This window comes from Cobetia sp. QF-1 (genome assembly GCF_002213105.1).
GTDB classification, from domain to species: Bacteria; Pseudomonadota; Gammaproteobacteria; order Pseudomonadales; family Halomonadaceae; genus Cobetia; species Cobetia crustatorum.
This window is the reverse complement of record NZ_NBVS01000010.1, coordinates 57672-115342: the sequence shown is the minus strand read 5'-3', so window position 1 is coordinate 115342 and position 57671 is coordinate 57672. Positions and strand designations below refer to the sequence as shown.

Sequence of the window (57671 nt, the reverse complement as noted above, 5' to 3'; positions counted from 1 at the left end):
GACATACCAGCTGCGGCCTGTTTCGCCGCCAAGCGAAGAGAGAATCATGCGTAAAGAATGCTTCATGAGTTTCGAAAAGCTCGCCACCGATGGCCGTGCACGTCGCGGCCGCATGACCTTCCCACGTGGCACCGTAGAGACTCCGGCGTTCATGCCGGTTGGCACCTACGGCACCGTCAAGGGCATGACGCCGGAGTCCATCAAGGAAATCGGCGCCGAGATGATTCTCGGCAACACCTTCCACCTGTGGCTACGCCCAGGCACGGAAGTCATCGAAGCCCATGGCGACCTGCATGACTTCGCGCAGTGGGACAAGCCGATTCTGACCGATTCCGGCGGTTTCCAGGTCTTCTCGCTGGGCAAGACGCGCAAGATCACCGAGCAAGGCGTGCACTTCCGTTCACCGGTCGATGGCTCCAAGGTCTTCATGGGCCCGGAAGAGTCCATGGCCGTTCAACGCTCGCTCGGCTCCGACATCGTGATGATCTTCGATGAGTGCACGCCCTATCCGGCGACTCATGACGAAGCTCGCAAGTCGATGGAGATGTCGCTGCGCTGGGCTCAGCGCTCCTACGATGCACACGGCGATTCACCGTCAGCCCTATTCGGCATCATTCAGGGCGGTATGTATCCGGACCTGCGTGAGCAGTCACTGGAAGGCCTGAAGAAGATCGACTTCGACGGCTACGCCATCGGCGGTCTGTCAGTGGGCGAGCCAAAAGAAGAGATGATCAAGGCTCTCGATTACCTGCCCGAGTGGATGCCGGAAGACAAGCCACGTTACCTGATGGGCGTCGGCAAGCCGGAAGATCTCGTTGAAGGCGTGCGTCGTGGCGTCGACATGTTCGACTGCGTGATGCCGACCCGCAACGCGCGCAACGGCCACCTGTTTACACCGACCGGCACAGTCAAGATTCGCAACGCCGTCCACAAGCGTGATACGTCACCGCTGGACCCAGAGTGTGATTGCTATACCTGCACCAATTTCTCACGCGGTTATCTGCATCACCTTGATCGTTGTGGAGAAATGCTCGGCTCAATGCTCAACACTATCCACAATCTGCGCTACTACCAGACCGTCATGGCTGGTTTGCGCGGTGCAATTGAAGCGGGTACATTGCAGGACTTCGTGGAACAGTTTTATGCCGCGCGCGGCCTGCCAGTGCCGCCGCTGGCCGACTGATCGGTTTACGGCCGGAGGGTTCGCCATCCGGCTCGGACTCGTCTCGCGCTCCCCATTGCATTCGTCAGACTGCATGCATCAGGAAAGAACGGGCACGAGTCGGCGGTTCATGAAACCGTCAGTTGAAAGCTGTCAGTTAAAAATCAGGCTCATCGCACAACAACAGTTCACCCGTAACCTCTGGAGATACACATGCTGGAATTTCTCATTCCTGCCGCACACGCTGAAGCTGAGGCCGGCATTGCCGGTGGCGGCGCTATCGGTCAGATTGTCATGCTGGTCGGTTTCGTGGTCATTTTCTACTTCCTGCTGTGGCGCCCGCAGTCCAAGCGCGCCAAGGAACACAAGAACCTGATCGGCAACCTGGCCAAGGGTGACGAGATCGTCATCGGCGGCGGTCTGGTCGGGCGCATCACCAAGGTCAACGAACAGTTCCTCACCATGGAGCTGAACGAAGGCAACGAAGTCAACGTGCAGAAATCTGCCGTGGCCGCAGTACTTCCGAAGGGCACCATCAAGTCCATCTGATCCCCTCCTGCTGCCGGCCCCTGTGCCGGCAGCATGCTTTTTCTCTCCCGCTCCACCAAGGACAGGGCTGCCATGCTCAACCGCTATCCGCTTTGGAAGTACCTGGTCATCTGCCTGGTACTTGCCGTCGGCGTGATCTACGCATTGCCGAACCTTTACCCCGAAGACCCGGCCGTGCAGATCAGTGCCGCCAGCGGCGCCGAGGCCGTCGACCAGCAAGATCTCGATCGTGCCATCAGCGCACTGGAAAACGCAGGCATTACGCCCAAGTCCCAAGAACTCAACGGCTCCACCGGCCTGATTCGCCTCACCAGCAACGACCAGCAACTGCGTGCCAAAGAGCTCGTCAGTGATACGCTCGGCGACAACATCATCGTCGCGTTGAACCTGGCCGATGCAACGCCCGCATGGCTCTCAAGCCTTGGCGCTTCACCGATGAAGCTGGGTCTTGATCTGCGAGGAGGGGTCCACTTCCAGCTGGAAGTCGACATGGACGCCGCCGTCAAGCAACGCCTGGAAGTCAACGCCAGCGCGATCAAGGAAATGCTACGCGAGGAGCGTATCCGCTACCGCGGCAGCGAAGTCAACGACGGTACGTTAAGCCTGACCTTCTCCGATGGCGACGACCTCTCAAAGTCCCGCTCACTGATCTCACGGGACTTCCAGGATTTCGAGTTTGATGAGCGTGATGTCGAACGCGGCTCCGTGCTCGACCTCAAGCTGACGGCGACCGCCGTCAAGCAGATTCAGGATTATGCGGTCAATCAAAACCTGACCACGATCCGTAACCGCGTCAATGAGCTAGGCGTCTCCGAGCCACTGGTTCAGCGCCAGGGGCCGAACCGCATCGTAGTTGAGCTGCCAGGCGTGCAGGACACTGCCGCTGCCAAGCGCGTATTGGGCGCCACAGCCAATCTCGAGTTCCGGCTCGAGGCGACCAACGACACCCCGGCCAGTGAAATGGAAAGCTTTGCCTTCCGCAGCCAGCCAGGTCGTACCGCCAACATCATGAAAGACGTGATCATCAGCGGTGACAGCGTGTCCAGTGCCAGCACCAGCTTTGATGAAAGTGGCCGCCCGCAGGTCAACATCAACCTGGATGGCACCGGCGGTTCGATCATGAACCGCGTGACGCGCGCTGCGATCGGTCGCAACATGGCGGTGCTGTTCATTGAGCACAAGACACGCACCCGCACGACGATGGAAGACGGTGAAAAGGTCGAAAAGCGCATTCCGTACACCGAGAAAGGGCTGATCAGCCTGGCGACGATACAGAGTGCATTGGGTAACCGCTTCCGCATCACCGGCCTCGACTCTCCAACAGAAGCCAAGGAGCTATCGCTGCTGCTGCGTTCCGGCTCGCTGGCTGCGCCGATTTACTTTGTGCAAGAACGCACGATCGGCCCAAGCCTGGGAGCGGAAAATATCGCAAGCGGCATTCTGTCCGTTGAGCTAGGCCTGCTGCTGGTCGTGCTGTTCATGCTGGCGCGTTACAAGGCCTTCGGCATAGTCGCCAACGTTGCACTGACCGCGAACCTGGCGATCTTGATTGCCGCAATGTCGATGCTGGGTGCAACGCTGACCCTACCGGGTATCGCAGGTATCGTGCTGACCCTCGGTATGGCAGTAGATGCGAATGTGTTGATCTTCGAACGTATCCGCGAGGAAATGCGCACCAAGATGCCGCTCCATCAGGCTATCCATACCGGCTTCGAGCGTGCATTCACCTCTATCGTCGATGCGAACATCACCACCCTGCTGGTCGCGGTGATCCTGTTCTCCATCGGTAGCGGGCCGGTCAAAGGCTTCGCGGTGACGCTGTCCATCGGCATTCTGACGTCGATGTTCACGGCGATCATGATGTCGCGCGGCATCATCAATCTTGCCATTGGCGGCAAGACACTCAAGAAACTCTGGATCTGAGGGGCCATCGTGATGCGACAGTTTGACTTCATGAGCAAGCGGCGCGCGGCCTTCATCGTCTCCATCGTGTTGACGATCGTGGCCATTGGCGCCCTTGTGATTCACGGCCTGAACCTGGGTCTCGACTTTACCGGCGGCACCTTGGTAGAAGTGAAATATCAGGTTGCACCGGCCCTTGAAAGCATCCGCCAGACGCTGGATGCCGCTGGCTACAAGGATGTCTCGGTGCAAACCTTCGGGGCAAGCAACGAGATTCTGGTACGCCTGCAACAGAGCTTCGAAGCCGGCATCGGCAACGATATCGTCGCCCAGCTTCAAGGGACCGGCGATCAGGTCAGCCTGGTACGTGCAGAGTTCGTCGGCGCACAGGTTGGCGATCAGCTACGCGACCAATCTGGCCTTGGCATGCTGCTCGCACTGGCGGTAGTGATGGTCTATGTGGCCTTCCGCTTCCAGTACAAGTTCGCACTCGGCGCACTGATCTCACTGGGTCACGATGTCGTGATTCTCCTGGGTATCTTTGCCCTGTTCGGGTTCGACTTTGACCTGACCGTACTGGCTGCAGTACTGGCCGTGATTGGTTACTCGTTGAACGACACCATCATCGTCTACGACCGCATTCGCGAGAACATTCGTAAATCGCGGACTGACGATATGCCGGCGATCTTCAACGACGCGATCAATGCCACGCTGTCACGTACGCTCTCCACCTCCGGCACCACGTTGCTGGTGCTGTTGGCACTGTTCTTCCTCGGCGGTGACATGATCCACAACTTCGCTATCGCGCTGATCATCGGCGTTGTCGCAGGCACCTTCTCTTCCATCTATGTGGCGGCAGCATTGCTACTGGTGGTGGGCCTGAAGCGTGTGGACCTGATTCCGCCACCCAAGGAGCAGTTTGAAGACGGCGCGCCCTGAGCACTTGAATCGGCTGCACTGCACTTCATTGCGCTATCGTCCCAGGCATCTCTGGCGGCGGTAGCGCAAATGCCAGACACAAAAAAACCCACCTCGATGAGGTGGGTTTTTTTGTTCTCTTGATTCATCCTCACATGCATATTGCACATGCAGAGGACTCGTCAGAGTTTCGAGCCAGCCTTACAGGTGCGGCTGCATGGTCTGTGCCAGCGCTTTGTACAGGCGAGCACCAGCAGCCATCAATGCGCCTTCGACAACCACCACGGGCGTGCCATCGGCACTGCCGGCCAATGCACCACATTCCTTCAGGAACAGACTGGCGATCTCACTATCACCCGATTCCAGGCCCAGCACGTAGACAGCATCAACACGACCAGCCGCCAGTTCGAGCACGTCGAGCAATGCACAGCCACTGGTGCGTAGCGTGTTCAGCTGCGGGCCAACCTGCTGGATGATAGAGAGATAAGTCGTCAGGTAGCGCGAGCGCTGCCAGTCTTCCGGCAGGCCCATCGCCAGACGTGCGCCGTCGATGGACGTGGCATTGGTCACACGGATACGGTGACCGGAGTGCTGAGCACCGCGACCACGGCTGACGATGAATTCCTCGTCAGTAAAGGGCGCAATGACCACGGCGTGTTCGGCACGCCCCTTGAACAGGCAAACCACTGACAGGGCGAAACCTGAAGCGGCAGATGCCAGATTGGAATAACCATGCACCGGCTCAACACGCCAGTGGTAGTCAGAGCCTTGGCCTTCACCATCGCGATGGTCGGTATAACGGCCAGAAAGACCGTGCTGCGGATAGCCGCGCTCCAGCTGGCGCACGATGTGCGCTTCAGCGCGACGTGCAGTGTCTTCGATGAAGGTATCGAGATCTTTGTCGTTACGAGCGACTTCGATACGTTCACGAGCACGGACGAACTGCTCTGCGGCGCCGCGTGCAGCACGTAGCGCAAATTGGACCATCGGATGCATGATCAAAGCCTTGACGAGTCGGGAGCTGTTAAAGAACGGTGCATGACGCAATGCGGAACACAAGCAATGCGAAGCACAAGTCGTGCGCAACTGGAAGAGTAAGCACGTTGCAAAGCGCGGTGCGTAGTGCAATTTACGCAACGCGCTATATAGCGCAACATGCGACGACAGCGAGTGCCAATCGGATGGTGCGGTATAGCAGGACGGCGTAGTCTAGCAGAAGGTGTACATGGCTGCCATCGCCACACCCGACCTTGGTCGCGTTGCATGGCGACCAAGACAAGGCATGAATTCTCGCGACATCTGTCCTCGAACACACTCTGCTCACGCCTCGGCCACGATGCAGCAAACTGCTCCCTGTGGCGGCTTCATGCTAGGATATCGGGTTCTGACGCCCCATTATTCCTCAAGATCCGTTGGCTGCGTCAGCCGTCCTATCCTTCAATTGCTACCCTGGAAGTCCTCATGCTTGAACGTCTGCGCATTGTCCTGATCGGCACCAGCCATCCCGGCAACATCGGGGGAGCAGCTCGTGCCATGCTCAATATGGGCCTGGCCGACCTCGCACTGGTCGCACCACGCTGTCAGGTGCAATGTCAGGAGTCAGCCTCGCGCGCTTCAGGTGCCGATACTCTTGTCGCCAGCGCTCAGGTGCATGAAAGCCTGGAAGACGCCGTGGCAGATTGCAGTCTGGTCGTTGGCTGCAGCGCTCGCTCACGTAACTTGCCGTGGCCGATGATCACACCACGTGCCTTTGGCGCGACGCTCGCTGATGAGATTCGCCTGCCGGATGCCCGCGTCGCGATCGTATTCGGTCGTGAAGACTCAGGACTTTCCAACGAAGAGTTGCAGCGCTGTCATCGCCACGTCCATATTCCAACCAACCCTGATTTCAGCTCGCTGAATCTGGCAGCAGCGGTACAGGTGCTGGCATATGAGTGCCGCCAGGCATGGCTGGCCGAACAAGAGGCAGCCGGTGAAACACCACGAGCTGAAGATGACCAGCCCTTCGGCATCGATTGGGACAGCCCTCTGGCTAGCCACGCCGACCTTGAACGCCTGTTCGAACATCTGGAAAAGACGCTGATCAGCATTGACTTTCTAGACCCGGAACAGCCGCGCCAACTGATGGCCCGCCTGAGACGCCTTTACCTGCGCGCCCGCCCCGACAGCATGGAAATCAATATCCTGCGCGGTATTCTGTCAGCGGTAGACAAGCAGGCTCGTCAGGCACAGGCCGCCGCGGATTCCCGCGCTCATTGAGGACACGCCATGTTTATCCGACTGCGTGAAGACATTAATAGCGTCTTTGCCCGTGACCCGGCGGCGCGCAATTCTTTTGAAGTACTGACTAACTATCCGGGCTTGCACGCGCTGCTGGCTCACCGCATCAATCACTGGCTATGGCGTCATAATGCCAAATGGCTGGCGCGCACTGGTTCGACCCTGATGCGCTGGCTGACTGGTATCGAAATCCACCCTGGTGCCACCATCGGACGCCGCTTCTTCATCGATCACGGCATGGGCGTCGTGATCGGTGAGACTGCACTGATCGGCGATGATGTGACGCTCTATCACGGCGTCACGCTAGGCGGCACCACTTGGAATGCTGGCAAGCGTCACCCGACACTAGGCGATGGCGTCATCGTCGGTGCCGGCGCCAAGATTCTCGGCCCATTCACGGTCGGCGCCGGTGCCAAGGTCGGCTCCAACGCCGTGGTCACTCGTGAAGTACCTGCTGGAGCTACCGTGGTTGGCATTCCCGGCAAGATCGTCAAGCGAGCCGAACCGGATGTCGATGATACGCCCGCGATCGACCCCGAAAGTCGTGAAGCCATGAAAGAGAAGTTCGGCTTCGACGCCTACGGGATGGGACAGGACATGCCTGATCCGGTTGCGCGCTCCATGCACGCCATGCTTGATCACATGCACGCTGTGGACAAGCGCATCGAACAGATGTGCGGCACCCTGCGCAAACTGGATGCCAGCTACCGTGCCGGCCATCTGCCAGAACTCGATGATGCTGACTTCGCGCAGTTGATCGATGAGCTGGGGCCATGTGGCGAAGACGCGACAGCGGCCAAGGCAAGTACTGTCACTGAAGTAGTCACGCCGGGGCCTGATACTGCGGATGAGCAATCCAGCCCTCAGCGCCAGCATGGATAAAGTTGACTATTTCAGTCGGGATTGACCGCGAATCGTCGGCTCACCATAATGGATGGCCTGACTTGCGCTCATCCGGTCGCTGCTTCGTCACGATAAGCCAGTCACTACGAGGTGGCGGTGAAGCATGAGCTTCACCGCCACGCTTGATGATATCTGCCCCACCAGCTCACGGGTTTTGCCATGCGCCTGACCACCAAGGGACGTTACGCCGTCACCGCGATGCTCGATCTGGCGCTGCATGCCAAGTGCGGGCCGACCTGTCTAGCCGATATCTCCGGGCGCCAAGGCATCTCGTTATCGTATCTGGAGCAGTTGTTCGCTCGCCTGCGACGCGCCGGTCTCGTCAAGAGTGTGCGCGGCCCCGGTGGCGGCTACCTGCTCGATACCGAGCTTGAGGCCACCTCTGTGGCGCGCATCATTGATGCCGTCAATGAGTCAGTGGATGCCACACGCTGCCAGGGACTGTCAGACTGTCAGTCGGGCGATACGTGCCTGACGCATCACCTATGGTGCGACCTGTCTGACGAGATACACGGCTTTCTTGATGGCATCAGTCTAGCGGACCTGGTCGCGCGCGAAGAGATACGCCACATCGCCAGCCGGCAGCGCGAGGCCTGCGAACCTATTCCCATCACCTTGATGGAAGGCGGCTAATCGGCGGCGATCAACATCGCCGCCGATTAGCCGCGCCCTGCACTTGCAACATCCAGCGCCTCTTACTTCAGCTAGTCGTGTTTTCAGGAAGTCACCATGTCCCAGCCGATCTATCTCGATTATGCCGCCACCACGCCTGTCGACCCACGGGTCGCCGAGCTGATGATGCGCCACCTGACGCTGGACGGCACCTTCGCCAACCCAGCCTCGCGTAGCCATATGCCTGGCTGGCTAGCCGAACAGGCTGTCGAGGGTGCGCGCCGTCAGGTAGCTGAGTTGATTGGCGCCGACCCTCGAGAGATCGTCTGGACCAGCGGTGCTACCGAAGCCAACAACCTGGCATTGAGCGGCTACATGCGCGCCAATGCCGAGCGTGGCCATCACCTGATTACATCGACCATCGAGCACAAGGCGATTCTAGACACCGCCAGCGCGCTGGAAGCAGAAGGCTTCAACGTCACGCGCATTGCCCCTCAGCCGGATGGTCGTATCAGTCCCGAGAGCCTGCGTGAGGCGCTGCGTGACGATACCGTGCTGGTATCACTGATGGCGGTCAACAATGAGCTAGGCAGTATCAATGACCTCGAAACACTCGGCACCATCGCACGTGAACACGGCGCCGCCTTCCATGTCGATGCTGCTCAGGCACCCGGCAAGGTGAAGATTGACGTCAGCCAGCAGCCAATTGATCTGCTGTCGCTATCGGCTCACAAGGCCTATGGCCCAAAGGGGATCGGTGCGCTTTATGTACGCCGCCAACCGCAGGTCAAGATCGATGCACTGATTCATGGTGGCGGACATGAGCGCGGCATGCGCTCCGGCACCCTGCCAACGCATCAGATTGTTGGGATGGGAGAGGCCTATCGCCTATCCAGCGAGCAGTTTGATATCGATCAGCAGCATCTGATTGCCCTGCGTGCACAATTTTTGGCGGGTCTCCGCGAGATTGAAGGCGTGCACTTCAATACTGATATCGAAGTCAGCGTGCCCCACATCCTCAACCTCGCCTTTGATGGCGTCGAGGGTGAAGCACTCTTGATGGCACTGCGTGGCATCGCGATTTCTACCGGCTCGGCCTGCAACTCCGCCAGCGTCGAACCTTCATTTGTACTCACCGGCATTGGGGTATCCCGTCCGTTGGCGCTAGCATCGCTACGCTTTAGTTTTGGACGATTCACTACCATTGCCGACATTGATTCCGCGCTCTCTGAACTCAGGCATGCCCTGAGCGCACTGCGCGCCTGACCCGGGAGAATGCTCATGGCACATCTGTCAATTTCCTCCGCTGCCGCCGATCAGATCCGCGTTGTACTGGCTGAGCGCGGGCATGGCCTTGGCCTGCGCGTCTCGGTCAAGCCCAGCGGCTGCTCCGGTTACAGCTACGTGCTCGACTTCGCTGACGAAGCCAGTGAGGGCGATGCCGTTTTCGTCGACCACGGTGCCACGGTCTACGTGGACAACGAAGCCCTCACCGTTCTCGATGGCTCTGAAGTGGATTACGTCAAGGACGGCCTGAATCGCTTTTTCCGCTTCAACAACCCCAACGTCAAGGACGAGTGTGGTTGTGGTGAGAGCTTCAGCGTGTAGATCTAGCCTCAGCGTGTAGATCTAGCTTCAGCGTGTAGCGTCCACTGCGGCGTCCAGATGACCAGCACTGTTGAAGCGTTTGCCATCTTCGCGTCATCAGCGACAGGCAGGATGGATGCAGCCGGTGACGCGAGCAGCTATAATGCCGCCCACTTTTGTCGCGCCTTATGCTGACAGAACCCCTATTTCGCCGTTCGGTCTTTTCCGAGCGGCTCTTCAAAGCTTGTCTCAGGAGAATTACCCATGGCTACACAGCGTACTCTGTCCATCATCAAGCCGGATGCCGTTGCCAAGAACGTGATCGGCGAAATCTACACCCGTTTCGAGAAAGCCGGCCTGCAAGTCATCGCATCCAAGATGGTTCACCTGTCCAAAGAACAGGCTGAAGGCTTCTATGCTGAGCACAGCGAACGCGGCTTCTTCGGCGAGCTGGTCGGCTTCATGACCTCTGGTCCGGTCATGATCCAGGCGCTCGAAGGCGAAGAAGCCATCGCCAAGAACCGTGACCTGATGGGCGCTACCAACCCGAAAGAAGCCGCTGCCGGCACCATCCGTGCTGACTTCGCGACGTCCATCGATGCCAACGCCGTTCACGGCTCCGACGCTCCGGCAGCTGCCGAGCGCGAAATTGCTTACTTCTTCGGCGAAAACGAAATCTGCCCGCGCGGTTGATTTCTCTTGTGCGCCTGAATGATCACATGTCGTTCAGTCGTGCATGACGCGACGGCCCTGCCTGTGCGGCGGGGCCGTTGTGGTATCGGACGTGCTGAAACGTCTTGCCTTGTGCTCGACGTTTGAGCAGGTCCGATACGCTTTGACAGGCGCTGCAGGCTTTCACCAGTGCCATGTGGCAATCGAAATGACTGCCACTATCTACTGACGGCAAACGCCACACGAGGTCTGCGACACGTCGCCACCTCCTCCTGACAGCGCCGCCCCGCATGCGCTCATTCTCTCTACCCGCGCCTGCCCACCCCTGACTCGACCGGCCCAACATCATGACTGATACCACTGCGATGACCCCTGACACTACTGCTCCCACGACCGTCAAGCTCACCAATCTGCTTGGCCTGCCGCTTCCGGCGATGGAAGCCTTCTTCGATAGCATCGGCGAGAAGAAATTCCGCGCCACCCAGGTGCTGAAATGGATTCATCAGGAAGGCGTCGATAGCTTCGACGAGATGACAAACCTGGCCAAGCCGCTGCGCGAGCGTCTCAAGGAAGTTGCCGAGATTCGTGCACCGGGCATCATCTATGAAGGTGAATCCAAGGACGGCACACGCAAATGGGTGCTGGAAGTCAGCGATGGTAGCTACGTCGAGACGGTGCTGATCCCCTCCGAGAATGGCAATCGCCGCACCCTGTGCGTGTCTTCTCAGGTGGGTTGCTCGCTGGATTGCAGTTTCTGCTCTACCGGCAAGCAGGGCTTCGAGCGCGACCTGACCGCCGCCGAAATCATCGGCCAGGTGTGGGTTGCCACGCGCGGCGCAGTAGACCGCAAGGACACGCGCAAGCGTCCGGTCACCAACGTGGTGATGATGGGTATGGGCGAGCCGTTGATGAATTACGACAACGTCGTACCAGCGATGAAGCTGATGCTGGATGATAACGCCTATGGCCTGTCCAAGCGTCGCGTCACTCTGTCCACGTCTGGCGTAGTGCCGAAACTTGACCAGCTTGGCGATGAGATGGATGTCAGCCTGGCCATCTCCCTGCATGCGGCCAATGACGAGCTGCGTAACGTGCTGGTGCCGATCAACCGCAAGTGGAATATCCGCGCCCTGCTCGACGCTTGCCATCGTTACCTGGCCAAGTGTGATGATGCGCGCATCATCACCATCGAATATACGATGATGAAAGACGTCAACGATCAGATTCATCACGCCGAAGAACTGGCGGCATTGCTCAAGGAGCTGCCGTGCAAGATCAATCTGATTCCGTTCAACCCGTTCCCGCACTCCGGTTACGAGAAGCCGTCACGCAATCAGGTCATGCGCTTCCAACAGCGCCTGTACGAACTGGGCTATACCGCACCGGTTCGCGCAACGCGCGGTGATGATATCGATGCGGCGTGTGGCCAGCTAGTTGGTCAGGTCAAGGACCGTACCCGTCGCGCCGAGCGTTACATCAACGCCATCCAGCTCGACGCCGAATAAGCGCAAGCTCGATAGCCTGCATGACCAGCAAGCCTCTATATCTAGTGCCATTGATATATGCCGTGAGCAAACGTGCGCCGTCCCTCCTGCCTTGACTTGTCAGGGGTGCGGCGCTTTGATGGGGGCGCTTTTGTTGCCTGCAGCGATCCTCGCCAGCAGGCATACCACGAGTCTTTATTTACGCGAGGATTGCATGTCGAGTCGTCTGCCACGTCATCGCTTTACTGCTCACCGAGCTACTGGCCACGCCAGAGCCCTGCTGCTGTGCCTCGGCATTGCCAGCCTGTCCCTGTCAGGCTGCGCCACGCGCGTTGAGACCAATGACCCCTACGCTGCTCCCGATTCCGGCCGGGCTTCTGCCGCCTACGTGGAACTCGGCGAAGCCTATTTGGGCCGCAATCAGTTGCAGCGCGCCGACAATGCCTTCCAGAAAGCGCTCAAGCTTGAGAAGACCAACGCCCAGGCCAAGGCCGGTCTGGCGATGATCTACCAGCAACAGGGCGAAAATGCGTTGGCAGATGATTACTTCAAGCAAGCCATTGACAGTGATCCGTCATTCACGCGTGCCCGCAACAACTATGCCGCCTTTCTCTACGCGCGCGGCGAGTATATTGAAGCCTGCCAACAATTGCAGACTGCCACTCAGGACCTGACCTACGATAATCGTGGCCAGCTTTATACCAATCTGGGACGTTGTCAGCTGCAGCTAGGCAAGATGGATGAGGCACGCTCAAGTTTCGATCGTGCTGTCAGAATCAATCCGCGCGAATCTGAAGCCTGGCTTGCACAAGCCCGCATGGCGCATGAAGAAAATGACAATGAGACGGCCCAAAAGGGGCTAAGTCGCTATTTCCGCCTGTCAGGTACCGATAGAGAAAGTCTGGAGCTGGCAGTGGAAGTGGCTGAAGCGCGTGGCGATAGTCGTCTGGCGGATCTTTACGGACGCCAGCTGGAGCAGGTCAGAACCCGCGAATCAGGTAGCACTATTATCCGTACGCCGTAGCACTCGCTCAGGTTCTCTGGTCGTCATGGACAGCCACCGTCGCTGGAAGCAGTATTAAGAAGACCGAAATGCCGGTGAAAATCTCATCGCGAGCTTGGTATAGTGCCGACGGACGGCAGCCATTCAGACAGGCTACCGAGGGATACGGCTTTTACTGCTCCGTCGAGCTGCGTCGTATCTGTATTGGAAATTCGTAACAGAAACATGTCCAGAAGCACCGGAAGAACGCCCGGATGTGCGTTCGGTAGACAGTTTTTCCCTACAAGGATGCGCCATGAGCGAACATCAACCCGCCCTTGATCAGCCCGCCAGCGATTCACTGCCTGGCAAGAGTCTCAAGGCCGAGCGCGAACATCAGGGGTTGTCACGTGATGAAGTGGCGACACAGCTCAATCTGCGCCCAAGCCTGGTCGATGACCTTGAACGTGATCACTACGATCAGATACCGATTACCGCCTATCGACGCGGCTATCTGCGTGCTTATGCGCGCTTGTTGTGCATGGACGAGAAAGCCATCGTCAGCCAATACAATACGCACTTCGGTACCACTGAAGTCGAGCGCCATGTTCCACCGATGAATCCGTCAGTTCGCCCACCGGGCAAGATGGGGAAGTACCTGTTCCGCCTCGTCAGTCTACTGGTCATCGCGGGGCTGGTCGGGCTGAGCTATGTCTGGTGGCAAAGTGGTGACTACGGCCGTACCACGCCAGCAGAACAAAACGACAGCGCTAGTGCAGATGACATCGGTGATAGCAGTGACCCCGTCGTCAATGCAGATGGCTCCATCGAGCTTTCTCTCGCACAATCTGCATCGAATGAAGTGACTTCTACAGCGCTGGATGCTGATGTTTCTCAGGCTCCTGCAACTTCCGAGGCTGGCCAGGGAACGACTCTGCAAGGGACGACTGATCCAGTAGATAATCAGGGCGAAGTATCCGTCGGTGAAGCTGCTGCAAGCGAAAGTGATGCCGCGTTGACAGAGGCAGCAGCAGTACCGGCTGCCGACCCGCGCAAGCTTGAACTGACCTTCAACACCATTTCCTGGACCGATATTCGTGATGCTGATGGCAAGAAACTACTGATAGGCAACAATCCCGCCGGTAGCAGCAAGACGCTTGAGGGCAAGCCGCCGTTCAAGCTCACCATCGGCAAGTCTGCAGGTGTCGTTCTCGAATACATGAACAAGCCGGTTGATCTGAAAAGCGTCACACGCGGCACCGTCGCCAAACTCACTCTCGGTGAATGATCCGGACTCCCATGCATAGTCACTCCCCTATCAAACGCCGCGTCTCGCGCAAGATTCATGTCGGCAATGTTGCCGTCGGCGGCGATGCACCGATTTCCGTGCAAAGCATGACCAACACCAACACCAACGATGTTGCCGCGACCGTCGCGCAGATCAAGCGCCTTGAAGATGCCGGTGCCGATATCGTGCGTGTCAGCGTGCCGGACATGGACGCTGCCGAAGCCTTTGGCCGCATCAAGAAGCTGAGCAACATCCCGCTGGTCGCGGACATTCACTTCGACTACAAGATTGCGCTACGCGTCGCCGAACTGGGTGTTGACTGCCTGCGTATCAATCCCGGCAACATTGGCCGTGAAGATCGTGTGCGCGCAGTGGTCAGCGCGGCGCGTGACAACGGCATCCCGATCCGTATCGGTGTCAATGCAGGCTCGCTGGAAAAGGACCTGCAGAAGAAATACGGCGAACCTACGCCGGCCGCACTGGTCGAATCAGCCATGCGCCACATCGACCACCTTGATCGTCTCGACTTCCAGGAATACAAGGTCAGCGTCAAGGCCAGCGACATCTTCATGGCCGTCGCGGCCTATCGTGAGCTGGCAGGACGCATCGAGCAGCCGTTACACCTGGGTATCACCGAAGCCGGTGGTTTGCGCTCGGGCACCGTAAAATCTTCCATCGGCCTTGGCATGTTGCTGATGGACGGCATTGGCGACACTATTCGTGTCTCGCTAGCTGCAGACCCGGTCGAGGAGATCAAGGTCGGCTACGATATGCTCAAGAGCCTCAAGCTACGGGCCAAGGGTATCAACTTCATCGCCTGCCCCAGCTGCTCACGTCAGAACTTTGACGTTATCAAGACCATGAATGAGCTGGAAACACGCCTTGAAGACGTGATGACACCGCTGAATGTCTCGGTGATTGGCTGTGTCGTCAATGGCCCGGGCGAAGCCAAGGAAACCGATGTCGGCCTGACCGGCGGTAGTCCCGCCAACCTGGTCTACCTGGATGGCAAGCCGGCCACCAAACTGACCAATGAGACACTGGTTGAAGATCTTGAGCGCTTGATTCGCGCCAAGGTCGCCGAAAAAGAGGCCCGCGAGGCCGACACTATCATCCGCCAAGGCTGAGCACGCCTCAGCCGGCTTGCGCATCATCATGATGCGCCTTCGTCTCCCCGCCTTCTCCCATGCCTGCATGGGGACGTTGCGGGGAGATGTGCAAGGATTCAGGAGAGAACGTTGAGCACCAAGATCCAGGCCATTCGTGGCATGAACGACCTGCTGCCGGACCAGTCACCGGTATGGCAATACTTCGAACACCAGGTGCAGGCCCTGATGGCGCAGTACGGCTATCGCGAGATCCGCACGCCCATCGTCGAGCAGACGGCGCTGTTCAAGCGCTCCATCGGCGAAGTCACCGATATCGTCGAGAAGGAGATGTATACCTTCGACGACCGCAATGGTGACAGCCTGACCCTGCGTCCTGAAGGCACGGCCAGCTGCGTGCGCATGGCGATGGAAAATGGTCTGGTTCACAACCAGATTCAACGACTGTGGTATGCAGGCCCCATGTTCCGCCATGAGCGTCCGCAAAAGGGGCGCTACCGTCAATTCCATCAGGTCGGTGTCGAAGCCTACGGCATGGAAGGCCCGGACATTGATGCCGAGATGATCCTGATCTCTGCACGTTTGTGGCGCCAACTGGGCCTGCTTGAGCATGTGACGCTCGAGCTCAACTCACTAGGTAGCCTCGAAGCACGTGCCGCCTATCGTGATCTACTGGTCGAGTACTTCGAGCAACACCTTGAAGTACTGGATGAAGACTCGAAGCGCCGTCTGCACACCAATCCACTGCGCATCCTGGACACCAAGAATCCCGAGATGGCTGCCGTCGTCGATGCTGCGCCACGTCTTGGAGATCATCTCGATGAAGCGTCTCGCGTTCACTTTGAAGGCCTCAAGGCACGTCTTGACGCTGCGGGTATCCAGTATGTAATCAATCCGCGCCTGGTACGTGGCCTCGATTACTACTCGCGCAGCGTGTTTGAGTGGACCACCACTGCCCTCGGTAGCCAAGGCACTGTCTGTGCTGGTGGGCGTTATGACAGCTTGTTCGAGCAGCTGGGCGGCAAACCTGTATCAGCAGTCGGCTTTGCCATGGGTATCGAGCGTCTGATTCTGCTGCTCGAGACTCTTGAGCTGGTGCCGCAGGAAGTTCATGAAACCGTCGATGTCTACCTGATGTCGATGGGCGAGCAGGCGGAAGCCGAATCCATGCGTCTGGCCGAAGATCTGCGCAGCGCGCTACCGAATCTGCGCCTGGTGTTGCATTGTGGTGGCGGTAGCTTCAAGAGCCAGATGAAGAAGGCCGACAAGAGTGGTGCTCGCGTGGCGCTTATTCTCGGTGAGAATGAAGTCATCGAAGGCACTGTCGGCATCAAGTTCTTGCGTGAAGAGCGCGATCAGGAAACGCTGAACCAGCGCGTCCTGGGTGAGCATCTCGGCAGCGTTTTCAGCGCCTGAGACCACCATTGAATATCAGGTGGGGACGCCAGAAGTTCCCGCCTCCCGAATGCATGTGCCGGCGTGCCGGCCTGGTCAAGGAGACCGCCCGTGGCGGAAGAGCTCAGAAGCGAAGAAGAACAGCTTGACGCTATCAAGCGCTGGTGGGGCGAGAACGGCAAATCACTGATTGCCGGTGTCGTGCTGGCCGGTGCTGGCGTCTTTGCTTTCAAGGCTTGGCAGAACTATGACGCCAGCCAGTCGGAAGCGGCCTCCCTGCGCTATCAGCAGCTGGTGAGTCTTGTCAGCCAGCCCACGCTTGATGACGCAGGCACTCAACAGGCGCGCAAGCTGATTGGCGAGCTTGAAAGCAATCATGGTGATAGCCTCTACACCCAGATGGCGCACCTGCTGGATGCCAGCATGTCGGTGAAAGCCGAGGATCTCGATACGGCCGCCAAAGCACTGCAAAGCGTGCGAGATAGCAGCGACGATAGCTATCTGCAAGGACTGGCTAGCCTGCGTCTGGCGCGCATTGAAGTCGGGCGTGGCGACAACGACAAGGCGCTGAGCCTGCTCAAGAACCCGCCCGCTCCACTGGCTGCCCAAGCCGCAGCAGTCCGCGGCGATGCACTGGTCGCTCAGGACAAGCGTGATGAAGCGATCATGGCCTATCAGGAAGCCAGTAGTCTCTCTCAGCAAAGCGGTCAGCCAATCTACGGGCTTGATCTGAAACTCGCCGATCTGGCAGCGGAGTCTTCCTCATGAGCCTGAGTTCCAATTTCCGCCTAAGCCAGCTAAGCCTAAAACAGCTGCGCATGGGTCGTCTGGCACTGCCGGCATCGCTCTTGGCTGTCAGCCTGCTGGCAGGTTGTGCCAATAGTGCACAGCCGGAATATACTCCCAAGGACCTGGTCGAATTCGATAGCAAGGTCACTCTGGATTCCGCGTGGAGCGAGTCGGTCGGCAATGGCCTTGGCCGTGCCCATTACCCACTGGCGCCGATCGTCGCCAATGACCGCCTGTTCGTGGCAGCGGAAGACGGTGAGCTTGAAGCACTGGATGCCAAGAATGGTGATGATGTCTGGCAGGTCACACTGCCTTCCGGCATTACCAGCGCCCTGAATGCCGATACGTCACGCCTTTACGTCGGCACTCGTGATGGCAAGGTCAGCGCCATCAATCAGGAAGACGGCAGCGTTGAGTGGAGTACGCGCGTCTCCAGTGAAGTACTGGCTGCACCGCAGTACAACGACGAGCTGGTCGTCGTGCAGAGCGTCGATGGCACCATCACGGCGCTCGACCGCTTCACTGGGGAAGAGCAGTGGGCTTACACCGCCACGATTCCAGCACTGACCCTACGTGGTACTGGTGCACCCCGCGTCATCAAGCCGGTCACCTTCGCGGGCTTCGCCAACGGCAAGCTGGTCACACTGGATAATCGTTCAGGCCAGGAACTTTGGGACCTGCGCGTGGCGGTACCTGCCGGGCGCACCGAAGTCGATCAACTGGTGGACCTTGATGGCCAGCCAGTACTGACTCAGGACGGTCGTCTGTTCGTCACCAGCTATAACGGTCGACTGATTGCACTCGATGCCCGTAATGGCGAGCCGCTGTGGGACAAGAAGTCCTCCAGCTATCTGACGCCCATCGTGGTGGGTGACTACCTGTTCAGCATCGACAATGCCAGTCATGTACTGGCGATGGATGCCAATACCGGTAACGTGCTGTGGAAGTCGGAAGACCTGGAAGGCCGTTGGCTGACCTCTCCGGCCTTCGTCGATGGCAAGTTGGTCGTAGGTGACTTCGACGGCTATGTGCATCTGCTTGATGCCCAGAGCGGCGAGATTGTCGGCCGTTATGATGTCGGCGGTGACGGCATCAGCATCACCCCGCTCACCGATGGCAAGCGTATCTACATCTACACCAATGACGGTGAGCTGACGGCACTGGATCTCGAGACTCCCTGAGTCATCCAGCGCCATGTGCATGAACGCTGATACGACAACGGCAGCCCAAGGGCTGTCGTTGTCGTATCAATGCTGGCATACGCCATTGGTAGCGCCCCTCAGGCAATGCTAGAATACTGCCCCCGCTGATCGAGTGCGATTGTCAGCCGAATGCTTTACGAGGCAACCGGCATGATATGGCTATCGATTCAGCCACAAGATTTTTCCGCAGGCAGTGGTAACTGTCCGCCTGCGGACCATACTGGATGAACGCGTCTACGGCTGCAGGCCAACGGCGGCGTCCAGTGCCCCATGTCCGATATCATCGCTATCGCCCTGCCTGTACAAGGTGCTTTCCGGCCATCATGGTTCGAAGCAGACCGTCCGGGGCCGGCATCGATGCTATCCCTGCGAATGCTGTGAGATTTCATGAACCCCGTGATCGCCCTGGTTGGCCGACCGAATGTCGGCAAGTCGACGCTATTCAATCGCCTGACCAAAACCCGTGATGCCCTGGTGGCCGATTTCCCCGGCCTGACCCGTGACCGCAAGTACGGTACCGGCAAGGTCGGCGGCAAGCCTTACACTGTCATCGATACCGGTGGTATCAGTGGTGATGAAGAAGGCCTCGATCTGATGATGGCTGGCCAGTCACTGGCTGCCATCGATGAAGCCGACATCGTGCTGTTCATGGTGGATGCACGCTCTGGTCTCAACATGGCCGATGAAGCCATTGCCAACCATCTACGGGTCAACCAGAAGAAAACCTGGTTGGTCGTGAACAAGACAGATGGCATGGACGAAGAAATCGGCAAGGCTGATTTCTGGGGTCTCGGCCTTGGCGACCCGCGCGCCATCGCTGCCGAACATGGCCGTAACGTCACCGTACTTCTGGAGGAGGTGCTCGCACCGTATCCGGAAGTCGAGGAAGGTGAAGACGAAGATCAGCACCCGGAGCTTGATGACCGTGGCGTACGCATCGGTATCATCGGCCGCCCGAATGTCGGCAAGTCGACGCTAGTCAACCGTCTGCTGGGTGAAGAGCGCGTTGTCGTCTTTGACCAGGCAGGCACGACGACGGATGCTGTCGAAATTCCCTTCGAGCGTCGTGGCAAGCCGTATCTACTGGTCGATACCGCGGGTATTCGTCGTCGCAAGAACGTGAGCGAGATGGTGGAAAAGTTCTCCATCATCAAGACACTGGAAGCGATCAAGAAATGTAACGTCGCCGTGATGGTGCTCGATGGCAGCCAGGGTCTGGTCGAACAAGACCTTCACCTGCTGGACTTCGTGCTGACCAGCGGTCGTGCACTGGTACTGGTCGTCAACAAATGGGATGGCCTGGAGAGCGAAGCCAAGGAGAAGATGCGTTCCGAGATCAAGCGTCGTCTGGGCTTCACCGACTATGCTGACCTGCACTTCATCTCGGCGCTTCACGGCACCGCGGTAGGCGATATTTATCCGTCCATTGATCGCGCCTTTGATAGTGCGATCGCACGCTGGTCGACCAAGCGTTTGACCACTCTGCTACAGGATGCCACCCAGGCGCACCAGCCGCCGATGATCAATGGCCGTCGCATCAAGCTGCGGATGGCTCACCAAGGCGGCGCCAACCCACCGCTGATCATCGTGCACGGCAACCAGACCAACTCGCTGCCGGAAGCCTACAAGCGCTACCTGATCAACACCTTCCGCAAGGTGCTCAAGGTCAAGGGAACGCCGATGCGCTTCGAATTCCGCTCGGGCGACAATCCGTTCGATGGTGCCAGAGGCACCGATGATCGCGAGCGCGCCAAGGAACGTTCACTGGCCCGTACCAAGGAAGCGCGCAAGGAACGCAAGCAGCGCCGCTAATGATGCGGCAATTGCCAAACGCTTCTTGAGGGCGTGATTAGACGCACAAAAAAACGCCGACTCCGCAGTTATCTGCGGAGTCGGCGTTTTTTTGTCAGCGAGAAAGCTAATCAAGAGGCTATTCAGTCTTCCAGCGTCTTCTGCCCCGCCCACATATTGGCAAATTGCCAGGCAGCACGCCCGCTACGCACGCCACGCTGAGTGGAATAGCGTAATGCTTCACCACGGGCCGCTTCATCAAAGCTCCCCTCACCCAGACGCCATTCGACCCAGTGCTGACACGTCTCGAGATAGGCGTCCTGATTGAAGGGATGAAAGGCCAGCCACAGGCCAAAGCGGTCCGACAGCGAAATCTTCTCCTCTACTGCATCGCCGTGATGTAGCTCGCCATCCACGATATGCGTGTCCAGATTGTCACTCATCTGCTCCGGTAGCAGATGACGACGATTGGAGGTCGCATAGAGCAGCACGTTCTCCGGCGGCCCTGTCAGCGTGCCATCCAGCACACTCTTGAGCGCCTTGTAGGCATCATCACTGCCCTCAAAAGACAGATCATCGCAGTAGACGATAAAGCGATGCGGCTGATGCGCCAGCTCTGCCACCAGTGACGGTAGCGCGGGGAGATCATGACGATCAATCTGAATCAACCGTAACCCCTCGTGACCGAGAGTATTGAGCAATGCACGAACCAGTGATGACTTGCCGGTACCACGCGCCCCCCATAGCAGAGCATGGTTAGCGGGCTTTCCCGCCAGAAACGCGCGCGTATTCGCCATCAATTCACGCTTCTGGCGGGCGATACCAAGCAGATCTTCAAGCGTCAGCGCATCACGTGGCGCGATGGGCGTCAGGCGCCCACCCAACGGATGCCGCGTCCACAACGCAGCGACATCGCAATTCCAATCAACGTCGATCACGGTAGGTGGTAGCAAGGGTTCCAGTCGATCAAGCAACTGATTGAGGCGATGTTCAAACTCTGGTGACATGATGACTCCCTGTCGGGTAAACGATGATTGGGCCGTAATGCAGCCGGCGAAATTACCTCTCAGTATGCCACGCCGATGGATCGGATCAGACCACCTCGCCTTGCGTGTCAAGCAATCGGTAATTCCGAAAACTGCACAAGTGAGCCTGTCCGGTTATGCTGTCTGCACTTTTCTTACACTTTCTCTTTTGCTTCATGTTCAGCCGATATCATTACCAGGAGATCACCATGCCAGGATTGCTCCCCCCTTTATCTTCCTTCCCTTTGCGTCTCTTGCTACCGCTGGCAGCCATCGCGACCGCCGTCACGCTAAGTGCCTGCGCCAGCTCACCGCTGGGCCGTAGCCAGCTGACGCTCTATTCCGATCAGGAACTGGAAAAGATGGGCGCTGCCAGCTTCAGCAAGTATCAGGAAGAACTACCGGTCGTTGAGGGTAAAGAAGACGCCTATGTCAGCTGTGTCGCCAACGCCGTGACCGCCAAGGTACCGACTAGCTATGGGATTACGCAGTGGGAAGTGAAAGTCTTCAAGGATGAGTCTGCCAATGCCTTCGCGCTTCCGGGCGGTCACATCGGCGTCAATACCGGACTGCTGGACATCGCTGAGAATCAGGATCAACTGGCAACAGTCATCGGACACGAAATTGCTCACGTACTGGCGAGGCATGCCAATGAGCGTGTCTCGACCCAATCGCTGACCTCTGCCGGGCTTTCATTGACACAGGCACTGGCAGGCCTGGAAGGGGCAGGAGGTGACCAGATAATGGGCCTTTTGGGCATGGGAGCCGAGTACGGCGTGCTCAAACCCTTCTCGCGCTCACATGAATCTGAGGCTGATCTAATAGGGCTTGATCTGATGGCCGAGGCTGGTTTTGATCCGCGTGCCAGCGTCAAGCTATGGGCCAACATGAATGCTTCTGGCGGTGGCCAGCCACCAGTATGGATGTCAACGCACCCTAGTGACGAACAACGCATGGCGGCGCTCAATGAGCGACTGGAGACAGCTCTGCCACTCTATGAACAGGCACGTGCCTCTGGAGAGAAGCCCAACTGTAATCGCTTGCGCTAGCTCTCCACTCATTATGCAAAAAGGCGACTCCGAGCGCCTTTTTACAAAATGAAGAATGTAAATACTCGTCGCCAAATGTGTCTATATCGTCACTGACACATAGTGGATTGCTAGTCTGTTAGCACGCCCTAACGCTTTGTAGCCCTCACCTCTCTCGGGCATCGGCATCGCGTTCACTTGTAAAGGAGCTGCAGCATGACTCGACTCGCACTCATCATTGACGACGACCCGGACTTCCGTGAACTACTCTCGGGATTGCTTTCCGCTCATGGTTACAGTTGTACCGAGAGTGAAGGGCTGCAGGATATTGCCTGCAACCCTAGCCGTCTGGAGGCCGATCTCATCCTGGTCGATTATGAACTTGGCGACTTTACTGGCGATGATGTACTCAATTATCTACGAGAACGTAGTGTGGAAGCCGGTATTATTCTGATGAGTGCCTGCCATTCCAGTGAGATGGAAACGATGGTTGATCGAGGGCGGCGAGGCGGCTTGAACATGCTAGGACAGCTTGGCAAGCCCTTCGACCTCAAGCACCTGTCCTCCATGCTCAATGATCTCAAGCTGCATCACAATCCGCTGACCGTCTGCGAATTGGATGACGCGCTCTCCCAGCAGCAACTTCACTTGGTCTATCAACCAAAAATAGATCTTGGCAGCGGAAAACTGACGGGGGCCGAAGCGCTCGTACGCTGGCAGCACCCACTACGTGGCATGGTCATGCCCAACCAGTTCATTACCCTGGCAGAACGCAGTAGTCGTATCGACCAACTGACGTGGCAGGTACTGGATCAAGGTTTCCGTCAGCAGATGCTGTGGTACAAGCAGGGCCTGAATCTAAATCTTGCACTCAACCTATCCCCTGAGTTGTTGCGCACACGCGATATGCTGAAAAAGCTTGATACACTCGCCATCGAACATGGTATCGACCCACATTGCATCACGCTAGAACTGACAGAAAGTTGCGGCATCGACTGTCTCACCTACGCACGTCATCTGCTTAATGCCATACGAGAGCGTGGTTATCGTTTGGCACTCGACGATTTTGGTACTGGATTTTCATCAATGATGCAGCTTTATAACCTGCCCTTTGACGAGATTAAAATCGATCAATGCTTTGTTGGCCGCAGTGACAGCCATCCTGAAGCCAGAGCCATCACACGTACTATTGTCGAGTTAGGCCAGCGCCTTAATCTCGCCGTCGTTGGCGAAGGGATCGAGACACCAGAGCAGCGCGACTATTTACGTGATACTCAATGCAATATCGGACAGGGTTATTTGTTTGCACGGCCACTTGAAATCGAGGCCTTTAATGCCTGGCGCCATCAGCCACCAATAGCCGTGAGTGAGCTAGCGATACCGAAAAGGAAAACACTGCACGCTAGCCTCTAGATGACATATAAAAATAACCCGGCCAAAGCCGGGTTATTTTTATAAACTTTCTCTCTCCAAACATATTCCACTTCATATTTTCATCATTAACATTTATATTATTATACGTTTATCTCTAGATCGACATTTTTCACGAAACCTTACTACCTTTAGGGCTCTCATACTTGCAGAAGGCGCATCTGTACGAGAGCACGACGCGTCATACCACCCAATGCTTCAAGTTGATGCAGTTGCTGATGAATCATCTCATCATCGCCACTGACCAACGCACTTTCCAGTACCTCTGCAGCACTGGCCAGTCTCTGGCATCCTAGCGACGCCGAGGCCCCCTTCAACGAATGGGCCTCACGCTTGAGCATGGTGTAGTCACTCTGAACATGCAGTGACGACATCTGTTCCACACGGCGATCAAGGCGCGTGAGGTAATTACCGAGCAGTTTGGAAAAGGCTTCAGCATTTAGAGTTTCCAGTAACTCCTGACAGGTATCCAACTGCAAAAGAGACTGTAACTCTTCCTCGGAAAGCTCATCTTCGATAGCTGAACCCATATCCCCGTGAATATTGTCAGCGAGAGATTTCTCGTGCTGGCCGGCAACACGATGGGTTATCTCGGGTGCTGTTGCCGCCAACATATAGCTCTCGGTCAAGGCAGTATCAGGCAAAGCGATAGCATCGAGAGGTTCATGAGAAGAGATATCTGACGCAGAAGAGACGACAAGGTGCTGGCGGAGCACTCGACTCAGATCATTTCGCGTGAAGGGTTTATGCAACACCGCATCCATACCGGCGACCAGACAACGCTGGGCATCTTCCTGCATCACGTTAGCGGTCATGGAAATGATAGGGAGATGAGCTCGCTCAGCTTGACCAGCTTGACCAGCTTGACCAGCTTGACCAGCTTCGATTTGACGCCAGAGGCGCGTAGTTGCGAGGCCATCCAGCACTGGCATCTGCATGTCCATGAAGATCAAATCCACTGCTGAGCCTTCTCGGGATAACCACTCCAACGCCTGTTCACCATTACCGACGACCGTCACCTGCTGACCGAGAAACTCGAGCATCGCACGGGCCAGTGACTGGTTAACTTCATTATCTTCTACCACCAGTATTCGGGCCTGCGGCAAGGGCTCATCGACAATCATCTGCTCAGGACATGCATCCGAAGCAGATAGCTCAGGAAGCGTAACCGTGCACCAGAAGCGACTCCCCAGTCCGAGATGACTTTCCACGCCGATCTCACCGCCCATCGCTTCGACCAAACGCTTGGAAATAGCGAGTCCCAGCCCAGTCCCTTCATGCCGACGGGCCATGGACGTATCGACCTGAGTGAAGGGGGCAAACAAGTGGCCAAGCTGGGTGTGATCAATACCACAGCCGCTATCTTGCACCTCGAAATACAAGGTATCGTTCTCATGAGAGCGGATACCTAGTCGAATAGTGCCTTTAGGACAGAATTTGAACGCGTTGTTAAGTAAATTGGTCAGCACCTGACGCAGACGATTAATGTCGCCCTTGACCCAGGTAGGCAGGTCATCTGCACGCTCTTCCAGGAACATGCATGTGTGCTCAGGGGTTGTGCCATCACACTGACGGGCATAGTGCGCCACGAGCGAATCAAGGAAGTCCGATAGCGAAAAGCAGCGCTGATCCAACTCTAGATTGCCAGCTTCGATCTTCGAATAATCCAGTACGTCATTGATGACAACCTGTAGGCTCTCTGCACTCTGGCGCAATGTGTCGAGATATTCCTTGCCTCGTGAAGACGTGACTTCCTCACCAATCAGATCTGCCACACCCACCATCCCATTGAGTGGAGTACGAATCTCGTGACTCATGATCGCCATGAACTCAGACTTGGCCTGACTGGCTGCCTGCGCTAGCTGCACCATGCCATCTAGCTCGCGGGTGCGCTCTTCGAGCATTCTCGCTTTCGAGGCACGTCCGCGTGTTTCTGCGATAAGCGCCACCACGAGTACTGCCCCACTCAGTGTCAACAGCAACAGCAGTATCAACGCCAGCGTATAAAGCTCCAGTAACTCATTACGTTCTTTGGAACGCTGAATAGCGGCCTCTGCATTGATATCCAGCAGCAACTCACCTGTCAGTCCTTGCAGTGATGTCAGGCGAGTCAGCAGCTGTTCAGAAAGCAGTTCATTACGACCGCCACCCTCAATCAGTGCCAAGATATCTTTATCCAGTGCATCGACTCGCGGCAGGCTCGCCATCAGCTGTGCATGAAGCTCAGGTATTGCCTTGAGCATGCGACCCATCTCACCACTTTGCAGCAGCTGCACACGACTGAAGAGGATATCGAGACGCAATAGAAGTTCGCTGTCATCTCTCAATGGTGCCGGGGTAGGTGACAATCGTTCTTCAGCGATCACTATGCGTAACTCGCGAACTTCTCGGTCGTACTGATAAATCCCCCATATCATGTTTTCGCGCAGCTTGTGCTCAAGTGTTTGCTGGTGCTGATAAACCAATGCACCTGTCACGAGTACCAACACAAAGAATAGCGTCGCGGCAATCGCGACACCGGCTCTGAAATACATCGATCTGAGTGGATTCATGAGTAGGCATCCTGCCAAACACGATTGAGACGGTAATTAATCGTCGATTTCGATGCGCTTTACCTGCCAGACAGAACGGGTCATGATTTCTTCATTGAGTAGATCGGGCTGCTCGCTAAAGGGATAAATGATGAAGATGGGACCATTATCCCGCACCCGCAAACGCTTGCCGTCGATTTGCATCGCCAGAATGACTGGATAATCGAAAAAGTCCTGTACTGGCACACTCGCGGCATAGTCATTAAGCGCGACGACACGCATCGTGCCACTTTCAGCGCCAACGGCCTCCAATAGAGCAGACCCTAACGGACCACTGAAACGAACCTTACCATCATGCCAAGGCGTCGCCGTCAGGGTTTCACGTTGCTCCAGTGTTTTCAGCATTTCACGATCAAAATGCGCTTCATTACCCGCATTGGTGTGCTCAATATTACCGGTGACCCTCAAAACGATCGGCCCTTGTGGTGCTTCAAGCGCCATGGCGACAGGCGATAGCAACAAGGCACCCAGCAAGCCGGACGAGATCCAGCGACGACACTGGGCAAGTTGCGAAATAACGTTCAAATATCCAGAGAACTTCAGCATGCCACTTACTCCACTCGATAATAGATAGTAACGAGTATAAGCCGCAGCGTTTATGCCAACCGTGAACCATTGTGACGTCGTATCACGCTAAAGCAGCGTAAGGTGGTTCTATCAACCGAACAAGGAGATGACGGCATGCACATCGGCATTCTGGAGGATGATCAAGATCAACGTGACTATCTGATGCTCTGCCTTCAGACACAGGGGCACGAGCTGGCGGGTTTCGAACGCGCCAATCAACTATTGCGTGCCCTACGCGAGCAGAGTTTTGACATGTTGATCATCGATTGGCAGCTACCAGATGCCTGCGGCATGGAGCTGACACGTTCATTGCGCAGCGAGCATGGCTGGCAGGGATTGATTCTGTTCATCACCGCCAGTCAAGGGGAAGGAGACGTCGTGCATGCACTGGAAAATGGCGCTGATGACTTCCTGAGCAAGCCCATCAACCCCAAGGAACTCACGGCGCGAGTGGCAGCGCTTGGCCGGCGACTGGCCAACAGCACCGCCAGCAATGCACTGAACGAGGTGGAAGGTATTCCGGGGCAGTACCGAATAGAGCAGGAAGAGCACACCATCTGGTGCGCAGGACTACAGGTCAATCTGACACAGCGCGAATATCAGCTTGCCGTACTATTAATGCGCCATATAGGAGAGCTGTTTTCACGCGCCTATTTGCTGGAAATGATATGGGGAATCAACGGTGACATCTCTACTCGCACCGTCGATACCCATATCAGCCGCCTTCGCCGCAAACTAGGATTTGATGGTAGCCATGGCCTCAAGCTAAGAAGCGTGTATCAACATGGCTATCGACTGGAATTCTGCAGCGATGGAGAAAGTGCTCGCAAGAGCGCCTGAATCTCTCTATCAAGCCGTCAACAACTGACGCAACATCAGCGCAACGGGCGCCGTATCCGGCCGCTTGTGGCGCCACAGGAAGTAGGACTCTGCTGCCTGTTCTACCAGCATGCCCAAGCCATCCTCTGAGCGTGCACCTCGATCAGCAGCCCAGCGCATGAAAACGGTAGGCTCTGCGCTATACATCATGTCGTACGCCAGTGCTTGCGGGGTGAACAGCGCTTGCGGCAATGGCGGTAATTCCCCGCCCAATGACGCACTGGTACCGTTGATGACCAGGTCAAAGTGCCCCTCGATCTCCTCAAAACTACCACCGGATAGCGAAGTCTCGTCTACCGCCAGATCCGCAAAGTCAGCCGCCAGCCCGCTAGCCTTGGCTGCCGTACGATTGGCAATGATCAGCGCTGCTGGCTGTTTCGCCAGCAAGGGCTCCAGCACTCCCCGCACAGCCCCACCTGCCCCCAGCACGAGAATACGTGCGCCCGCGAGAGGCGCTTGAAGACGCTCAAGATCTCGCACCAGGCCCACGCCATCGGTGGTATCACCGTAAACCTGGCCGTTCTTGCCCAGCAGCAGAGTATTGACGGCGCAAGAACGCTGCGCACGTGGACTGAGTACATCGACAAGCCGATACGCCTGCTCCTTGAAGGGCATGGTGACATTCGCACCTAACCCACCTTCTGCGACAAACTCGGCCCAGCCACCGGCAAAGTCATCTGCTGGGGCCAGCCGTGCCTCATAGCTCAGAGAATCTCCCAGCTGTTCAGCGAAGGCGCGATGAATCAGGGGAGACTTCGAGTGGGCAATCGGGTTGCCGAATACAGCATAACGAGACATCAGGACTCCGGGACGATCTCAGGGTAAGAATCAGGCTGACAGGCGCTATCAGGCGCCTTCGCCCAGCCAGTCGCGCGCATGCAGAAAGTCGCGATACAGCACGGATTCGGCGCTGTCTTCCTCGGGTTGGTAGCCATACTCCCAGTGAACGACTGGCGGCATCGACATCAAGATCGACTCGGTACGCCCGCCACTTTGCAGCCCGAACAGGGTGCCGCGATCCCAGACCAGATTGAACTCGACATAGCGGCCACGACGATACAACTGGAAATTACGCTCGCGCTCCCCGTAAGCCATGTTGCGACGACGCTCGACGATCGGCAGATACGCTTCCAGGAAGCTATTGCCTACAGACTGCTGGAAAGCGAAGCAACGTTCGAAGCCCCACTCATTCAGGTCATCGAAGAACAGCCCACCCACACCCCGTGTCTCATCACGATGCTTCAGATAGAAATACTCGTCACACCAGGTCTTGTAACGCGGATAGACGTCGCTACCGAAGGCGATGCAGGCATCGAAGGCTGTCTGGTGCCAGTGACGCACATCCTCAAGCTCGGGATAGAACGGCGTCAGATCATAGCCGCCACCGAACCACCATACCGGCGCTTCACCGTCTTTTTCAGCAATGAAGAAGCGCACGTTACCGTGACTGGTTGGCACATGCGGGTTATGCGGATGCAATACCCAGCTGACGCCAACTGCGTGGAAGCTGCGACCCGCAAGCTCAGGGCGAACGGCTGTCGCAGAGGCCGGTAATTGTAGGCCAAAGACATGTGAGAAGTTGACGCCGCCCTTCTCGAAAACACCGCCATCCTCCATCACTCGCGAACGACCACCACCGCCCTCTGCGCGCTCCCAACTATCTTCACGGAAACTCGCCTTGTCATCGCAGACTTGCAGCGCATCACATAGGCGGTCCTGCAGGTCGAGTAGGTAGACCTTGACGTCTTCGAGATTGGCGTGGGCCACAGTGCCTCCGGTGAATCGAAAAATGAAAAATGAAAAAGGGTAGCGAGCCATCTGCCCGTCTCCTCGCTGACAGAGGCTGTCAGCATACCGCCACCTCGAGGTGATGGCAGACGGCGCTTTACTTGCACATGATCTACATCAAGGCCATGGCGTACGCGACACTCAGGCCCGCAATATCATACCGGTAGCAAGATCACGAATGGTGCTTGGCCGCACATAACCACCCAGCGGGCCGTCGAGAATCACATCATCCACCAACGAGGTACCAAAGGTGCCACGTATCTCATCGATGCTCATCGCTGGCGCTTCGCCTGCACGATTGGCCGAAGTGGACACCAGCGGGCCATCAAGTTCAGCACACAGCGCCTGCACCAAGGGATGATCACTGACCCGCACGGCAAGGCTTACGTGTTCACCGCGCAGCAAGGGATGGGCGCGACCATTATCCGGCACTAGCCAGGTAAATGGCCCCGGCCAACTGGCCAACAGCTGCTCACGCTGTGCTGTCGAGATGCCGACAAGCCATCCTTCAAGCTGAGCGATATCGCCTGCAATCAGGATCAACCCCTTGGCAGGATCTCGAGCCTTGAGCTGAATCAGGCGTGCCAGCGCGTCACCATTGTCAGGATCGCACCCCAATCCCCACACGGCTTCAGTAGGATACGCAACGATTCCGCCGCGGCGTATACACCCAGCGGCATCCGCGACAGCCGCATGATCGAGCGGGACAGCACTTGCATTCATGATCCGCACAGGCCTCTTCAAAGCAGACGATAGAGATGACGGCAGCTGACAACGCACTCGATGGACGCACGTGACAGGATGCTCGCCGCAGCACGGCGCAATTCTAGCATGCTCACCAACGCAAGGCCGACGCAACGATGCGTCGCACAGACACGCCTTATGGTCGTTCAGCTGTCACGGCATCATGGATAATGCTGTGCTTCGATTCTTTAGATCAGCACTCCATCATTCTCGAATACATAAGGACGTGTTCCATGCGCCAATACGTGACGCTCAGTACTACTGCCACCTTGCTGCTGACGATGGCGGGTTGTGCGAGCTCCGCTTCTCAGCCTGATGTCCCGGTAGCCCCTCGCCCTGTCACAAGCGAAGCACCGTCAGCGGCAACTCAGATAGCGCCGATCAGTGATCAAGCCATGCTGGCCACGTTATGGGTCCAGCGCAGTGCCGAATTCCATGCTCTGTCGCTACAGGCTTTCAATGTCGCACATGATCGTCTGAACATGGCACTGGCCCGCCGTGTTCAACATGACAAGCCGCTGGCCGTGGTGGTTGATGTCGACGATACCGTCCTCGACACCACCAGTTACGGTGGCTGGGCACTACGCAAAGGGCGGACTTACGACAGCCAGAGCTGGGCCAACTGGGTAGATGATGCCGTTTCCGCGGCCTCGCCTGGCGCCGTGGACTTTCTGAACTACGCGCAGCGTAGTGGCGTCGATGTCTACTACATCACCAATCGCAAGGCAGCGGGCAAGCAGGCCACCATTGCCAATCTGGCGGCATTGGGCTTCCCGCAAGCGAACGCCGAGCATGTGATGCCGCGGACTGACAGCTCCGACAAGACCGAACGTCGAGCTGTCGTCACTGCTGACCACGATATCGCCATTCTGATGGGCGACAATCTGGGCGACTTCGACCAAGCCTTCCAGCAGGACAGCACCGCCGCACGCCATGCAGAGGTCGACAAGCAGGCCAAGTCATTTGGCCGTCGTTTCGTCATGTTGCCCAACCCGACTTACGGAGAATGGGAAGGCGTCATCTACAAGGGAAACTGGGAAGCCAGCGAGACCGAGAAGCGGGCCATGCGTGCTGCTGCCCTGAATGCCTGGCAGCCCGATGATGGATCAGTATCTGCTGGCAAGTAAGTACTGCCGACTTACATCAGTGAGGTCCCGTCATCGTAGACTGCCGTGACTTGCCAGAACGCCCCGCAGGATTTCTGCGAGGCGTCCTGGGTGAAGCATCCATCTGCCATGCAGCTTCATGCTCTCGTCTATATCCCACTCATATCCGCTTCCAGCCACCGGGTGCCTGTACAGCACGCCCTTCGAGCTCCAATTCCAGCAATTGCATGCTCAGTTCACTCACCTGACATCCGCTCAGCTCGACCAGTTGATCGAGCGCCACCGGTATGGCGCTCAGAAAGCACAACGGCGAACTCTCTTGCACCACAGGTGGCGTAGCAGGTGCCAGTGATGGCAACTCCTGTGTCATGCCACGCGCGAGTGATTCACGCGGTGCAAGATGCCGCTGTTGGCGAGGAGTGACAGGCTGCTCTTGCCTCATGCTTGCGGCAGGCATGAGGTGATCAAGCTCGGCAAGCATATCGTCCACATTGCGGACCAGCGTGGCGCCTTGACGAATCAATTCAAGGCATCCACTCGAAGCAATATCTTCAATGCGGCCAGGCAGCGCAAACACCTCACGATTCTGCTCCATCGCCAGTCGTGCACTGACCAGTGAGCCACTACGCAGCGTCGCCTCTACCACCAGCACACCATGTGACAGGCCAGTAATCAGGCGATTGCGGCGCGGAAAGTGGCGCGCATGCGCGCCAGTACCGGGCGGATGCTCCGACAGAAGCAACCCACCACCCTCGAGCAGACGTTGACGCAAATGATGATGCTGCGCTGGATAAACGACATCGACACCACAGCCCAGTACGGCGAGCGTCGAAGGACGTGCGGGATAATCATCGTCAGAGAGCTGTACAGCAGCTGACAGCGCACCTTGGTGTGCCGCAGCATCAACGCCCAGCGCTAGACCGCTGGCCACGCTCCAGCCTCGCATCACCAGCTCACCGGCAAAGCCATGTGCATGTGCAAGACCTGCTTGACTGGCCTTGCGTGCACCGACAATGGCCAACTGTGGTAGCGCGAGCAGATCACGACGTCCCAGCGCCCATAATGTCAGTGGCGGATCAGGCAAGGTATCCAGCATCGCTGGCCATTCAGGGTCTGCTGGCGTCAGGAGATAGCAACCATAAGCCGGCGAGTGCCATTCGAGATCTGTCATCACCTGCTGATATAACGGCGAGGAGGTCGGTCGCTCACACCAGAGCCTCAATGATGCTGCCAAGCGTGGAGGAAGTGCTGCCAACCAGCCTTGTGGCCAGTCGGCATGCTCCCTGAGCTTGGCACCGGTATGATTACCAAAGCCCGGCAGTCGCGCCAGAAACGCAAAATCCGCTCGTGAGGGAATACGCTTTTCGACATTGCTATCAATCGTCACGTAACACCTCCCGAGCGGATCATCCGCAGCCTTTAACGACATTCATGCCACAGGCGTGTCATCGACTATTCCAGGTCTTGCTCTCAGCCACGTGGCTCGAGCAGCAGGTCGCCCACGCTCAGTGGACGCGCCGCCTGCATTACCAGCGCATAACTGACCTTATCGTAGATACGGAACACCATGACCAAGCCGCCTTCTTCACCCGGCAATGTGACAGGCTCGCCGTTTTTTGGATCAGTCACCGTTTCACCACGGCGTTCAATTCCGAAGACGAAACCAGGTTCAATACCGTCACGACTGCCGCGATTTAGCGCCACAATGTCGTTACGACCAATATTACGCAGACCATCCGGGGCGGCAAGAATCACCCCACCAACATCCTTGGCAGGCGGTTGAGGCTGGAAGCTGGTAGTAATGGCGCCACCATCCGCTGGCAGCAGCAGGTCACCGTTGAGGATTTCACGATTGGCAGACAATACGCGCATCACACCGATGTCACCTTCCAGGCGCTCAAGCTTGACGTCACCAATGCTAATCATCTCCAGCCCCAGGAACTCCTGGGTTTCCGGGTCCAGATAACGCTGTCCCTTGCGGTAGACACTGTATGTGTCATATGAGGACCATTGGCCGCGAGCGTAGATGGTATCTCCAGCTCCGCTGATCAAGCGTGTATCATCCCCGGCAATGATGTAGGGAGAATTATTGATCAGCGCCGGATCTATCACTCGGTGTTCCTTCAGGAACGCCGAAATCTTCTCTAGTGGAATCGGCGGAACGGCCTCACGCTTGGGAATGTGACGAATCTTCGGCGACAGCTTGACGACGCCTCCCTGGCCACGCTCAAGACGCAGACGTGGCTCACCGTTCTCGTAGTAGAGAGAGATGCGGTCGCCCGGATAGATCAGATGCGGGTTCTTGATCTGGGGATTGGCACGCCAGACTTCCGGCCACAGCCAAGGTTCACGCAGAAAGCGGCCTGAAATATCCCAGAGCGTGTCACCACGCACTACCACGTAGGTAGACGGTACGTTGTCACGTACCGTTGCCGCCTGTGCCTGCGACATCCCTGCGCTTGCCCCCAGCACCGTCATGCCGAGGAGTGCCGTGAAGACGGCATTGCCGACCAGTCGTTTCATGCCCATTCATGCGTCCCTTGCGTTATTGCCACCCGCCACTGTCGGTGGCGATGATCTTTTTCTGAAATCCGTACCGTGAACCCCGCCTAGCCCCGCATCCCTGCGCCTGCTGGCACATGAGATCAACCCTGACTATTGCCGCGATAGTAGCAGCATTGACGGCCATCGGTTCCGTTCCTCGCTTGTGCACACTACAATATCAGTCAAACCCTTACTGACAGCACAACGGTAATTACACCAGTCATGGCCAAGCGCGAAATTCTTGAATTCCCCGATGAGCGTCTGCGCAACGTTGCCGCACCAATCGAAGCGATTGATGCTGAACTGCAGACCCTGATCGACGACATGATCGAGACCATGTATGACGCACGAGGCGTCGGTCTCGCAGCCTCTCAGGTCGACGAGCATCGTCGTCTGATCGTCATTGACGTCAGCGAAGATCAGTCCCAGCCGCTGGTACTGATCAACCCTGAGTACACGCCTATCGGTGACGAGAAGGAGCCAATGCAAGAAGGCTGCCTGTCCATCCCCGAGTACTATGCCGAAGTGTCTCGCTACTTGAAGGTACGACTCAAGGCACAGGACCGCAACGGCGACGCTTACGAGCTCGAGGCCGATGGTTTGCTGGCGCACTGTATTCAGCATGAGAATGACCATCTGCAAGGCACACTTTTCGTCGACTACCTCTCTCCGCTGAAGCGGGACCGAGTGATGAAGAAGATGCAGAAGCGCCATAAGCTTCAGGAAGACTGATCCACTCTAGTCGGCGCCATTGCCGGCCTGGGTAGACATTCCGCACGGAGGCCTGAGATTTTTCTCTGCCTCCGTGCGCGTCATTACTGATCCGCTATTGCGGGTACATCATTACTGCTCCGCCAGCACCTTGAGCCCGTTATCAACCGCGCTCCCCATACGAGAGTTCTTGCATGTCGAAAGCCCTGCGTATCGCCTTTGCCGGCACCCCGGACTTTGCCGCCGAGTGCCTGACCGCCCTGCTGGGTAGCCAGCATCAGGTCGTCAGCGTCCATACTCAGCCGGACCGCCCTTCTGGCCGCGGTCGAAAGCTGACCCCCGGCCCCGTCAAGCAGCTGGCACTTGAGCACGAACTCCCCGTGCATCAGCCGCTCAACTTCAAGGACGATGCCGACCGTCAGGTACTGCGCGATCTCAACGTCGATATCATGGTGGTCGTGGCCTACGGGCTGATTCTGCCGCAAGCGGTGCTCGACATTCCTCGCCTCGGCTGTCTGAACATTCATGCTTCTCTGCTGCCACGCTGGCGTGGTGCTGCGCCGATTCAGCGTGCCATTGAAGCGGGCGACAGCGAATCCGGTGTCACTATCATGCAGATGGATGCCGGGCTAGATACCGGTGACATGCTGTTGATTCGTCGTACACCCATCACCGCTAGCACCACGGGTGGCGAGCTGCACGATGCACTCGCTGCTCAAGGCGGCGAAGCGATCGTCACGGCACTCAACGCGATTGCAGAGGGGAATCTGCCAGCCACGCCACAGCCCGAGGAAGGCGTGACCTACGCCGCCAAGCTATCAAAGGCTGAAGCTGAATTGGACTTCACTCGCCCGGCAGCTGAGCTGGATGCACGCATTCGTGCTTTCAACCCCTGGCCAGTCGCCTGGACGCGCCTTGAAGGTGAGCCACTACGCCTGTGGCTGTCACGTACAGGTGGACAACGCCTCGATACAGCCGTGACGCCAGGCGTGCTGCTTGCCCCCGGCAATGACTGCCTGCGTATCGCCTGTGGCGATGGTCATGAGGTGCTCGAGATCACACGAGCCCAACTGCCCGGTGCCAAGCCGCTCGCCGTCAAAGACCTGCTTAATTCCCGTGCTGCGCGCTTTCCCGAAGGCCTTGCCCTCGGCGCCAGCCACTCCCCAGATACTGATTCCCAGACCGAGACTTCCGCATGAGCCAGTCAGACCGTCCGACCGCCAAGGGTGCTGGCAAGAAACGCAACTCTCTTCCGCCTGCCCGCATCAAGGGTGGCGGACAAAAGCACGGCGGCGCCCGTCGCCAAGCCGACAATGCTCCTGCATCCCCGGGCGCGGCGGTTCGCGTCGCCGCCGCTCGGACATTGGCACCGGTTCTGGCTGCACGTACCTCACTGAACATGGACAGCCTGCCGTCTGGCGTTGCTGGCCGTGATCAGGGCCTCTACAAGGCGCTGTGCTTTGGTGTCTGCCGTCAGTTGCCACGTCTTGATGCACTGGCTGGCAAGCTGCTGAAGTCATCGTTCAAGTCGCAGGATCAGGACATTCATGCCCTGCTACTGCTCGGCCTGTATCAGCTGCTCTATATGCGCATCGCACCTCACGCAGCCGTCGGTGAAACTGCCGGTGCTGCACGTGGTCTCGGCAAGGGCTGGGCGACGGGCGTACTCAACGCCTGTCTACGTCGCTTCCAGCGTGAGCAGGAAGAGCTCGAAGCTGAAGTCGATAAAGATCCTGCCGTCGCGCTATCTCACCCGCAGTGGCTACTGGATACCTTCCAGCGCAACTGGCCGGACGACTGGCAGGCCATCGCCGAAGCCAACAATGCTCAGGCACCGATGACATTGCGCGTCAATGTCGCCGCCATCAGCCGTGAGGACTACCTCGTCCAACTGGCCGAGGCCGACATTGATGCCGTCGCCTGCCCGTTTGCCGAACACGGTGTCACTCTGACTGCTGCTTGCGATGTCAGTGCACTGCCGGGCTTCGAAGAAGGACTGGTCAGCGTGCAGGATGAGGCCGCTCAGCTAGCCGCTCAGTTGCTGGCACCGGCCGTGACCGCCATCAACCCCGAAGGCGAAGGTGTCCGTTTGCTCGACGCTTGCACCGCGCCCGGCGGCAAGCTGGCTGACATGCTGGAGCGTTTCTCGGCACTGGACGCGACTGCTATCGATATCGACGGCGAGCGTCTCGAGCGCGTGGAAGAGACGCTGGAGCGCCTGGAGCTGGGCGCCGGCGTCGTGTGCGCTGATGCTTGCGAGCGTGACTGGTGGGACGGCGAAGCCTTCGACGTCATTCTGCTCGACGCGCCCTGCTCCGGCAGTGGCGTCATCCGTCGTCATCCGGACATCAAGCTGTTGCGTCGCCCGAATGATATCGGCGATCTCGCGCGTCTGCAGGGCAAGCTGCTGGCCAATCTGTGGAGCATGCTCAAGCCGGGCGGCACACTGGTCTACGGCACCTGCTCCATCATCACGCAGGAGAATGCACGCGTGATGGACCGCTTCCTCGCGGGTACTCCGGATGCCAAGGCCGAGACCATCCGCGCCGATTGGGGCCGTGTCTCGGGCGCTGGTCGCCAGATGTTGCCGCAGGTAAATGGTCACGATGGCTTCTATCTAGCGCATATCACCAAGGCCAGTGTCTGATCTAGCACTTGTAGATCTAGCACTTGAGAGAGCCGCTGAGATAGCAATGGGCGCGCGGATCTAGCGTTCGCCCCAGTTTCACACAGCATCGTATCAGACAGCCGCGCCTCGACTCCGAGCCGCGGCTGTCTTCCGTCTTGGCACTGGTCTATCCTGTGCCGACTGAGAAACAGCGGACGAGCCGGACATGAAAATCATCATTCTGGGTGCAGGCCAGGTCGGCGGGACGCTCGCAGAGCACCTCGCCCACGAAGAAAATGACATCACGGTAGTGGACACCGATAGCGAGCGGCTGCGGGAACTGCACAACCGCCTCGACATCCGGACCGTGACCGGGGCTGCCAGCTATCCGCAGGTACTGCGTCAGGCCGGCGGTGAAGATGCCGATATGCTGATCGCGGTGACCAATTCAGACGAAGTCAACATGATCGCCTGTCAGATCGCGCATAGCTTATTCCACACGCCGACCAAGATTGCCCGTGTGCGCTCTACGGCCTACCTGACCCGCAAGGGGCTGTTCTCACACGATGCCATCCCGGTCGACGTGCTGATCAGTCCTGAGCAGGTGGTCACCGACCACATCCGCCGCCTGATAGAGTACCCCGGTGCGTTGCAGGTACTGGATTTTGCCAATGGCGTCGCTCAGCTGGTGGCAGTCAAGGCCTACTACGGCGGCCCATTGGTCGGTCAGGAGCTCGGTTTCCTGCGCCGCCACATGCCCAATGTGGACACACGCGTCGCAGCCATCTATCGCCGCAATCGTCCGATCATTCCGCGCGGTGACACGGTCATCGAAGCTGATGATGAGGTGTTCTTCATTGCGGCGCGCAAGGATATTCGTACCGTAATGGGTGAGTTGCGCCGTGTTGATCGCAACTTCCGTCGCGTCGTCATTGCTGGCGGTGGCAATATCGGCGAGCGCCTGGCGGAAACGCTGGAGCATACTCATCAAGTCAAGATCATCGAACACTCGCTGGCACGCTGTACTGACCTCTCCGAAAAGCTGGACCGCACTGTCGTCCTTCACGGCAGTGCCACTTCCAAGCGACTGCTGCTGGAAGAGAACATCGAGGACTGCGATATCTTCTGTGCGCTGACCAACGACGATGAGGTCAATATCATGTCGTCGATGCTGGCCAAGCGCCTCGGTGCCAAGAAGGTGCTGACCCTGATCAACAATGCTGCCTATGTCGACCTGGTGCAGGGAGGTGAGATCGATATCGCCATCTCGCCTCAGCAGGCCACCATCGGCGGTCTGCTGACTCACGTGCGCAAGGGTGACATCGTCAATGTCCACTCGTTGCGACGCGGTGCAGCAGAGGCCATCGAGGCGATTGCTCATGGTGACGAGCGCTCGTCGAAAGTGGTTGGGCGGCGCATCGAAGATATCAACCTGCCGGATGGCACCACCATCGGCGCCATCGTACGGGGCAAGGAAGTGCTGGTGGCTCACCATGATCTAGTGGTGAAATCCAATGATCACGTTATTCTGTTTGTGGTCGACAAGCGCCGCATTCGCGAGGTAGAGCGGCTCTTCCAGGTCGGGCTGACCTTCTTCTGATGCCGGCCATTACTCCTGACATTCGACGACATCTCCCCCTTCTCACGCGCAGCGGAGGCGACTCATGAGTTTGCGCGTGATTTATCGCATTCTCGGCATCCTTCTGATGCTGTTCAGCGTGACACTGGTGCCGCCGATGGTGATCTCGGTCGTGTTCGAAGATCGCACTCTGAGTGCCTTCGCCATCGCGATGGGCATCACTCTGCTGACGGGGTTTCTGCTCTACTATCCCAATCGACGAGCGCGTAAAGAGCTCAGAAACCGTGATGGATTCCTGATCACGGTACTGTTCTGGACCGTACTGGGGGCTTTCGGGTCACTGCCTTTCCTGCTGGCAGAAGATCCGAATCTGTCGGTCATCGATGCCATGTTCGAGTCCTTCTCAGGGCTTACCACCACCGGTGCGACGGTGATGACCGGTCTCGATCTGCTGCCTCACTCCATTCTCTATTATCGCCAGCAACTCCAGTGGCTAGGCGGCATGGGGATCGTGGTGCTGGCAGTGGCGATCCTGCCGACACTGGGCATCGGTGGCATGCAGCTCTATCGTACCGAGATCCCTGGCCCACTGAAGGATTCCAAGCTGACGCCGCGCATCACCGAGACGGCCAAGGCGCTGTGGTATATCTACGCTGCGCTGACGCTGGTGTGCTTTGCCAGTTACTGGGCAGCGGGCATGAGCTGGTTCGATGCGCTGGGCCACAGCTTCTCGACAGTCGCCGTCGGCGGTTTCTCGACACACGACGCCAGTATCGGCTACTTCGATTCCGCCACTATCGAGATGATATGCGTGTTCTTCATGGTGGTATCCTCGATCAGCTTTGGCCTGCACTTCGCCGCTTGGCGTGAAGGCCGCATCAGCCATTATCTGCGTGATCCGGAGACACGCTTCTTTCTGATTCTGCTGCTGATATTGAGCTGCGTAACCATCGCTGGCCTGCTACTCACCGGCAGCTACGATGACAGCAAGGCACTGCGCCACGGGCTCTTTGAGGCAGTATCAATAGCAACCACCACTGGCTTCGGTGTCGCCGACTTCACCGGCTGGCCTGGTGTACTGCCGATGATGCTGTTCATCGCCGCCTTTATCGGTGCGTGTTCCGGCTCGGCGGGCGGTGGCATGAAGGTCATTCGCATCCTGCTGATCCTCAAACAGGGCGCGCGGGAGATCTATCGCCTGATTCACCCCAACGCCATCCTGTCGATCAAGGTTGGCCGCATGCGCATCTCGGAAGGTGTCGCTGAGGCTGTATGGGGCTTCTTCTCCGTCTATTTATTATTATTTGTTCTGATGATGCTTGGCATGCTGGCGACAGGTCTCGATCAGGTCACTGCCTGGTCAGCGGTCGGGTCGGCACTCAACAATCTGGGGCCAGGCCTCGGTGGAGTCGCCACCCACTTCGGCGATATCCCGAGTGCTGCCAAAGGCATTCTGATAATGGCCATGTTGCTGGGCCGCCTCGAGATCTTCACCATTCTAGTGCTGTTCGCACCCGCCTTCTGGCGTCGCTGACACCAGCATTCAGACAATAAAAAATGCCTCGCCGGAAATTCCGACGAGGCATTTTTTATACGATGTCATCTGAAGCGCAGGGAGTTGTACACCGTATGTTACTCGCTGCTGTCGCTAGCTTCACGTCTGGCCAACAAGCGAAGCATCGGCGCTGTTGGCTCCAATACATAGTGAATACGGCTAGCACGATAACAATCGTTAAAAGCGTCAAAATAGTCATCCAGCACACTCGCAGCGGCCTCCTCCCCTGCCTGACGCAATAACTCTGCGGCCACCTCTGCCGTACATAGATGTGCTTCGGAAGCAGCCTTGCGCAAGTGATAGCGGGTGAGCCGTTGGGAGTGTAGCGGCAATACCGGCAAGCCATCCAGATAAGGGCTTCTGCGGAAGATGCGTCGCGCTTGACGCCAGGTGCCATCAAGCATGATGAAGACGGGTATACGGGGCTCGCCTGCCGACGTATGTGTCGGCACACCTTCACCCACCCCGGCAATCGCATTTATATCCACCACACGATCGGCATAATCGGGTTGGTCATCGGGGAAGATGATGAACGGCTGGTAACGATCATCCTCCAATAGCGCCAACAATCGTGGGTCTGGCTCGACGCGATACCAGCTGAAGACGTCAGTACCCTCAAGCACATCGCCAATCAAGCGTCCGGTATTGGTCGGCTTGTAGTGCTCCAGCGGATGCGTGATCAACCAGAAGCGAATACGTGACTCAGCCTTGACTCGATAGGGGCACAGGCAGTTGAGCTGCGGCAGACGGCAAGCCTCACAGCGAACTACCTGACTGCCGCGCGCCTTGAACTCACGCCGCGGATGGCTGCCTTGCCACTCCTCAGGCTCGCCGCTGGGCAGTGTAGTGATGCCACTCCTACCCTTCGTATCAAGGTCGTCAGGAAAGGGACGGTCTTCGGCCAGAGCGGTCGGCGCGGCATCTGCCAACGAGGAGCGGGAATCACACATGATGAGCGGTCAGAACCAAAGAAAAAGGGACGCGCATTCTAGCATGCGTGTCCCTTCTTTTATGGCCTCATAGGACCATGCCGCCATTGCCCAATACAGCCATCATCTCGGCTCGTACTGCATTCATCGTCGCAGTTACACCTCGTAGCGATGCTTGCTACCGGTGACAAACTTCGGTGGACGCCGCTTCCAGTAACCCGCCAGCAGCGAGCCCGACACGTTGTGCCAGATGGAGAAGATGGCGCCGGGCAGTGCTGCTGTCGACGAGAAGAACTGGCTCGCCAATGATGCTGCCAGCCCGGAATTCTGCATGCCGACTTCGATAGCGATGGTGCGTGAAGTGCGTTCATCCAACCCACACAGCCGCGACAGACCATAACCCGCACTTAGGCCAATGGCGTTATGCGCGACTACTGCCAGTGCCACTAGCGGGCCGAGCGTGGCGAGACGACCGACGTTAAGCGACACCACGATAGCGATGATGAGCACTATCGCCAGCATGGCCAGACTCGCCAACGCCGATTCCCATTCACGGATCGCGTCGCGAGCGAAGTGATGCACGATCACCCCGAGCACAATCGGCGCGACCACCAGCTTGGCAATGCTCAGCAGCATACCGGTGACAGGTACGTTGATATCGGCACCCAGCAACCACCAGGTCAGCAGCGGCGTCATCACGATGGAGAGCAGTGTTGAGGCCATGGTCATCGACACAGACAGTGCCACATGGCCACCCGCCAGCCAGGTCATCACGTTGGAAGAGGTCCCCCCGGCAGTCGCACCCACCAGCACCATGCCGACGGTCAGAGCTGGATCTAGCCCCAACATCCGCGCAATCAGGAAGGCAGCCAGCGGCATCACGGTGTATTGCAGCAGCAAGCCCAGTGCGATCGGCCATGGACGTCGTGCCACGCGCATGAAGTCTTCGCGTGACAGCGTCAGACCCATGGCAAACATGATCAACGCCAGCAGTGGCTGGATGAAGTCCTTGAGCGCAACAAAAGGCGTCGGCGCAATCACGGCGATGCCTGCAAAGACCAATGCCCACAGGGGGAAGAAGCGATTAAGCGTCTCGAACATACTCTGGATTTCCGGTCGCCGAAGGAGCCTCGCCCTTCAGAATGACTGGCCTCCCACCCACGGAAGGCCTGAGGCCGCGCATCATAACGTATCAGGCAGGCCAAGATGACCCTGATACAACCAATGGCGCACAAGACGCGGCAGTGCCTGACCAGCATTCTCGGCGAGCGGCAGTACACCGGGTTCGGCGAGTTCGTGAGCATCAGGATCGACCAAGATGATCGGCGCATCCAATGGTGCCGCTGCATACAGGTTGGAGGCCGGCATCACCTTGAGTGACGTCCCGACGATCAGCAGAAGATCGGCTTCGGCTGCAAGCTCCTCGGCAATTGCGTAAAGCGGTACTGCCTCGCCGAACCACACTACATCCGGACGTAGCTGACTTCCCTTGTCACACAGGTCTCCCAATCGAATGCCGCCACGAGGCAGCGGATAGCGCAGACCATAATCGACACTCGAACGCGACTTGAGAATCTCACCATGCAGATGCATGACCTCGCGGGAACCCGCACGCTCGTGCAGATCATCAATATTCTGAGTAATCACCGACACACGAAAGCCGGCCTGCTCAAGCTCTGCCAGTGCCTTGTGGGCAGCATTGGGCCGCGCACGCCTCACTTGAATACGGCGATCATCATAAAAGCGCAGCACCTGTTCCGGATCGCGCCGAAAGGCCTGTGGTGTCGCGATGTCCTCAAGCCGATGCTCCTCCCACAGGCCATCCTCGGCACGAAAGGTACGCAGACCACTTTCCGCACTGATGCCGGCACCACTGAGCACGACCAGATGACGTCCGTGCCGTGCTCCCGGGTCCTTGAAGCCTTCACTCATCGTCATTCTCTCTGCTGGTGAGTCACGTAAATGAATAGCGTGGATAATGACAGCTGGCAGCACCTCGCTCAGTCATCGATGAAATCCTGACTGCGATCAATGCCAAAGCGACGCTTGTTGCGATACGGATAAACATCAATCACACGACCAGCCAAGATGGCATCCTGCAGCCCTTGCCACCAGCTGGCTTGAAAGATTTCCGGATGTAACTCGTAGAAGAGCTTACGTAGATCCATATTCGCAAACAGAAAAGGACCGAACTCCTCGGGGAAGATGTCGTTGGGCCCGACTGAGTACCAAGGCTCGCTAGCCAGTTCCTGTTCAGGGTAACGTGCCTCGGGAATCTCACGGAAATTGCACTCCGTCAGATAGTTGATCTCGTCATAATCATAGAAAACGACTCGCCCGTGACGGGTGACACCGAAGTTCTTGAGCAGCATGTCACCAGGGAAAATATCCGCCGCCGCCAACTGCTTGATGGCATTGCCGTAATCATTGAGTACTGCTCGCGTTTCCTCTGCATCGCACTGCGCCAGATAAAGATTGAGCGGCGTCATCATGCGCTCGGTATAGCAATGGCGGATCAGCACCTTGTTGCCGCGCAGGCTGATGGAAGAGCCACAGACCTCCAACAGTTCGGCCAGACACTCTGGGGCGAAATGGTCACGCCCCACCACAAAGTTGGAGAATTCCTGAGTATCCGCCAATCGCCCGACACGATCGTGACGTTTGACCAGTCGATACTTCTCACGCACCTGATCACGACTCATGTCCTTGCCGGGTGCGAAGCGGTCCTTGATCAGTTTGAACACTAATCGATAGCTGGGCAGCACAAATACCGCCATCACCATGCCACGCACACCTGGTGCGATAATGAACTGATCAGAACGGCTTGCGACATGTTCATTGAGGCCACGGAACAGCTCGGTCTTGCCATGTTTATAAAAACCGATAGCGGCATATAGCTCGCCGATGGGTTTGTCCGGCATCAGAGTCTGCAGGAAGCCCACCACCTCACCTGGTACCTCGATCTCCACTTGGAAATAGGCGCGAGTGAACGAGAAGATGATCGAGACTTCTTCTGGCTCGATAATAACGGTATCAAGATAGACACCGTCACGCTCGGTATGCAGCACAGGCAGTACTAGAGGTAGAGTTTCACCACTAGCCTCAATACGCCCCACCAGATAGGCGCCCTTGTTACGGTAGAACACGTTGCGCAGCACCTCGAAAGCTGCATCTGGTGCATCGCGGACATGTGCCGGTAGTGCATCGAGCAACATCTCGGCTCCGAGCGTGACATCACGCCCCTGATGCTCGAAAGCAATCCCTAACGGAGCCTCGCACAGCACGGATTCTAGCGCACAGGCCCAGTTACCCTTCACGGGGACGCGGTGGCTGATGCTCAATCCAGAATGACGGGCGGGCTCCTGCCGTGAAGACGACACAAACATCCAGTCATCACGAATGTGGCGGTGGGAGAACACATTACAGAAGATGGAATTGTAGAACGTCTCGGCCAGCTTGTAGTCAAGCCGCTGGTCAATCAGCGCCATGTAATGCTGCTTGGCGTCGGTCCACAACGTGCACTCGCTCAGCCGTTCAGGCTCGAAAGCACGTCCCAGCCGCTCCATGGTGGCAGCCACTTTCTCGTCATACAGGTTGATGCGCGCCGCGGAGGCTTGTTGCGCTTCTCGCCAATCAGCCTCAATGAAACGCCGCCGCGCGTCACTGGAAATATGCTTGAACCGCGAGCGATATTCATCGAAGCCATGCAGTACCGTCGCCGCTAGTCGCTGCCCTTGCTGTCCATTGCCCCGCTCGTCACTATCGTAATCGCTGCTCATGTCCAATCCCCCTGCCCTGTCGACGCATCCACGCGCCGCGTCAGCCTCAAGCATGCGAGGTCGCGCGCCATCAGGCGAGACGACAATGGTCGCGGGCCTGTCACCGTTCAACGCATGGCAAAACGCCACCTCGCAGCAAGCGAGATGGCGTTTGATCAAGCGCAGACAGCAGCACCCTCAGTGTCATATCAGAACAAGAAACTTAAAGCTCGCGCCCCAGTGCCATATCGAGACCGACTGCCGGTTGAACACGACGTTCAGCCTCGAAGAGGTCCTCTTCCATGCTGGCCTGCTCGGAATTCATGTCCAATACATCGATACGCGAGGCATTGAAGCGATCGCGCTGGTCATCCAGGCCCGCGAAGTCGAATAACTCACGATCCGCCAGATGCGATGGCGCGACGGAGGTCACGGCATGGAACATGGTTTCCAGACGCCCCGGATACTGACGCTCCCAGTCCTGCAGCATATCCTTGACCACCTGACGCTGCAGATTCTCCTGAGAGCCGCACAGATTACAGGGAATGATCGGGAATTCACGCGCGGCGGAATAGGCCTCGATGTCGGATTCACGACAGTAGGCCAGCGGGCGAATGACGATATTGCGCTGATCATCCGAGAGCAGCTTGGGCGGCATGGTCTTGAGCTTGCCACCGAAGAACATGTTGAGGAACAACGTCTCGAGAATGTCATCGCGATGATGGCCAAGCGCGATCTTGGTCGCTCCGATTTCCTGAGCGAAGCTATAAAGTGACCCACGACGCAAGCGCGAGCACAGCCCACAGGTGGTTTTCCCCTCCGGCACCTTCTCCTTGACGATGGAGTAGGTGTCGCGCTCAAGGATGTGATATTCGACACCCACTGACTCAAGCCAGGCGGGTAATACATGTTCCGGGAAGCCAGGCTGCTTCTGATCAAGATTCACTGCTACCAGGCTGAATTCCACCGGCGCATTGCGCTGCAGGTTCATCAGGATATCCAGCATGGTATAGGAGTCCTTGCCACCGGACAGGCACACCATCACCTTGTCACCATCACGAATCATGCCGTAATCAGTGATCGCGGTACCAACCTGACGACGCAGCCGTCGCTGCAGCTTGTTCAGGTCGCGCTTGTTGGTGGCACCGGATGTGCCACGGGAGTCCGCACAGGACTCGGTATCAGATGGGGGCATGGCAGTCAGGACAGGCAGTTTGGGAGGGCGCATAGTCTAGCACTCGCCAATGGTGCGTCACAGAGGCAGTCAGGCAGGAAGTCCAGCTTCTCACAACGCACAACGCACAACGCCCGCCGAAGGCGGGCGTTGAACAGATTCATTGGCAACTATCTGAGGAGTGAAAGAAGGCGCAGAAGAGAACAATGCACCCTGCCTCAAAACAATCGCAGCACTTCCAGGTAACGAATCACCACACCGCCAAGCATTACGAGAATACCGAAGCGTTGCAGACGGAATTCAATAGAGGTCAACGCCAGTTTGCGAGACCAGAACATCAATACACCGCGTACATCCTGCGTACGACGGATGTAATGGCTGTAGGAAAACAGCACAATGGCAAGACCGAGAATCAAAAGCGTGTTGGTCGCGATCAGCATGTCGCACCTCGTGGGCAAGAACCCTAAGTCGTCAATAAAGGCATCAGACATCTGAGGCCTTATCTGAAACCGGGCTTCGAGCACATGCCCGAAACCCGGTGGCCACCACCTGGCGCAGTGATGGCAATCCTGAGATGCCAAAGCATTCTCAGGCCTGACTGAAACTGACTGACAGCAGGTCCGTGTCGCGGGTGGCCTCTGCACACTGTCGCCGCTTCGTTATGATTATCAAGACTGCTCGGTGTTGCATCCTGCATGGCTGGCCGCGTTGCTGGCCTGATCGTGCACTGGCGTGTAATTCGGATCAACCTCACCCTCTTCAATGGGTGCGTTGTATAGCCTCAGTGTGGCCAAACCAACCATTTGTAGCCATTGGACATTCCGGCAACAGACCTTGGGTTAATATCCAAGAGGCTTATGCCAGCCCCTCCCGGGTTTTCATCGATGGCGCTGATAGCATCAGTCGCTGTGCTATCAACGCGCTGGTGACCGCATCACCCAAGGCGGTGTGCCGTCCGATTACCGGCACACCGAGTGCTTCAGCCATGGAATCAAAACGCAGATCAGGCTGAGACTCTGGCTGCACACGACGGCAACCTTGTAAATAATCACGTGCTAGATCGTGACGCTGATTAGGCAAATCAAACCCCAATCGCGGGCGTAGATGCCGATTGATTACAGCAACATCAAAATCTATACACCAGCCAACCAGAGGACGGTTGCCGATAAACAACAGCAGGCGCTTCAGCGCATCACCCAGAGCCTCACCACCGTGTAGATCAATACCGCGCAGACGATGAATACGAATCGAGTCGCCCTGCAGGCTATTGGGTCGCTGAAGATGTAACGAGAGTGCATCGGATGTTTGGATGCGCCGTGCATCGAAGCGTACCGCGGCTATCGATACCAGCTCGGCGCAGCCAATCTCCAGGCTGGTGGTTTCACAGTCCAGTGCCACTCGCTCTCCTCTTCGCTCATCGCCATGCCAAGGCCTGAACAATTCGGCAAACTCGCCATGTGCATGCCTGCGGCGATCAGTGGCGCGTCGTAACTGCTGAAACATGCAACCTCCTTGGGCCAGATGCCCAGTATCCCACTGGGGTATGACGCCCAGCAGTCGATCAACAAGTCTCTTAATATTCGAGATGGTAACGATGGGTCAGGCGTTGCTTGAAGTCCTTCACTCGACTCAGGGCATCGCGCAACAGATCACGCTCCAGCGATGACAGCGACTGGGTGATGATCAGGTTGGCGCTACCTTCATCGACTTCACGAGCACGACTGTCTGATCGGTGACTCGCGTCCGCCTGAATGCCGCTTGAGCCTGATGTCATCGAAGCTTCATCCAGATGGCGCAGCTGTTGACGCAGGCGTAGCTCAGCAAACAGCGATAGCGACTCGGTAAGGTCTTCACTATCGCGGGCCTCGATACTGCCGTCCGCGACCAGCGCGTCCAATCGAGAAAAGGTATTGGTGGCCATCACGCCACGCTCCAGCGCTATCGTGCGCACACCATGCACAATCGGAAAGATGCCGCCTTTCTTGATATCGATACCATGCCGCGGCGTGCGTAACGAGCCAAACAGTGTCAACGGCGTCGAAAAGCGCAGCGCCGCACGAGCGAAATTCGATAACAACAACTCATCATGGTTAACGTGACGCACCAGATGGCTGCGCAGGCTCTCGACCAGCTCACCATTGCCGCCGCTCGCGCGCGCATCAAAGACGATGGCCAGATTCATCAGCGCTTCGCCGTCTCGTCCCGCACACCAACGGGCGACCTTGCCACGCCAACGTGATTCCGTAGCAACCCAGTCCGGATTGGAGACCATCACATTGCCCGGACATGGTGGGTATCCCAACCGTGCGAGCGCAGCGCTGAAACTTTCCATGACCGCTTCGCACTCAGGCCACTGATCGCCATCGGCCAGAATCAATCCATTGTCCTGATCAGTCTTGAGCAGCTGCTCTGCACGCCCCTCACTACCCATCAGCATCAGACAGCACGATTCTCTCCGCACCTCGGCGACCGTCATCACAAAGGTACGCTCGACAAGGCGCCCATTGAGCGCGCTGAGGAGCGCCATCGCATGACGTAGATGTACGCCCTGCAGCACCAGCGCACGTACCAGCTCAGGTAGACGAGCACTGGCCAGTGCGAGCGCTTCCATATCGCTGGCACGCTCGATCTCCAGACTCACCAGCTGGCTACGATTGGAGAAGAACCCCAGTACATCAGTAAGCTCGATCACACCGACGACCGGTGAATCCGATGCCAGTGACTCCTGTACCACGACCCTCGCGACACGATGCCGCGTCATCTGGACCAACGCTTGAAAGAGGTAGTCCTCGGCCGTCACTGCCACCAACGAAAAACTACCCAAGGGTGCCAGTCGATGCGTCGAGGCGAGCCCTTCCAGCACGAGCGCGTTGAGCAAATCCGTGCGTGTGACAACACCGTAGCGCCCTTCAACCTCAATAATCAGGCTGTCAGCACGTGCTGCCTCCAGCGCCCTCACACCCTCATCTATGCTGCGGTTAGCCGCCATCACCAGTGGCGGTCGCATGCAGTCCATCACGCGAGCCAACATGAAGTCTGTCTGGTCATGGCTCGTTCCCAACCGCGTGTCACGATAAGCGGCCAATAGCCGTGCCTTGTCACGCAGACTGTGCTGAAAGAAGTTGCCAAAATCGGGACTCTCGGCACACAGCTGATGAAAAAGTGCCGCTGGCACCTGATAGCACAGAGTTTCCTGTTCACAAACAAAGCGCGTGCGGCATTCACCGTTGAGCAAGGTCAACGCACCAAAGAGATCTCCCTGGCTGTAATGGCCAATGCGCAGACTCGCCCAGGCATCGCGCCCCTCATGAGCAGCCTGTTTCAACTCTGCAGCATCCGGAAGCGGCGTCTCGGACGCCAGCTCCACTACTTCACCCTTGTAGATGATGTAGACGGCGTCACCTACCGCGCCAGGCGTCAGCGGCTGTGCCAGTGTTTCGAAATAGCGCAGATCAACACTCTCGGCCAACCGCTGGCGGTTACGTGTATCCAGCAGACTGAGCGGGGGTTCATTAAACGGGATATCAACAAGTGTGGCTTGCATGACACGAACTCCACCTATGCCCATCCAGCGCGGCGCTGCACAGGCCACCAAGCCACAAGGCCCCACCTGCATAAGCACGGCGGGGCCTTGGGATACGTTCATGGGCCTGTCTTGTACGAATCACTCTGCATCGCATAGACAGGCCCTGCTACCGTCGATCAGTGATCCACTGATGCCCCTGCCCCGCGTGGGATACGGATATCCTCGACGATGTGCTGGATGTACTCGGGCGGTGGCGGTGTCGCCTTGCAGACCAGCACCGCGACGATGAAGTTGAGTATCATCCCCACAGTACCAATGCCTTCCGGCGAAACACCTAGCAGCCAATGCTCAGCCGTGTTCAGCTCTGGCGAGATGAACTTGAAGAACACGATATAGCTGAAGGTAAAGACCAGGCCGACCAGCATCCCTGCGATCGCACCTTCCTTGTTCATACGCTTGGAGAAGATGCCCAGCAAGATGACGGGGAAGAAGCTCGATGCAGCCAACCCGAAGGCAAAGGCCACGACCTGGGCCACGAACCCGGGCGGATTGATACCGAAATAGCCGGCAATCACGACTGCCACCGCTGCTGCCAGTCGCGCTGCCAACAACTCCTGCTTCTCGGTGATATTCGGCTTGAGCGTCTTCTTCAGGAGGTCATGCGAGATTGCCGACGAGATGACCAGGAGCAACCCGGCCGCTGTCGATAGCGCGGCGGCCACACCACCTGCGGCTACCAGCGCAATCACCCAGGCCGGCAGATTGCCGATTTCAGGGTTGGCCAACACGATGATATCTCGGTCGATATAGACCTCGCTCTCGTTGTCGGTGGGCGCATTGCTCAGCAGACGCTCGCCATACTCTCCGCGTGCTCCCTGACTGGCTGACGCGCCCTCATAGGAGGGTTTGCCGACAAACGGATGACCACCGCGCATCTGGATGATGCCATCACCATTTTTGTCGACCCAGCCGATCAGTCCGGTGTTTTCCCAGTTGTAGAACCATCCCGGCAACTCTTCATAAGCAGTCTCATTGACGGTTTCAATCAGGTTGACGCGAGCAAAAGCCCCCACGGCCGGCGCAGTGGTGTACAGCAGTGCAATGAAGAACAGCGCCCAGCCCGCAGAGATACGCGCATCACGTACTGTCGGAACAGTGAAGAAACGCACGATGACGTGAGGCAGACCTGCAGTACCGCACATCAGCGCAGCAGTAATGAAGAAGACATCAATAGTGGATTTTGAGCCCTCGGTATACTCGCGGAAGCCAAGGTCAGTCACCACCTGATCCAGCTTATGAAGCAAATAGACACCAGTATCGTTGCCCTGTGCATCTACCAATGTGCCGCCAAAGCCGGTTTGCGGAAGTACATGCCCCGTCATCATGATCGACAGGAATACTGCCGGCACCAGGAAGGCAAAAATCAGTACGCAGTACTGGGCGACCTGGGTATAGGTGACGCCTTTCATCCCACCGAGTACGGCATAGAAAAAGACGATCGCCATGCCTATCATCACGCCGACGTTCACATCGACTTCAAGGAAGCGGGCAAACACGATACCGGTACCGCGCATCTGACCTGCCACATAAGTAAAGGAAATGAAGATGACACAGACGACGGCAACAGTACGTGCGACGCTTGAGTAGTAACGATCACCCACAAAATCCGGCACGGTAAACTTGCCGAACTTACGCAGGTAAGGCGCCAGCAACATTGCTAACAGTACATAACCGCCGGTCCAGCCCATTAGATAAACGGAGGCGTCATAACCGGAGTAGGCAATGATCCCTGCCATGGAAATGAAGGAAGCCGCAGACATCCAATCCGCCGCCGTTGCCGCTCCGTTGGCAATAGGATGCACCCCACCCCCGGCGACATAGAATTCCTTGGTAGATCCGGCTCGCGACCAGACCGCGATACCGATATAGAGCGCAAACGAAGCGCCCACAAACAGATACGTCAGTAATTGAACATCCATTGGCGTTGTCCTTGGCGATATCGATCATCTTGTTATTGTGTAAGACGAGACGCGAAATATGCCCTATTGCTCATGCACGTCGAAGCGCTCATCAAGCTTGTTCATTGAGCGGGCGTACATGATGATTAGCGCGAGGAAGAAGTAGATCGCTCCCTGCTGAGCGAACCAGAATCCCAGTTTGAAACCGAAGAAATGAATATTATTGAGCACATCGACCAGCAATATCCCACATCCATAGGACACGACAAACCAGACCACGAGGTACCCCATGATCAGCTTGATATTGGCAGCCCAGTAGGCCTTGGCATTCGCTTCTTTCATGACGAAATTCTCGCGTTGTTATTGTGGTTAGTGACAGATTAGCTAGCACCTTATCGGCACATTGCCGCTAGATGTCACTCACTGTGCTTTTTCTCGGTCGCTTGATATCCCCTGCCATTACCGTTGCTTTTTAAGAAACACGAAGACTCGTAATTGACAGTAGACAAGTCAGGTGATGACTGCAGGCTGACTTTAGTCGCGAGCGTTAGCCATCTCTTCTTTATTACTTGGCAAAGCATATTAATTACAAATATATCAATAAGTTACACTATAACCTAAAGGCGCAATCCCTTGGTCTATTGGCCAAATGAGTAAGCATGAAACCGAGGTCATCCCACACACTACTACTTGAGAGCGTGCCATCCCTTGGTAATCCTTACGTGAAACAAGCGCAATTTTCTGCCTGATATGCTCGAAGGCCCTGTCTCTGACTGATATGCGATGAAGCTGGCAGGCAAATACGAGCAGCTTCAGTGCCTTTGGTGGGATGCAATGCTTGGGCCTCGTGGCACGGCCTGCGTAGAATGGCGCTTCCAGAGAGGAGAGCGACATGTTCCAGGGGTGGTGGCTGATTGCAGTGGCACTCGCATATATTGCGGTGCTGTTCACGATTGCATGGCGCGGGGATCGTAACGCCAAGAAAAACGGGTCACCTAATCGGCGACCAGCGGTCTACAGTCTGGGGCTAGCAGTTTATTGCACCAGCTGGACCTTCTACGGCAGCGTCGGTCAGGCAGCGACCAGCGGCTGGGCCTATCTGAGCATCTTTATCGGGCCGATCCTGACCTGCCTGTTATTCTGGCCGATCCTGTTGAAGATGATTCGTGTCGCCAAGCGACAGAACATCACCTCGATCGCTGACTTCATTGCCTCGCGTTACGGCAAGACACAGTCGCTGGCCGTCTTTGCCTCATTAGTGGCACTCATCGGCACCCTGCCATATATCGCCCTGCAACTTAAGGCCGTTTCCAGCGCCTATCAGGTGCTGACAGACACCAGTGACGTGACGCGTACGCCGTGGCTAGGCGATACCGCCTTCTATGTTGCAGCGATCATGGCGCTGTTCGCGATCCTGTTTGGTACACGCCATACCGATGCCACCGAGCATCACGTAGGTCTGCTGCAGGCCATTGCCTTTGAGTCGCTGATCAAGCTGGTGGCTTTCCTGATACTGGGTTCCTATGTCACCTGGGGAATGTTCGATGGCCTGGGAGATCTGTTCACCAAGGCCGATACCTACCTGGCGCTGCAACAGCAACTGGAAACCCAGACCTTCGGCTCTGGCTTCTGGGCACAGACGCTACTCGCGATGCTGGCCGTCTTCTGTCTACCGCGCCAATTCCATGTCGCGGTCGTCGAGAACACACACCATGGAGATGCACGCCGCGCGCGCTGGCTATTCCCGATCTATCTGATCGCGATTTCCTTCTTTGTCCTGCCCATTGCCGCGGCAGGCCTGACGCTATTCCCGGATGGCTCTGTCTCACCGGATAGCTTCGTGCTCGCCCTGCCCATGGCGGCCGGCCAGACCTGGCTGACACTACTGACCTTCCTTGGTGGCTTCTCGGCCGCGACCGGCATGGTCATCGTCGCCGCTGTCGCCGTCTCGATCATGATCTCCAACGAGATCGTCATTCCACTGCTGTTCAGGCTGCGTTGGTTCGACACCGAAGCCCGTGACTACAGCCATATCGTGCTGCTGGCCCGGCGCCTGACCATCGTGATGATCCTGGGGCTGGCCTACGGCTTCTATCTGCTGATTGCTGAATACAGCACCCTCTCCGCCATTGGCCTACTATCATTTGCCGCCGTGGCCCAGTTCGCACCATCGCTGATCGGTGGCCTGTATTGGAAGCGTGGCAACCGCCTGGGTGTCATTGTTGGTCTGAATGCTGGCTTCGCAGTATGGGCATGGACGCTACTGGTCCCTGCGCTGTCACAAGCTGGACTGATGCCAGCAGAAATGGTCAATCATGGTCCACTCGGAATCGATTGGCTGTCACCGCATGGCCTATTCGGCTTTCCCTTCAGTGACCCGCTAACGCATGGCGTGATGCTGTCACTGGGTCTTAATCTATTCTTCTACATCTTTGTCTCTCAAATGACGCCACAGCGCGTGGTTGAACGCATACAAGCCTCATTGTTCGTCGACAGTGTCGAGACGCGCCAGACCAGCGTCTCACGCCCATGGACCGGCTCCACTTCTGTCTCTGACCTGCGCGTCCTGTGCGAACGCTTCCTGAGCGATGAACAGGTCGAGCGTGCATTTGAGGACTACGGCCGCCGCAGTGGGCAACCGCTGGAACTGCATGCACGTGCATCCATAGACTTGATCCAGTTCACCGAGCGCTTTCTGGCTTCCGTCCTCGGCGCCTCTTCGGCACGTATCGTGGTCAATTCGGCACTCCAGGGTCGTGGCATCGGCATCTCGGACGTCATCTCGATCGTCGATGAAGCCTCACAGGTACTGGAGTTCAACCGCGCACTGCTGCAGGCCACCATCGAGAATATTCATCAGGGCATCAGCGTGGTGGATCAGCACATGCGACTGGTGGTGTGGAACCAACGCTATCTGGACATGTTCCGCTTCCCGGACAATCTGATTCGGGTCGGTGCGCCGATTGACCGTATCTTCCGCTATAACGCCCACAATGGTGAATATGGCCCCGGCGACCCAGAAGAGCACGTCGATCAGCTGCTGGACGCCATTCGTGATGGTGTGCCACATCGCTATGTACGCTACCGCCTGGACGGCAGCGTGATGGAAATTCAGGGTAACCCGATGCCCGGCGGTGGCTTCGTTTATACCTATCAGGACATCACTCAGCAGAAGAGCACCGAAGAAGCGCTGATCCGTTCGGAAAACAATATCCGCATCTATACCGATAACGTGCCAGCGCTGATTGCCTACTTCGACAAAGAATGTCGTTATCTCTTCACTAACCGCGCCTACGAAGCGGTAATGGGGATCGATCGCACCGCCGTCATCGGCGAGCCAGCCGAAGCCGCGATGCCGGAAGACATCTATCGCCAGCGCGCCCCATGGATGACACGTGCACTGGCAGGTGAACGGGTATCGTTTGAAATCTCGCTGGAAGCACCGGAGGGCGGGGTGCGCTACATGCTGGTCACCTATACACCGCACTTCAGCACCAAGGGCAATATTCTCGGCTTCTTTGCGCTCTATCAGGACATTACCGAACGGCGCCTGGCAGAAATTGCGCTCAAGGAAACCAACGAGAATCTGGAAGAGCGCGTCCGTGTGCGTACGCGTGAACTGTCACAGGTCAATGAGGCGTTACGTACCGAGAACCGCGTACGTGCTGAGGCCGAGCAGGCATTGCGTCAGGCCAAGAAGTTGGCGGAAGACGCCAACGCCTCAAAAACTCGCTTCCTCGCCGCTGCCAGCCATGACTTGCTACAGCCCTTGAATGCTGCGCGACTCTTCACCTCCGCGCTCTCGCAGCAGGTCGAGGGCGAGATGAAGACCACCACCAATCACATCGATAACTCACTGCAGGCTGCCGAAGAACTGCTGAGCACTCTGTTGGATATCTCCAAGCTGGATGCCGGCGCATTGGCTCCGCGCCGCAGCGTGTTCCGCCTTTCCGACATTCTCAAACCGCTCAAGGCGGAATTCGAGGTGATGGCAGAAAATCGCGGTTTGGACCTCAAGGTCGTGATGACGCAATTGGCCGTCGATTCCGATGGTCAGATGCTCAGGCGTATCGTCCAGAACTTCCTGTCCAACGCGGTGCGTTATACCCGCCAGGGGCACGTACTTCTGGGTTGTCGTCGTATTGGGGATCGTATCCGTATCGAAGTATGGGATACCGGCCCCGGTATCCCCGAATCCAAGCTGACCGAGATCTTCCAGGAATTCCGCCGCCTCGATCAGACCGAGCGCCACAAGGAAAGCGAGAAGGGGCTCGGCCTTGGATTGTCGATTGCCGAACGCATGAGTCGCGTACTGGACCACCCCATCACGGTACGCAGCTGGGTGGATATCGGCACCGTTTTCGCCGTCAGTGTACCGATCAGCAAGACACTGCCCGCTGCCGAGCATCCTGATGCCATACCGGCTCGCAAACGCGCAGGCAACAAACTGACCGGTTCACGCATCTTGTGTATCGATAATGAGAGTCTGATTCTCGAGGGAATGAAGGCGATGTTGTCCGGCTGGGGCTGTGAAGTGTTCACCGCCACCTCTATTGGGGGAGCTAAATCGGTTATCCGCAATCTGGATGGTGATCCCGATGCCATTCTCGCCGACTATCACCTCGACAATGAGGTCACTGGTTTGATGGCACTGGATGCACTGGATGAGCGCCTGTCCGGCTCGGTACCAGGTGTCGTGATCACCGCTGACCGCACTGATGAGGTCGCCGAGGAAGTGCGGCGTGCCGGCTATCATCTGCTGTTAAAACCGGTTCGACCTGCTGCACTGCGTGCTCTGTTGACGCGTACTCTGCAGGCCAACCGGGCCGAGAAGCATATCAGTAACGGTAGTGACGAAGCGTCGGATGCAACAGGTACCTCCGGCGCAGATGATATTTCGGAGACACCACCAACAGACTAGTCAGTGCACGCACGGCCGTAGCCTTATCGCTGCGGCTATTCCTCTTGATGGCAAGTCACCAACGATAGCCAATATCAGCAGTGGGGAATGACTGCCAGTGAACGCAAAAATCCCGCCCTGTCAGTGACAGGACGGGACGGGATTTTTTCATGCTTTCAGCAACCTGCTGCTGCGGGCCTTACTTCAAGAACGAACCTGGGCTCAGGAGCGAACCTTCGGCGGCTCGACTTCAAGACGCTGGGCCGCGATCACGGCCTGAGTGCGTGAGTGCACACCGAGCTTACGCAGAATGGCAGTCACGTGAGCCTTGATGGTAGCCTCAGAGACACTCAGCTCATAGGCGATCTGCTTGTTGAGCAGACCTTCAGTGAGCATGTTGAGCACGCGGAACTGCTGCGGCGTCAACGAGGCAATTGCCTCGGCAAAGCGTGACTCATCTTCAGTCGAATCGCCCATGGCTTCGGCGATATACGTCGGCAGCCACACCTCACCCTCAAGGATTTCGCCAATCGCTTCGGCAATCACATCAAGGCTTGCGGATTTCGGAATGAAACCGGAGGCTCCGTAATCGATGGCGCGGCGCACCACATAGGGCTCCTCGCTACCGGATACAACAGCCACCGGGAT

Annotated in this window: 48 protein-coding genes (1 of these 48 only partly in view); 28 read left to right on the top strand and 20 right to left on the bottom strand. The window is 57.3% G+C overall.

The features are described 5' to 3' along the window. Nucleotides 1–46 precede the first annotated feature (46 nt). From tgt to secF, 4 genes are all read left to right on the top strand, one after another. Nucleotides 47–1183 (top strand): tRNA guanosine(34) transglycosylase Tgt, encoded by a 1137-nt coding sequence (gene tgt, locus CFN46_RS15460; protein ID WP_024952370.1) that lies wholly within the window; start codon nt 47–49, stop codon nt 1181–1183. 192 nt (nt 1184–1375) lie between these two features. Beyond that, entirely contained in the window at nt 1376–1711 is a 336-nt protein-coding gene (gene yajC, locus CFN46_RS15455) for a preprotein translocase subunit YajC (protein WP_024952371.1), read from the top strand. A gap of 72 nt (nt 1712–1783) precedes the next feature. Next, nucleotides 1784–3634 (top strand): protein translocase subunit SecD, encoded by a 1851-nt coding sequence (secD, locus tag CFN46_RS15450; protein ID WP_088744052.1) that lies wholly within the window; start codon nt 1784–1786, stop codon nt 3632–3634. A 12-nt stretch (nt 3635–3646) separates the two neighbouring features. Beyond that, the gene (gene secF / locus CFN46_RS15445; protein ID WP_024952373.1) at nt 3647–4552 is read left to right on the top strand and encodes a protein translocase subunit SecF; all 906 of its coding nucleotides are present in this window, start codon (nt 3647–3649) and stop codon (nt 4550–4552) included. Between the two features lie 180 nt (nt 4553–4732). Here secF and CFN46_RS15440 read toward each other — a convergent pair whose 3' ends face one another. Beyond that, nucleotides 4733–5527 (bottom strand): inositol monophosphatase family protein, encoded by a 795-nt coding sequence (locus CFN46_RS15440; RefSeq protein ID WP_024952374.1) that lies wholly within the window; start codon nt 5525–5527, stop codon nt 4733–4735. Nucleotides 5528–5992: 465 nt separating this feature from the next. Between CFN46_RS15440 and CFN46_RS15435 the strand changes: the two genes are divergently transcribed. The 14 genes from CFN46_RS15435 to der all read left to right on the top strand — a co-directional run bounded on the left by CFN46_RS15435 (nt 5993) and on the right by der (nt 20643). Then, nucleotides 5993–6790: an RNA methyltransferase gene (locus CFN46_RS15435; protein ID WP_024952375.1), complete on the top strand. Its 798-nt coding sequence runs from the start codon at nt 5993–5995 to the stop codon at nt 6788–6790. Between the two features lie 9 nt (nt 6791–6799). After that, on the top strand, nt 6800–7693 hold the full coding sequence (gene cysE, locus CFN46_RS15430; RefSeq protein WP_088744051.1) for a serine O-acetyltransferase: 894 nt from the start codon (nt 6800–6802) through the stop codon (nt 7691–7693). 180 nt (nt 7694–7873) lie between these two features. Further along, nucleotides 7874–8347, top strand: a complete 474-nt coding sequence (gene iscR / locus CFN46_RS15425; RefSeq protein WP_024952376.1) for a Fe-S cluster assembly transcriptional regulator IscR — start codon at nt 7874–7876, stop codon at nt 8345–8347. Between the two features lie 96 nt (nt 8348–8443). Next, a complete protein-coding gene (locus CFN46_RS15420) occupies nt 8444–9592 on the top strand; it encodes an aminotransferase class V-fold PLP-dependent enzyme (protein ID WP_088744049.1) in 1149 nt (382 codons plus the stop codon). Nucleotides 9593–9607: 15 nt separating this feature from the next. Further along, nucleotides 9608–9934 carry an iron-sulfur cluster assembly accessory protein gene (locus CFN46_RS15415; protein ID WP_024952378.1) on the top strand — a complete coding sequence of 109 codons (327 nt, stop codon included), beginning with the start codon at nt 9608–9610 and terminating at the stop codon, nt 9932–9934. Between the two features lie 243 nt (nt 9935–10177). Continuing rightward, the gene (gene ndk / locus CFN46_RS15410) at nt 10178–10606 is read left to right on the top strand and encodes a nucleoside-diphosphate kinase (protein ID WP_024952379.1); all 429 of its coding nucleotides are present in this window, start codon (nt 10178–10180) and stop codon (nt 10604–10606) included. A 326-nt stretch (nt 10607–10932) separates the two neighbouring features. Next, nucleotides 10933–12090, top strand: coding sequence for a 23S rRNA (adenine(2503)-C(2))-methyltransferase RlmN (gene rlmN / locus CFN46_RS15405; RefSeq protein ID WP_024952380.1), 1158 nt, complete (start codon nt 10933–10935; stop codon nt 12088–12090). A gap of 193 nt (nt 12091–12283) precedes the next feature. Beyond that, a complete protein-coding gene (gene pilW / locus CFN46_RS15400; protein WP_024952381.1) occupies nt 12284–13093 on the top strand; it encodes a type IV pilus biogenesis/stability protein PilW in 810 nt (269 codons plus the stop codon). A 274-nt stretch (nt 13094–13367) separates the two neighbouring features. Continuing rightward, nucleotides 13368–14339: a RodZ domain-containing protein gene (locus CFN46_RS15395; protein ID WP_024952382.1), complete on the top strand. Its 972-nt coding sequence runs from the start codon at nt 13368–13370 to the stop codon at nt 14337–14339. An 11-nt stretch (nt 14340–14350) separates the two neighbouring features. Then, nucleotides 14351–15466: a flavodoxin-dependent (E)-4-hydroxy-3-methylbut-2-enyl-diphosphate synthase gene (ispG, locus tag CFN46_RS15390; RefSeq protein WP_024952383.1), complete on the top strand. Its 1116-nt coding sequence runs from the start codon at nt 14351–14353 to the stop codon at nt 15464–15466. A 111-nt stretch (nt 15467–15577) separates the two neighbouring features. Continuing rightward, a complete protein-coding gene (gene hisS, locus CFN46_RS15385) occupies nt 15578–16861 on the top strand; it encodes a histidine--tRNA ligase (protein WP_088744047.1) in 1284 nt (427 codons plus the stop codon). Between the two features lie 90 nt (nt 16862–16951). After that, on the top strand, nt 16952–17608 hold the full coding sequence (locus CFN46_RS15380; RefSeq protein ID WP_088744045.1) for a tetratricopeptide repeat protein: 657 nt from the start codon (nt 16952–16954) through the stop codon (nt 17606–17608). Continuing rightward, a complete protein-coding gene (gene bamB / locus CFN46_RS15375; RefSeq protein WP_088744043.1) occupies nt 17605–18810 on the top strand; it encodes an outer membrane protein assembly factor BamB in 1206 nt (401 codons plus the stop codon). Before CFN46_RS15380 ends, bamB begins: the two co-directional genes overlap by 4 nt. A gap of 408 nt (nt 18811–19218) precedes the next feature. Next, nucleotides 19219–20643, top strand: a complete 1425-nt coding sequence (gene der / locus CFN46_RS15370) for a ribosome biogenesis GTPase Der (RefSeq protein ID WP_024952386.1) — start codon at nt 19219–19221, stop codon at nt 20641–20643. Nucleotides 20644–20765: 122 nt separating this feature from the next. Here der and CFN46_RS15365 read toward each other — a convergent pair whose 3' ends face one another. Continuing rightward, nucleotides 20766–21629, bottom strand: a complete 864-nt coding sequence (locus CFN46_RS15365; RefSeq protein ID WP_024953398.1) for an ATP-binding protein — start codon at nt 21627–21629, stop codon at nt 20766–20768. Between the two features lie 263 nt (nt 21630–21892). Here CFN46_RS15365 and CFN46_RS15360 point away from each other — a divergent pair, with 263 nt between their 5' ends. Continuing rightward, nucleotides 21893–22696 carry a M48 family metallopeptidase gene (locus tag CFN46_RS15360; protein WP_088744076.1) on the top strand — a complete coding sequence of 268 codons (804 nt, stop codon included), beginning with the start codon at nt 21893–21895 and terminating at the stop codon, nt 22694–22696. Nucleotides 22697–22891: 195 nt separating this feature from the next. Continuing rightward, entirely contained in the window at nt 22892–24088 is a 1197-nt protein-coding gene (locus tag CFN46_RS15355) for an EAL domain-containing response regulator (RefSeq protein WP_024953400.1), read from the top strand. Nucleotides 24089–24246: 158 nt separating this feature from the next. On the opposite strand, the gene CFN46_RS15350 is transcribed toward CFN46_RS15355, so the two are convergent. Together CFN46_RS15350 and CFN46_RS15345 are read right to left on the bottom strand one after the other, a co-directional pair. After that, nucleotides 24247–26658, bottom strand: a complete 2412-nt coding sequence (locus CFN46_RS15350; protein WP_088744041.1) for an ATP-binding protein — start codon at nt 26656–26658, stop codon at nt 24247–24249. 36 nt (nt 26659–26694) lie between these two features. Continuing rightward, nucleotides 26695–27243: a molybdopterin-dependent oxidoreductase gene (locus CFN46_RS15345; protein ID WP_141103673.1), complete on the bottom strand. Its 549-nt coding sequence runs from the start codon at nt 27241–27243 to the stop codon at nt 26695–26697. Nucleotides 27244–27378: 135 nt separating this feature from the next. Here CFN46_RS15345 and CFN46_RS15340 point away from each other — a divergent pair, with 135 nt between their 5' ends. Then, entirely contained in the window at nt 27379–28104 is a 726-nt protein-coding gene (locus CFN46_RS15340) for a response regulator transcription factor (protein WP_088744038.1), read from the top strand. Between the two features lie 9 nt (nt 28105–28113). Here CFN46_RS15340 and aroE read toward each other — a convergent pair whose 3' ends face one another. The 3 genes from aroE to CFN46_RS15325 form a co-directional block, all read right to left on the bottom strand. Continuing rightward, a complete protein-coding gene (gene aroE, locus CFN46_RS15335; protein WP_088744036.1) occupies nt 28114–28944 on the bottom strand; it encodes a shikimate dehydrogenase in 831 nt (276 codons plus the stop codon). 45 nt (nt 28945–28989) lie between these two features. Beyond that, nucleotides 28990–29910 (bottom strand): oxygen-dependent coproporphyrinogen oxidase, encoded by a 921-nt coding sequence (hemF, locus tag CFN46_RS15330; RefSeq protein WP_024953404.1) that lies wholly within the window; start codon nt 29908–29910, stop codon nt 28990–28992. 162 nt (nt 29911–30072) lie between these two features. Next, a complete protein-coding gene (locus CFN46_RS15325) occupies nt 30073–30654 on the bottom strand; it encodes an L-threonylcarbamoyladenylate synthase (protein ID WP_088744034.1) in 582 nt (193 codons plus the stop codon). A gap of 254 nt (nt 30655–30908) precedes the next feature. Between CFN46_RS15325 and CFN46_RS15320 the strand changes: the two genes are divergently transcribed. After that, on the top strand, nt 30909–31802 hold the full coding sequence (locus CFN46_RS15320) for a 5'-nucleotidase, lipoprotein e(P4) family (RefSeq protein ID WP_024953406.1): 894 nt from the start codon (nt 30909–30911) through the stop codon (nt 31800–31802). Between the two features lie 139 nt (nt 31803–31941). Here CFN46_RS15320 and dprA read toward each other — a convergent pair whose 3' ends face one another. Both dprA and CFN46_RS15310 read right to left on the bottom strand, forming a co-directional pair. Continuing rightward, nucleotides 31942–33168, bottom strand: a complete 1227-nt coding sequence (gene dprA, locus CFN46_RS15315; protein WP_254918517.1) for a DNA-processing protein DprA — start codon at nt 33166–33168, stop codon at nt 31942–31944. 83 nt (nt 33169–33251) lie between these two features. Next, complete coding sequence (locus CFN46_RS15310) at nt 33252–34304, bottom strand: LysM peptidoglycan-binding domain-containing protein (protein WP_176426499.1); 1053 nt, start codon at nt 34302–34304, stop codon at nt 33252–33254. Nucleotides 34305–34547: 243 nt separating this feature from the next. Between CFN46_RS15310 and def the strand changes: the two genes are divergently transcribed. The 5 genes from def to CFN46_RS15285 all read left to right on the top strand — a co-directional run bounded on the left by def (nt 34548) and on the right by CFN46_RS15285 (nt 40757). Then, the gene (gene def / locus CFN46_RS15305) at nt 34548–35057 is read left to right on the top strand and encodes a peptide deformylase (RefSeq protein ID WP_024950807.1); all 510 of its coding nucleotides are present in this window, start codon (nt 34548–34550) and stop codon (nt 35055–35057) included. Nucleotides 35058–35230: 173 nt separating this feature from the next. Beyond that, entirely contained in the window at nt 35231–36235 is a 1005-nt protein-coding gene (gene fmt / locus CFN46_RS15300) for a methionyl-tRNA formyltransferase (RefSeq protein WP_024950808.1), read from the top strand. Continuing rightward, nucleotides 36232–37683: a 16S rRNA (cytosine(967)-C(5))-methyltransferase RsmB gene (gene rsmB / locus CFN46_RS15295; RefSeq protein WP_024950809.1), complete on the top strand. Its 1452-nt coding sequence runs from the start codon at nt 36232–36234 to the stop codon at nt 37681–37683. The genes fmt and rsmB overlap by 4 nt, the downstream gene beginning before the upstream one ends. A gap of 187 nt (nt 37684–37870) precedes the next feature. Then, entirely contained in the window at nt 37871–39244 is a 1374-nt protein-coding gene (trkA, locus tag CFN46_RS15290) for a Trk system potassium transporter TrkA (protein WP_024950810.1), read from the top strand. 64 nt (nt 39245–39308) lie between these two features. After that, nucleotides 39309–40757, top strand: coding sequence for a TrkH family potassium uptake protein (locus CFN46_RS15285; RefSeq protein ID WP_024950811.1), 1449 nt, complete (start codon nt 39309–39311; stop codon nt 40755–40757). Between the two features lie 98 nt (nt 40758–40855). Here CFN46_RS15285 and CFN46_RS15280 read toward each other — a convergent pair whose 3' ends face one another. The 10 genes from CFN46_RS15280 to CFN46_RS15235 all read right to left on the bottom strand — a co-directional run bounded on the left by CFN46_RS15280 (nt 40856) and on the right by CFN46_RS15235 (nt 52465). Then, nucleotides 40856–41728 (bottom strand): tRNA-uridine aminocarboxypropyltransferase, encoded by an 873-nt coding sequence (locus CFN46_RS15280; RefSeq protein ID WP_024950812.1) that lies wholly within the window; start codon nt 41726–41728, stop codon nt 40856–40858. Nucleotides 41729–41863: 135 nt separating this feature from the next. Then, a complete protein-coding gene (locus tag CFN46_RS15275; protein WP_024950813.1) occupies nt 41864–42808 on the bottom strand; it encodes a bile acid:sodium symporter family protein in 945 nt (314 codons plus the stop codon). An 81-nt stretch (nt 42809–42889) separates the two neighbouring features. Continuing rightward, nucleotides 42890–43639: a Sir2 family NAD-dependent protein deacetylase gene (locus CFN46_RS15270; RefSeq protein WP_024950814.1), complete on the bottom strand. Its 750-nt coding sequence runs from the start codon at nt 43637–43639 to the stop codon at nt 42890–42892. Nucleotides 43640–43707: 68 nt separating this feature from the next. Further along, nucleotides 43708–45486 (bottom strand): bifunctional isocitrate dehydrogenase kinase/phosphatase, encoded by a 1779-nt coding sequence (gene aceK / locus CFN46_RS15265; protein ID WP_088744030.1) that lies wholly within the window; start codon nt 45484–45486, stop codon nt 43708–43710. Nucleotides 45487–45688: 202 nt separating this feature from the next. Further along, entirely contained in the window at nt 45689–46660 is a 972-nt protein-coding gene (ttcA, locus tag CFN46_RS15260) for a tRNA 2-thiocytidine(32) synthetase TtcA (protein WP_084487929.1), read from the bottom strand. A gap of 197 nt (nt 46661–46857) precedes the next feature. Next, entirely contained in the window at nt 46858–47079 is a 222-nt protein-coding gene (locus CFN46_RS15255; protein ID WP_024950816.1) for a hypothetical protein, read from the bottom strand. A gap of 415 nt (nt 47080–47494) precedes the next feature. After that, nucleotides 47495–48142 (bottom strand): 3'-5' exonuclease, encoded by a 648-nt coding sequence (locus tag CFN46_RS15250; protein WP_024950817.1) that lies wholly within the window; start codon nt 48140–48142, stop codon nt 47495–47497. 70 nt (nt 48143–48212) lie between these two features. Then, complete coding sequence (locus CFN46_RS15245) at nt 48213–50183, bottom strand: DUF294 nucleotidyltransferase-like domain-containing protein (protein ID WP_088744072.1); 1971 nt, start codon at nt 50181–50183, stop codon at nt 48213–48215. 158 nt (nt 50184–50341) lie between these two features. Beyond that, complete coding sequence (locus tag CFN46_RS15240; RefSeq protein WP_088744028.1) at nt 50342–52144, bottom strand: sodium:solute symporter family protein; 1803 nt, start codon at nt 52142–52144, stop codon at nt 50342–50344. A 63-nt stretch (nt 52145–52207) separates the two neighbouring features. Beyond that, nucleotides 52208–52465: a DUF4212 domain-containing protein gene (locus CFN46_RS15235; RefSeq protein ID WP_024950819.1), complete on the bottom strand. Its 258-nt coding sequence runs from the start codon at nt 52463–52465 to the stop codon at nt 52208–52210. 550 nt (nt 52466–53015) lie between these two features. On the opposite strand from CFN46_RS15235, the gene CFN46_RS15230 reads away from it, so the two are divergent. Continuing rightward, on the top strand, nt 53016–57044 hold the full coding sequence (locus CFN46_RS15230) for a NahK/ErcS family hybrid sensor histidine kinase/response regulator (protein WP_024950820.1): 4029 nt from the start codon (nt 53016–53018) through the stop codon (nt 57042–57044). Between the two features lie 201 nt (nt 57045–57245). Here CFN46_RS15230 and CFN46_RS15225 read toward each other — a convergent pair whose 3' ends face one another. Next, a protein-coding gene (locus tag CFN46_RS15225) for a response regulator transcription factor (RefSeq protein ID WP_024950821.1) crosses the window boundary here: on the bottom strand, nt 57246–57671 show its 3' portion. 237 nt of this gene lie beyond the right edge of the window; the window shows 426 of its 663 coding nt (coding positions 238–663); its start codon lies beyond the right edge, outside the window; the stop codon is at nt 57246–57248.

Coding starts and splice junctions, on each gene's coding strand:
- tgt (WP_024952370.1), top strand. CDS start 47: ATGCGTAAAGAATGCTTCATGAGTTTCGAAAAGCTCGCCACCGATGGC.
- yajC (WP_024952371.1), top strand. CDS start 1,376: ATGCTGGAATTTCTCATTCCTGCCGCACACGCTGAAGCTGAGGCCGGC.
- secD (WP_088744052.1), top strand. CDS start 1,784: ATGCTCAACCGCTATCCGCTTTGGAAGTACCTGGTCATCTGCCTGGTA.
- secF (WP_024952373.1), top strand. CDS start 3,647: ATGCGACAGTTTGACTTCATGAGCAAGCGGCGCGCGGCCTTCATCGTC.
- CFN46_RS15440 (WP_024952374.1), bottom strand. CDS start 5,527: ATGCATCCGATGGTCCAATTTGCGCTACGTGCTGCACGCGGCGCCGCA.
- CFN46_RS15435 (WP_024952375.1), top strand. CDS start 5,993: ATGCTTGAACGTCTGCGCATTGTCCTGATCGGCACCAGCCATCCCGGC.
- cysE (WP_088744051.1), top strand. CDS start 6,800: ATGTTTATCCGACTGCGTGAAGACATTAATAGCGTCTTTGCCCGTGAC.
- iscR (WP_024952376.1), top strand. CDS start 7,874: ATGCGCCTGACCACCAAGGGACGTTACGCCGTCACCGCGATGCTCGAT.
- CFN46_RS15420 (WP_088744049.1), top strand. CDS start 8,444: ATGTCCCAGCCGATCTATCTCGATTATGCCGCCACCACGCCTGTCGAC.
- CFN46_RS15415 (WP_024952378.1), top strand. CDS start 9,608: ATGGCACATCTGTCAATTTCCTCCGCTGCCGCCGATCAGATCCGCGTT.
- ndk (WP_024952379.1), top strand. CDS start 10,178: ATGGCTACACAGCGTACTCTGTCCATCATCAAGCCGGATGCCGTTGCC.
- rlmN (WP_024952380.1), top strand. CDS start 10,933: ATGACTGATACCACTGCGATGACCCCTGACACTACTGCTCCCACGACC.
- pilW (WP_024952381.1), top strand. CDS start 12,284: ATGTCGAGTCGTCTGCCACGTCATCGCTTTACTGCTCACCGAGCTACT.
- CFN46_RS15395 (WP_024952382.1), top strand. CDS start 13,368: ATGAGCGAACATCAACCCGCCCTTGATCAGCCCGCCAGCGATTCACTG.
- ispG (WP_024952383.1), top strand. CDS start 14,351: ATGCATAGTCACTCCCCTATCAAACGCCGCGTCTCGCGCAAGATTCAT.
- bamB (WP_088744043.1), top strand. CDS start 17,605: ATGAGCCTGAGTTCCAATTTCCGCCTAAGCCAGCTAAGCCTAAAACAG.
- der (WP_024952386.1), top strand. CDS start 19,219: ATGAACCCCGTGATCGCCCTGGTTGGCCGACCGAATGTCGGCAAGTCG.
- CFN46_RS15365 (WP_024953398.1), bottom strand. CDS start 21,629: ATGTCACCAGAGTTTGAACATCGCCTCAATCAGTTGCTTGATCGACTG.
- CFN46_RS15355 (WP_024953400.1), top strand. CDS start 22,892: ATGACTCGACTCGCACTCATCATTGACGACGACCCGGACTTCCGTGAA.
- CFN46_RS15350 (WP_088744041.1), bottom strand. CDS start 26,658: ATGAATCCACTCAGATCGATGTATTTCAGAGCCGGTGTCGCGATTGCC.
- CFN46_RS15345 (WP_141103673.1), bottom strand. CDS start 27,243: ATGCTGAAGTTCTCTGGATATTTGAACGTTATTTCGCAACTTGCCCAG.
- CFN46_RS15340 (WP_088744038.1), top strand. CDS start 27,379: ATGCACATCGGCATTCTGGAGGATGATCAAGATCAACGTGACTATCTG.
- CFN46_RS15325 (WP_088744034.1), bottom strand. CDS start 30,654: ATGAATGCAAGTGCTGTCCCGCTCGATCATGCGGCTGTCGCGGATGCC.
- CFN46_RS15320 (WP_024953406.1), top strand. CDS start 30,909: ATGCGCCAATACGTGACGCTCAGTACTACTGCCACCTTGCTGCTGACG.
- CFN46_RS15310 (WP_176426499.1), bottom strand. CDS start 34,304: ATGAAACGACTGGTCGGCAATGCCGTCTTCACGGCACTCCTCGGCATG.
- def (WP_024950807.1), top strand. CDS start 34,548: ATGGCCAAGCGCGAAATTCTTGAATTCCCCGATGAGCGTCTGCGCAAC.
- fmt (WP_024950808.1), top strand. CDS start 35,231: ATGTCGAAAGCCCTGCGTATCGCCTTTGCCGGCACCCCGGACTTTGCC.
- rsmB (WP_024950809.1), top strand. CDS start 36,232: ATGAGCCAGTCAGACCGTCCGACCGCCAAGGGTGCTGGCAAGAAACGC.
- trkA (WP_024950810.1), top strand. CDS start 37,871: ATGAAAATCATCATTCTGGGTGCAGGCCAGGTCGGCGGGACGCTCGCA.
- CFN46_RS15285 (WP_024950811.1), top strand. CDS start 39,309: ATGAGTTTGCGCGTGATTTATCGCATTCTCGGCATCCTTCTGATGCTG.
- CFN46_RS15280 (WP_024950812.1), bottom strand. CDS start 41,728: ATGTGTGATTCCCGCTCCTCGTTGGCAGATGCCGCGCCGACCGCTCTG.
- CFN46_RS15275 (WP_024950813.1), bottom strand. CDS start 42,808: ATGTTCGAGACGCTTAATCGCTTCTTCCCCCTGTGGGCATTGGTCTTT.
- CFN46_RS15270 (WP_024950814.1), bottom strand. CDS start 43,639: ATGAGTGAAGGCTTCAAGGACCCGGGAGCACGGCACGGACGTCATCTG.
- aceK (WP_088744030.1), bottom strand. CDS start 45,486: ATGAGCAGCGATTACGATAGTGACGAGCGGGGCAATGGACAGCAAGGG.
- ttcA (WP_084487929.1), bottom strand. CDS start 46,660: ATGCCCCCATCTGATACCGAGTCCTGTGCGGACTCCCGTGGCACATCC.
- CFN46_RS15255 (WP_024950816.1), bottom strand. CDS start 47,079: ATGCTGATCGCGACCAACACGCTTTTGATTCTCGGTCTTGCCATTGTG.
- CFN46_RS15250 (WP_024950817.1), bottom strand. CDS start 48,142: ATGTTTCAGCAGTTACGACGCGCCACTGATCGCCGCAGGCATGCACAT.
- CFN46_RS15245 (WP_088744072.1), bottom strand. CDS start 50,183: ATGCAAGCCACACTTGTTGATATCCCGTTTAATGAACCCCCGCTCAGT.
- CFN46_RS15240 (WP_088744028.1), bottom strand. CDS start 52,144: ATGGATGTTCAATTACTGACGTATCTGTTTGTGGGCGCTTCGTTTGCG.
- CFN46_RS15235 (WP_024950819.1), bottom strand. CDS start 52,465: ATGAAAGAAGCGAATGCCAAGGCCTACTGGGCTGCCAATATCAAGCTG.
- CFN46_RS15230 (WP_024950820.1), top strand. CDS start 53,016: ATGTTCCAGGGGTGGTGGCTGATTGCAGTGGCACTCGCATATATTGCG.